This window comes from Pseudomonas sp. Pme6b, assembly GCF_058129925.1.
On record NZ_JBYJZN010000001.1, the window covers coordinates 57,231 to 98,662 of the forward strand.

General features: G+C 55.3%; 37 protein-coding genes, 4 pseudogenes and 1 other annotated feature (1 of these 42 only partly in view). Of the genes and pseudogenes, 24 read left to right on the forward strand and 17 right to left on the reverse strand.

Annotated elements, in window-relative coordinates:
* Both AC4ANE_RS27970 and iaaM read right to left on the reverse strand, forming a co-directional pair.
* Positions 1 to 710 carry the 5' portion of an amidase family protein gene (locus AC4ANE_RS27970; protein WP_002556047.1) on the reverse strand. It extends 631 nt beyond the left edge of the window, so only the first 710 of its 1,341 coding nucleotides appear in the window; its start codon is at positions 708 to 710; the stop codon falls past the left edge of the window.
* Positions 711 to 752: 42 nt separating this feature from the next.
* A complete protein-coding gene (gene iaaM / locus AC4ANE_RS27975; protein ID WP_002556046.1) occupies positions 753 to 2,426 on the reverse strand; it encodes a tryptophan 2-monooxygenase in 1,674 nt (557 codons plus the stop codon).
* Positions 2,427 to 2,626: 200 nt separating this feature from the next.
* Between iaaM and AC4ANE_RS27980 the strand changes: the two genes are divergently transcribed.
* Positions 2,627 to 3,607 (forward strand): IS5 family transposase, encoded by a 981-nt coding sequence (locus AC4ANE_RS27980; RefSeq protein WP_044424202.1) that lies wholly within the window; start codon positions 2,627 to 2,629, stop codon positions 3,605 to 3,607.
* Positions 3,608 to 3,689: 82 nt separating this feature from the next.
* Here the strand turns inward: AC4ANE_RS27980 and AC4ANE_RS27985 are convergent, their stop codons facing one another.
* Positions 3,690 to 5,168, reverse strand: coding sequence for an IS4 family transposase (locus AC4ANE_RS27985; protein ID WP_460409032.1), 1,479 nt, complete (start codon positions 5,166 to 5,168; stop codon positions 3,690 to 3,692).
* 263 nt (positions 5,169 to 5,431) lie between these two features.
* Here AC4ANE_RS27985 and AC4ANE_RS27990 point away from each other — a divergent pair, with 263 nt between their 5' ends.
* The 4 genes from AC4ANE_RS27990 (at position 5,432) to AC4ANE_RS28005 (ending at position 9,772) form a co-directional block, all read left to right on the forward strand.
* Entirely contained in the window at positions 5,432 to 6,808 is a 1,377-nt protein-coding gene (locus AC4ANE_RS27990) for an MATE family efflux transporter (RefSeq protein ID WP_002556044.1), read from the forward strand.
* 80 nt (positions 6,809 to 6,888) lie between these two features.
* Complete coding sequence (iaaL, locus tag AC4ANE_RS27995; protein WP_031598440.1) at positions 6,889 to 8,076, forward strand: indoleacetate--lysine synthetase; 1,188 nt, start codon at positions 6,889 to 6,891, stop codon at positions 8,074 to 8,076.
* Positions 8,077 to 8,280: 204 nt separating this feature from the next.
* Positions 8,281 to 8,562 (forward strand): hypothetical protein, encoded by a 282-nt coding sequence (locus AC4ANE_RS28000; protein ID WP_460409034.1) that lies wholly within the window; start codon positions 8,281 to 8,283, stop codon positions 8,560 to 8,562.
* Positions 8,543 to 9,772: an IS91 family transposase gene (locus tag AC4ANE_RS28005; protein WP_460409036.1), complete on the forward strand. Its 1,230-nt coding sequence runs from the start codon at positions 8,543 to 8,545 to the stop codon at positions 9,770 to 9,772. The genes AC4ANE_RS28000 and AC4ANE_RS28005 overlap by 20 nt, the downstream gene beginning before the upstream one ends.
* A 406-nt stretch (positions 9,773 to 10,178) precedes the next feature.
* On the opposite strand, the gene AC4ANE_RS28010 is transcribed toward AC4ANE_RS28005, so the two are convergent.
* The 8 genes from AC4ANE_RS28010 to hopBM1 form a co-directional block, all read right to left on the reverse strand.
* Positions 10,179 to 10,577, reverse strand: coding sequence for a chloride channel protein (locus AC4ANE_RS28010; protein WP_141232798.1), 399 nt, complete (start codon positions 10,575 to 10,577; stop codon positions 10,179 to 10,181).
* Between the two features lie 14 nt (positions 10,578 to 10,591).
* Complete coding sequence (locus AC4ANE_RS28015) at positions 10,592 to 11,257, reverse strand: amino acid ABC transporter permease (RefSeq protein WP_031598555.1); 666 nt, start codon at positions 11,255 to 11,257, stop codon at positions 10,592 to 10,594.
* 11 nt (positions 11,258 to 11,268) lie between these two features.
* Positions 11,269 to 11,931 carry an amino acid ABC transporter permease gene (locus AC4ANE_RS28020; protein ID WP_031598554.1) on the reverse strand — a complete coding sequence of 221 codons (663 nt, stop codon included), beginning with the start codon at positions 11,929 to 11,931 and terminating at the stop codon, positions 11,269 to 11,271.
* Between the two features lie 64 nt (positions 11,932 to 11,995).
* The gene (locus AC4ANE_RS28025) at positions 11,996 to 12,832 is read right to left on the reverse strand and encodes a transporter substrate-binding domain-containing protein (RefSeq protein WP_002556066.1); all 837 of its coding nucleotides are present in this window, start codon (positions 12,830 to 12,832) and stop codon (positions 11,996 to 11,998) included.
* 26 nt (positions 12,833 to 12,858) lie between these two features.
* On the reverse strand, positions 12,859 to 13,773 hold the full coding sequence (locus tag AC4ANE_RS28030; protein WP_002556065.1) for an aminotransferase class IV: 915 nt from the start codon (positions 13,771 to 13,773) through the stop codon (positions 12,859 to 12,861).
* A 21-nt stretch (positions 13,774 to 13,794) separates the two neighbouring features.
* Positions 13,795 to 14,583 carry an amino acid ABC transporter ATP-binding protein gene (locus AC4ANE_RS28035; protein ID WP_002556064.1) on the reverse strand — a complete coding sequence of 263 codons (789 nt, stop codon included), beginning with the start codon at positions 14,581 to 14,583 and terminating at the stop codon, positions 13,795 to 13,797.
* Positions 14,584 to 14,617: 34 nt separating this feature from the next.
* Positions 14,618 to 14,962, reverse strand: a complete 345-nt coding sequence (locus AC4ANE_RS28040) for an FCD domain-containing protein (protein WP_050512939.1) — start codon at positions 14,960 to 14,962, stop codon at positions 14,618 to 14,620.
* Between the two features lie 208 nt (positions 14,963 to 15,170).
* Complete coding sequence (gene hopBM1, locus AC4ANE_RS28045) at positions 15,171 to 15,644, reverse strand: type III secretion system effector HopBM1 (protein ID WP_074800939.1); 474 nt, start codon at positions 15,642 to 15,644, stop codon at positions 15,171 to 15,173.
* A gap of 409 nt (positions 15,645 to 16,053) precedes the next feature.
* Here hopBM1 and AC4ANE_RS28050 point away from each other — a divergent pair.
* The 3 genes and pseudogenes from AC4ANE_RS28050 to relB (AC4ANE_RS28060) all read left to right on the forward strand — a co-directional run.
* Positions 16,054 to 16,611: pseudogene (locus AC4ANE_RS28050) on the forward strand (replication initiation protein); the annotation flags it as partial.
* 207 nt (positions 16,612 to 16,818) lie between these two features.
* Complete coding sequence (locus AC4ANE_RS28055; RefSeq protein WP_031598759.1) at positions 16,819 to 17,112, forward strand: HU family DNA-binding protein; 294 nt, start codon at positions 16,819 to 16,821, stop codon at positions 17,110 to 17,112.
* Positions 17,113 to 17,198: 86 nt separating this feature from the next.
* Positions 17,199 to 17,312: pseudogene (gene relB / locus AC4ANE_RS28060) on the forward strand (type II toxin-antitoxin system RelB family antitoxin); the annotation flags it as partial.
* An 11-nt stretch (positions 17,313 to 17,323) separates the two neighbouring features.
* Here relB (AC4ANE_RS28060) and AC4ANE_RS28065 read toward each other — a convergent pair.
* Positions 17,324 to 17,470 (reverse strand): annotated as a pseudogene (locus tag AC4ANE_RS28065) (IS3 family transposase); the annotation flags it as partial.
* Between the two features lie 394 nt (positions 17,471 to 17,864).
* On the opposite strand from AC4ANE_RS28065, the gene AC4ANE_RS28070 reads away from it, so the two are divergent.
* Positions 17,865 to 18,350, forward strand: coding sequence for a hypothetical protein (locus AC4ANE_RS28070; protein ID WP_460409038.1), 486 nt, complete (start codon positions 17,865 to 17,867; stop codon positions 18,348 to 18,350).
* A 271-nt stretch (positions 18,351 to 18,621) separates the two neighbouring features.
* Here AC4ANE_RS28070 and AC4ANE_RS28075 read toward each other — a convergent pair whose 3' ends face one another.
* Entirely contained in the window at positions 18,622 to 19,653 is a 1,032-nt protein-coding gene (locus AC4ANE_RS28075; RefSeq protein WP_460409040.1) for an IS110 family RNA-guided transposase, read from the reverse strand.
* Positions 19,654 to 20,025: 372 nt separating this feature from the next.
* Between AC4ANE_RS28075 and AC4ANE_RS28080 the strand changes: the two are divergent.
* Positions 20,026 to 20,520 (forward strand): annotated as a pseudogene (locus tag AC4ANE_RS28080) (NYN domain-containing protein); the annotation flags it as partial.
* A gap of 33 nt (positions 20,521 to 20,553) precedes the next feature.
* Here AC4ANE_RS28080 and AC4ANE_RS28085 read toward each other — a convergent pair.
* Positions 20,554 to 23,523 (reverse strand): Tn3 family transposase, encoded by a 2,970-nt coding sequence (locus AC4ANE_RS28085; protein ID WP_460409042.1) that lies wholly within the window; start codon positions 23,521 to 23,523, stop codon positions 20,554 to 20,556.
* 121 nt (positions 23,524 to 23,644) lie between these two features.
* Between AC4ANE_RS28085 and AC4ANE_RS28090 the strand changes: the two genes are divergently transcribed.
* Positions 23,645 to 24,190 (forward strand): recombinase family protein, encoded by a 546-nt coding sequence (locus AC4ANE_RS28090; protein WP_011107006.1) that lies wholly within the window; start codon positions 23,645 to 23,647, stop codon positions 24,188 to 24,190.
* Positions 24,191 to 24,242: 52 nt separating this feature from the next.
* Here AC4ANE_RS28090 and AC4ANE_RS28095 read toward each other — a convergent pair.
* Positions 24,243 to 25,465 (reverse strand): IS3-like element IS51 family transposase gene (locus AC4ANE_RS28095; protein WP_095178853.1). Its coding sequence is split into 2 segments (ribosomal slippage): positions 24,243 to 25,180 and positions 25,180 to 25,465, totalling 1,224 coding nucleotides; the frame shifts between segments, so codons are not numbered across the junction.
* Positions 25,071 to 25,187, reverse strand: a sequence feature (AL1L pseudoknot). (Overlaps the previous gene by 117 nt.)
* A gap of 6 nt (positions 25,466 to 25,471) precedes the next feature.
* Between AC4ANE_RS28095 and traQ the strand changes: the two genes are divergently transcribed.
* On the forward strand, positions 25,472 to 26,008 hold the full coding sequence (gene traQ / locus AC4ANE_RS28100) for a conjugal transfer protein TraQ (RefSeq protein ID WP_460409081.1): 537 nt from the start codon (positions 25,472 to 25,474) through the stop codon (positions 26,006 to 26,008).
* Between the two features lie 75 nt (positions 26,009 to 26,083).
* The gene (locus tag AC4ANE_RS28105) at positions 26,084 to 26,479 is read left to right on the forward strand and encodes a DUF6750 family protein (RefSeq protein ID WP_460409044.1); all 396 of its coding nucleotides are present in this window, start codon (positions 26,084 to 26,086) and stop codon (positions 26,477 to 26,479) included.
* Positions 26,480 to 26,522: 43 nt separating this feature from the next.
* On the opposite strand, the gene AC4ANE_RS28110 is transcribed toward AC4ANE_RS28105, so the two are convergent.
* Positions 26,523 to 26,792 (reverse strand): type II toxin-antitoxin system RelE/ParE family toxin, encoded by a 270-nt coding sequence (locus tag AC4ANE_RS28110; RefSeq protein WP_005759145.1) that lies wholly within the window; start codon positions 26,790 to 26,792, stop codon positions 26,523 to 26,525.
* Complete coding sequence (gene relB / locus AC4ANE_RS28115) at positions 26,782 to 26,973, reverse strand: type II toxin-antitoxin system RelB family antitoxin (protein ID WP_004666885.1); 192 nt, start codon at positions 26,971 to 26,973, stop codon at positions 26,782 to 26,784. Before relB (AC4ANE_RS28115) ends, AC4ANE_RS28110 begins: the two co-directional genes overlap by 11 nt.
* A 184-nt stretch (positions 26,974 to 27,157) precedes the next feature.
* Between relB (AC4ANE_RS28115) and AC4ANE_RS28120 the strand changes: the two genes are divergently transcribed.
* The 11 genes from AC4ANE_RS28120 to AC4ANE_RS28170 all read left to right on the forward strand — a co-directional run bounded on the left by AC4ANE_RS28120 (position 27,158) and on the right by AC4ANE_RS28170 (position 41,022).
* Positions 27,158 to 27,769, forward strand: coding sequence for a conjugal transfer protein TraT (locus AC4ANE_RS28120; protein ID WP_460409046.1), 612 nt, complete (start codon positions 27,158 to 27,160; stop codon positions 27,767 to 27,769).
* Positions 27,744 to 30,800, forward strand: a complete 3,057-nt coding sequence (locus tag AC4ANE_RS28125; protein ID WP_460409048.1) for an ATP-binding protein — start codon at positions 27,744 to 27,746, stop codon at positions 30,798 to 30,800. Before AC4ANE_RS28120 ends, AC4ANE_RS28125 begins: the two co-directional genes overlap by 26 nt.
* A 23-nt stretch (positions 30,801 to 30,823) precedes the next feature.
* The gene (locus AC4ANE_RS28130; protein ID WP_024420285.1) at positions 30,824 to 31,060 is read left to right on the forward strand and encodes a hypothetical protein; all 237 of its coding nucleotides are present in this window, start codon (positions 30,824 to 30,826) and stop codon (positions 31,058 to 31,060) included.
* Positions 31,061 to 31,102: 42 nt separating this feature from the next.
* Positions 31,103 to 32,317 carry a conjugal transfer protein TraW gene (gene traW / locus AC4ANE_RS28135; protein ID WP_065348685.1) on the forward strand — a complete coding sequence of 405 codons (1,215 nt, stop codon included), beginning with the start codon at positions 31,103 to 31,105 and terminating at the stop codon, positions 32,315 to 32,317.
* A complete protein-coding gene (gene traX, locus AC4ANE_RS28140) occupies positions 32,307 to 32,909 on the forward strand; it encodes a conjugal transfer protein TraX (RefSeq protein WP_460409051.1) in 603 nt (200 codons plus the stop codon). The genes traW and traX overlap by 11 nt, the downstream gene beginning before the upstream one ends.
* 28 nt (positions 32,910 to 32,937) lie before the next feature.
* Positions 32,938 to 35,079, forward strand: a complete 2,142-nt coding sequence (locus AC4ANE_RS28145) for a DotA/TraY family protein (RefSeq protein ID WP_460409053.1) — start codon at positions 32,938 to 32,940, stop codon at positions 35,077 to 35,079.
* Positions 35,080 to 35,127: 48 nt separating this feature from the next.
* Positions 35,128 to 35,778: a plasmid IncI1-type surface exclusion protein ExcA gene (excA, locus tag AC4ANE_RS28150; RefSeq protein WP_460409055.1), complete on the forward strand. Its 651-nt coding sequence runs from the start codon at positions 35,128 to 35,130 to the stop codon at positions 35,776 to 35,778.
* 92 nt (positions 35,779 to 35,870) lie between these two features.
* Positions 35,871 to 37,070 (forward strand): secretion/conjugation apparatus DotM-related subunit, encoded by a 1,200-nt coding sequence (locus AC4ANE_RS28155; protein WP_460409057.1) that lies wholly within the window; start codon positions 35,871 to 35,873, stop codon positions 37,068 to 37,070.
* A gap of 85 nt (positions 37,071 to 37,155) precedes the next feature.
* Positions 37,156 to 38,241 (forward strand): thioredoxin fold domain-containing protein, encoded by a 1,086-nt coding sequence (locus AC4ANE_RS28160; RefSeq protein ID WP_460409058.1) that lies wholly within the window; start codon positions 37,156 to 37,158, stop codon positions 38,239 to 38,241.
* Positions 38,228 to 40,516 (forward strand): F-type conjugative transfer protein TrbC, encoded by a 2,289-nt coding sequence (trbC, locus tag AC4ANE_RS28165; protein WP_460409060.1) that lies wholly within the window; start codon positions 38,228 to 38,230, stop codon positions 40,514 to 40,516. The genes AC4ANE_RS28160 and trbC overlap by 14 nt, the downstream gene beginning before the upstream one ends.
* Positions 40,517 to 40,593: 77 nt before the next feature.
* Positions 40,594 to 41,022 (forward strand): GntR family transcriptional regulator, encoded by a 429-nt coding sequence (locus AC4ANE_RS28170; protein ID WP_024420281.1) that lies wholly within the window; start codon positions 40,594 to 40,596, stop codon positions 41,020 to 41,022.
* Positions 41,023 to 41,432 lie beyond the last annotated feature (410 nt).

Sequence of the window (41,432 nt, forward strand, 5' to 3'; positions counted from 1 at the left end):
CAGGGGGCCGTCCTGCTCAGGGGAAAAGACTGCTGCTTGCCTGACAACAGTCCGTACAAAAATCCGGCGTCGCCTGCCGTTCGTGTCAGCAACCCAACGCAATCCTTTGTATGAGAAACAGGGATAATGCCTGCCGTTGACCAGCGTCCAGTAGTGGGTCTGAAGCCCGTAATGCCGCAGAAGGCCGCCGGTATTCTTATCGAGCCCCCCGTGTCGGTCCCCACCGACAGCGGAACAATTCCACTTGCCACTGCGGCGGCACTTCCACCACTACTACCTCCGGCACAATAACCGGGGGCCACGGGGTTTCCCACGGTTCCCCAATGAGGATTGATGGAGGTCACTCCGAAACTGAGTTCGTGCATGTTGTTCTTGCCAGCGACCACAGCCCCGAGGGCTCTGAGTTGACTGACAATCGCAGCATCCTGATCAGATACGAAACCGGACATTCCTCGCGTCCCGGCTGTCAACGGCAAACCGCGAACACAGATATTATCCTTGAAGGAAACCGGCATTCCCCAGAGTGGAGTACCCTTCATTGCATGATCAGCCTCGCCAAACTGGCTGACCGCATCACCCTCACGTATGAAACAGTTCAAACGGGCCAAGCGGGCCTCAGTATCGAGCGCACGCTCGCGCAGCTCCGCAGCGGCAATCTCGCCATCAGCCAATGCCTGGCACAGCGATTCAAGTGTGATTATTTCATGCATGCTCTTTTCACCCGTATTAGCTTAGCGCTGCTCTCAGGACTGTTAATAGCGATAGGAGGCGTTGATACAGTCCAGCGGGTTGCCTTTTGACAGTTGCCCTCCGGTGCTGCGCAGCACCGCGCAAGCACTGTTCAATGCTGTCTGGACAGCACCTTCGATCCACCCTCCGGCAAAAGAGCAACTGCAGCCAGCCAGATAGAGCCCCGTGTCTTTATTGGGACTGTTCGCTGTCATTGGTTGAAAAAACAATCGCTGCGAGTAAACGTCCTCGCCGGGATAATTGAGTTTGAAAGCGCCCGCAGAATGGGGATCGGTGAGCCAGTCATGGTGCAATACATACCGCTCATAATCCCCATCAACGGGCAGGAGATAACTGGCGAACGTCGGGTGTATCGCAGCAAGGTCATCAACCAGTACCTGGCAACGCGTTTTCTTGTCAGGCATCGCCAGCATTTTTTGAGCGTCGTCTTCCCACGTGTAACTGAGCAGAACAACGCCATGCCCCTCAGGTTCATCGGGCTGATAATCCAGACAATAGACGCCGCGCACCAGACCGTCCGACTGGATGGTGGTGGGAAGCTTGTTTTTTATCCAGAATTTGGTTCGGGTGAGAATGAAAAGCTTCGATGAACCTGTCAGATGGGTTTCGCGGACAGCACGAGCGACATCACGACTCAGAAAGCTCTCGCTATCCGTGAGGCAGTGAATCATTTGCATGGCCCGATTACTGCTAGTGACAATTACTCGATCAAATACACGCTGTTCTCCTGCTTCCGTCTGGATGATGATTTTTTCAGCTTCTCTGGAAATGCGACCTACCCGGCTAAAACAAACGCGGTCCCTTAACGCTTTGCCGTCAAACGACTGATCAGCGAGTCTCGCGGCCAGACTGGATATCCCGTCCGGAATCAGTCGCTGGTCACTTTGGTATCCGTTGATAACCATCCGCAGTATTTCCGTAAAGCCAGCCTGAAAGACTGGCAAAAACCCGCCCGAGCCTATGCCAAGCGAGCCAAACAGCTCAAAGTCTTCAGGACGAGCCCATCTGTCGCCGCCTGGCGGATGGCGGCCAGTAAAAATACAGACAATCGCGTTATAGAATGAACAATCCCGGAATACATTGAGCCATCCCTGCCATGCGATCGCTGCCTCTTCCAGACGACCCGACTTCAGCATTGCGGTAATGTCCAGCGGGGCAACTAAAGAACCGCCTTCAAGGAGGTAACCTTCGGACAATAGAGACTGCCACCCCTCATAGACTCGCCTGAATAATTCGGGCGGCTTTTTGCCCGCTGGCCAGTGATAGCGCTTGCCACGGTAATGCAGCTCCGTGTCCACCACACCAGGATCCGGAAAGGTGGTCGACGTCGAAATACCAAACTTTTTCAGGTAGTGGAAAAGGCCAGTTGCACTGGGAGGAAAGCGCATCGCACCCATTTCTGCAATGTAACGTGGACGAGTCTGATCGAAAACTTGAGACCATACCCGTCCCCCGATTCGATCACGCGATTCATATAAGACAACGTCCTTGACTCCCGCACGTAATAGTTCAGTTGCAGCGACCAGCCCACTGATGCCGGCACCGACTATCGCTACCCGAGGGGTGGGCGTTCCGGCTGAATAGCTGCCTATGCCTCCCGTCATTTCACATTTTTTCAGAAAGGGACCGTAGTCGTACAAAATATCAATACTGGGTGAATTAAAATGGTCATACATAACGCGACTCTACCCTCTTCGACCTTACGTGCTACCCGGATTACGATTCTTTAAATGAAACTGAAACAGCACCTTTTAACGGCAGCCGCCAAAATCCAAAACACCTGAACCATTCCTTCAAACCATGCTAGTCCTCTAAGGAATCTCCGAACAAGTCCCGGTTATGCGAAAATCGCCTGACCACCTGATCCGAGCCTCCCATGAGCCAGATGAGCTTTTCCGATTTCGAATATGCCAGCAAGCGCAAGCAGACACGCCGCGAACGCTTCCTCGCCGAGATGGATCAGGTCGTCCCCTGGACAGGTCTGCTGGGCCTGATCGAACCGTTCTACCCCAAGGCCGGCGGTGGCAGAAAACCTTATCCGCTGGAAACCATGCTGCGCATTCACCTGCTGCAGAACTGGTTCTCCCTGAGTGATCCGGCCATGGAAGAAGCGCTCTACGAAATCACCCCCATGCGCCAGTTTGCACGCCTGACGTTGAGTGCGCCGATACCGGAAGACACCACGATCATGAACTTCCGGCACCTGCTGGAGAAACATCAACTGGCTCCTGCAATCCTCGCGGTCATCAACGGTTATTTGCAGGAAAAAGGCCTGTCGCTGCGCCAGGGCACCATCGTCGATGCCACCATTATTCATGCCCCAAGCTCGACCAAGAACAAAGACGGCGAGCGTGATCCCGAGATGCATCAGACAAAGAAGGGTAACCAGTATTTCTTCGGTATGAAGGCCCACATCGGCGCTGACGTTGAGTCTGGACTGGTTCATCACGTCCATGGCACTGCGGCCAATGTGGCCGATGTCACTCAAGTCGCCGAACTGCTCCACGGGGAAGAAAACGCGGTCTATGCGGACGCTGGCTACACCGGTGTCGAGAAGCGTGAAGAGCACGAAAATCGTAACGTGATCTGGCAAATCGCGGCGCGGCGCAGCACGTATTCCAAGCTGAACAAACGCAGCCTGTTGTACAAAGCCAAGCGCAAGATCGAGTACTGCAAAGCGCAGACACGCGCCAAGGTCGAGCATCCGTTTCGGGTCATCAAGCGCCAGTTTGGTTACGTGAAAGTACGCTTTCGTGGGCTGATGAAAAACACGGCCCAACTGACCACGCTGTTCGCCCTGTCGAACCTGTGGATGGCTCGAAAGCGACTAATGGGTTTGGGTGAGTTGCGCGCTTAACACGGAAAACCGAGCGAAAAACGCGCTCGACTCACACTGCATCAGACCGTTTTCAGAAAAATAGCGCTATGTGCCTGGCAAATTACGGCTTGCCACCGCTGCGCGGCAAGTTGATCGGAGCATCCCTAAAATTAATAAGCACTAACGACCGCGCTGGCCGACCACGCACTGGCTTGCGTATAGGGGGTGTAAGCCGGACAATGGCATTCGGTAAAGGTTTTGGTGGTGCTCCAAACGAATTCCATAGCGTGCGGGGCTTGGAGGAGCGCCGCGGGTACTGCCGCCTGGGGCGCTTGCGCTGTCTGATTCGGGCCACTGCCACCATCGCCTTGTCCAGCCAGTTCGCAGGAGTCCGTCCGGGCATCAGCACCAGATTTTCCAAGTGGCGTCCCACCAAAAACATACAATGCTTGAAATTGATTTTCAACGTCTTGCCGGTTTGTGGCCATGAGGTCGTGGCGTTGGATTCCACTGGCTGGTCATCGCAAGGCAGTCGGTTGCGCGTGTCTGTTTCAAACAGCCGGGCAAGGTTGATCAGCAGGAAGTGTCCGGAGATATCATGCTTTACACCGCGCTCTGTTTGCGAATGAAAGTCCTTCACATCAATGAACTGTTTCGAGACCTTGTACAACTCTTCGATGCCCCAGCGCCCGTGATACAGGTCCGCAAAACAGTCCGCAGGATAACCGGTCTGATTCATCAGGGTTGTGGCATACACATGGGTTTCATCCTCGATCCTGCATTTCACCAATCTGATGGCAAGTGGCTGAAACCCAGTAGTGGGTCCGCGCTTCTTGAGGCCATGTTTCACAGCGGGCGACGGGACGTAGTCGATGATGGCATCCTTGCGGTCACTATCCCAGAACGCGGCCACCTGCGAATTAGTGGTCCCTTGCTGCAGGCGGAATACGGCGTGTTGCCCGCTGGCCAAGACTTGATGCAGGATCTGGTAGCTGAAGTAACCCCGGTCGAAAATGACCAGATATCCCCGCTCCAGTTTTGCCAGATGTTCCGGCACACAGCGGCGTTCGTCTTTATGAGTGCCAGCTCGAAATCGTAAAATCAACTGCTCTTGCAAATTGTACAACCCGCTCACCATGGCGCAAAGGTAATGCCGTGTCGTCTCCCGTGGCGTTTTATAGCCGTATTCCAGCAGACTGCGGGGCGCATTGATTTTCGATCCGTCGATGGCAAAGACCCGATGCCCTTTCCAGGTTGGTGTGTCCCGGTGAGCGTGCCACAGTGAAATCAGTTCGTCGTAGAGCGTTTTGAAAACGGCTTCTGGCAACTTCTGCCGGGCCTCACACAGGGAAGATGCTGCAACGGCATCCGTACGGGGCAGAGCGATCCCTTTGTCTGCACACGACTCCCACAGTGCGCCCAGGCTGCTGCCATAACCCTGCAGGTTTCTACTTAAAACCATCTTCAGTATGAATACGACCAACAACCGGGTATCAATCACACGCCTGCGTTTTTGCCATTCTGAATCCGTGGACTGACAGGTTTGCTGAAATAATTTACCGACTTTTGTCCAGAACACAGACATTTTCTCATGGGACATTGAGGTGGTGCCTTGCTTCATTTTCAAGCAAACTAACATAGCGCATTTTAACCGAATGCCATTGTCCGGCGTACCCCCCTGTACGAAAGTCGGGGAGTGTGGTTCATGCAAGGCAAAAAAGGCGAGGAAGCGGTTTCTACGGATTGTAAATGAGTGTTCTGAGCTTGTTTTAACGCATTATCACGGAGCTTAGCCACTTTTCATACAGAGCTTCAGTGATGCAATGCCGTGCTCTTCTGAGATCAGTGAGAAGATAAGGATCAATGGTAGTTATCAAAGCAGTCTTCACCAGGGGTTCGGTGTTGCGGCATGTTGTGTTCATGACCAGCACCAGTGCGACCAGCCTGCTGTCGATCTTTCTGATCGAAGTGCTGACCGTGGTTTACATCGCGATGCTGCGTGACGACAGTTTGTTGGCTGCGTTCGCTATAGCCAAAACCCTGCTGTTCTTCCTCATTTCGATGATTCTTGGCATAGCCGTGGCGGTCTCGACAACCGTTTCGAGAAGCCTGGGCAGCGGCGTGCCGGATCAAGCCAGACGCCTCGCCAGTAGTGGTGTGCTGCTTGCCAGCATGGCTACTGTTTGTGGCGCTGCGCTTGAGCTAGTAGTTCTCGATCAAGCCATCCGCATGTTGGGCGGAGAGGGCAACAGTTTTACCGCGGCGCGTGAGTATCTGTGGCTAACCCTTCCGGCTTCGGTGCTGGTCGCTGTCGAGCAGCTATGCGTGCAGATCCTGCGCAGTGCAGGCTTCGGCAAACAGGCGATGTGGACCCTGCTGACGGCGACGGCCGCCGTTGCCATCGCAGATCCGCTGCTTATTGTGGTGTTCGATCTGGGCCTGGTGGGTGCCGGCATCGCCTACCTGATATCGAGCCTGGTATCGGCCTGTCTGGGGTTTTACTACGTTCACCGAGTCGCCCATCTGACCTGTCGGGTCAGCCTGAAGAACCTGTCAGGTGACATCAGAAATATCGGGCGAACCGCCTTGCCAGCGGTGATTGGCAACCTGGCAACTCCAGTGGGCATGGCCTACGTAATGGCTGCGATGGCGCCGTTCGGATCTCAGGCGCTGGCGACTATCGGGGTGATCGACAGGGTCATTCAGGTTGCTTTTTGTGTCGTGTTCGCCTTGCCCGGTGCGCTGATCCCGATACTGGGGCAAAACCTGGGCGCAATGAACACTGCTCGCGTGTCGCAAGCCATAAAGATGACGTACGGATTGTTGATCGGCTACGGCTCAGTGACCTCGCTGTTACTCATTCTGCTCGCTGAGCCATTAGCCAGCTTGTTTCATGTCGCCGGTGAAGGCCAAGTCGTGTTCTTCGCGTTCTGCCGATGGGGCGGCGCCCTCTGGACGCTCATCGGGCTGCAATTCATTGCCACCTCAGTCTTCCTCAGTATGGGGCGACCGGCGTACGTCACACTGTTCGGCTGGTTGCGCGCCAGCCTGGGAACCATGCCGTTCGTGTGGTATGGGGCACATAAATTTGGCAGCGTCGGGGTAATGCTCGGGCAGTTGCTGGGTAACACCATAGTGGCCTTTTGTGCCTGCTGGCTCGCGCATCTGCTCATGAAAAAGATGTTGGACATCGAGATCCATTCAATAGGGAACCGATCCCTCCACAGGAGTAACTCATAATCCACGTTTTGCCCACCCTTGGCTGTCGTCAGGTGGGCAGGATGTCCAGGAAATCAAAAAACGGACTATAGAGGACTCGCATGACTGCCTACGATATGGAAAAGGAATGGAGCAGAATTTCCAGCACTGCCGCTAAAATCCACCAGAACAACGATTTTGAAGGATTCACTTATCAGGACTTCAGAACCCACGTACCGATCATGGACAAAGACGGCTTCGCGGCACAGACTGAACGCTGTCTAGAGCGCAATGAGCGAAACTGCCTGATCGGCTTTACCAGTGGCACCAGCGGCAACATCAAACGCTGTTATTACTACTACGACTGCGAAGTCGATGAAGACAGCTCCCTCTCCAACGTCTTCCGCAGCAACGGCTTTATTCTGCCCGGTGATCGCTGCGCCAACCTGTTCACGATCAACCTGTTTTCTGCTCTGAACAACACGATTACCATGATGGCCGGTAACTGCGGTGCTCACGTCGTGTCCGTAGGTGACATCACCCTGGTGACCAAGAGCCATTTCGAAGCGCTTAACTCGATCAAGCTCAACGTACTGCTCGGCGTGCCATCCACTATCTTGCAGTTCATCAATGCCATGCAACATAACGGTGTGCACATCAATATCGAGAAGGTTGTCTTCACCGGCGAGAGCCTGAAAACTTTCCAGAAGAAAATCATCAGGCAAGCCTTTGGCGAACAAGTCTCCATCGTCGGTGTGTATGGCAGTTCCGAGGGCGGCATTCTCGGTTTCACCAACAGCCCTTGCCACACTGAATACGAGTTTCTGTCCGACAAGTATTTCATCGAAAAAGAAGGCGACAGCATCCTCATCACCTCGCTGACCCGAGAAAACTTTACGCCGCTGCTGAGGTATCGCCTAGGAGACACCGCAACCCTTTCGATGAAAGGCGACAAGCTCTACCTGACAGACATCCAGCGGGAGGACATGAGCTTCAACTTCATGGGCAACCTCATCGGGCTGGGCATCATTCAGCAAACGATTAAACAGACACTGGGCCGATCGCTGGAAATCCAGGTTCACCTGTCAGTGACCGAAGAGCGCAAGGAACTGGTGACCGTTTTCGTTCAGGCCTCTGAAGTCGATGAAGACGAACGCGTCAGAATCGAAACAGCCATCGCCGATATCCCCGACATCAAAGAGGCGTATCAGAAAAACCAAGGCAGCGTGTCGGTCCTGCGCAAGGATGCCAGAGACTACGCGGTCTCGGAGCGAGGCAAAATGCTCTACATCATCGACCGCCGAAACTGAATGGCTGATGTGAACGAGTGAGTAGCTGCACCGACGGGGCCTTTGGCGGTGTCGGTGCAGTTTTTTAGAGGATTCGGAAGCGCCAGAGGTCAGAGTCCACGAAACTGGAACGAACTGGGCAGCCTGCGGCTGCAAATTGTGGGATTTTGAAATCGGTTATCATAGCCGAAATCGAGTCGATCCCTCCTCAGCACAGGCTTACACATGGCGTCAGAGACCAAAAAACGTAAACGGGCGAGCCGGGCAAAAGCCAAGGCAAAGCAGACCCGTCTCCAACGCGCCGGGCATACTACCTTCGTGCCCGATACCGACTTTTCCTTCGATATCGATCCTTTCGGTGATGTCGATCTTTGTAGTTGCTGCCAGACAACGTATCTGAACGACAGGTTTCCCGACGCTTCTTGCGTAAGCATTTCGATGAGAGAAGGGCCAGGCGGATTGGCCATCACCGCCGTCATTCACCACGATGAGGAGCCGCCCTGCTGACGTGGCCTCTGCACCGCCTGCTTACAAACCTCGACCGCTCAAAAACCTCTTCACGGCCAACGGCTGCTGGGCAGATTTGCTGGAAGCCGGCGGTCTGCGCCAAATCGAAGTGGAGTCGATCAGCAAAATGCTCGCCTGCGGCACCTCGATACTGGGCGTCAAACACTACACCTGTGCCAATGAGCATTGCCCGCACGTCAAATACCTGTGCAACACCTGCCATTGCCGGGCCTGTCCTTCCTGCGGCAAAAAGGCCACCGACCAGTGGATCGCCGTGCAAAACAACCGTCTGCCCGACTGCCCCTGGCAGCATCTGGTGTTCACGCTGCCCGACACGCTGTGGTCCCTGTTCTTCTACAACCGCTGGCTGCTCGATGCGCTGTTTCGTCTGGCGGCCGATAACCTGATCTACACCGCCAAGCGGCGCGGTTTGCGCGTCGGGATTTTCGGTGCGCTGCACACCTATGGCCGGCGGCTCAACTGGCATCCCCACGTCCACCTGTCGGTGACCGCGGGCGGCCTGGATGAGCAGGGCGTCTGGAAAAATCTGTCGTTCCACAAAGAGGCCCTGCGGCGGCGCTGGATGTGGCTGGTGCGCGATTACCTGCTGGGACAGCCGCTTTCGCAATTGACGATGCCGCCGCAGCTGGCCCACATCCACTGTGAAAGCGACTGGCGCCGTCTGATACTGGCCGCTGGTGGCCAGCACTGGCACATCCACTTGTCGAAGAAGACGGAAAACGGCCGAAAGACCGTCAATTACCTGGGCCGCTACCTGAAAAAACCGCCGATCTCGGGCAGTCGTCTGGCCCATTACACCTGCGGGGCCACGTTGAGCTTTACCTACCTGGATCACCGCACGCAGACCTATCAGCAGGAAACGCTGAGCCAGGCCGACATGCTGCGCCGGGTGGTGCAGCACATCCCGGAAAAGCATTTCCGGATGATCCGGTATTTTGGTTTTCTGGCCAATCGGGTGTGTGGGAAATACCTGCCGAAGGTCTATGAAGCATTGAAGATGGCGACGCCAGGACCGACACCGAAGCTGTATTTTGTGCAGATGGCCAAAGCCTTTCTAAACGTCGATCCGTTCCGCTGCGTGCTGTGTGGCGCGCGGATGGTCTACACGGCGGCAATCAGCGGGCTGACGGTGCAGGGACTGGTCCTCAACGCTCAGGCAATCGCGCAGATGAGGTACGTGAAGCCCTGACAGGGGGAAGGTGCGTCCGCACCTAGGCTCAGCGGTAAAATAACCTGCACAAATTCGGATTGATAGGGATTTTCACTGCATAAGTAACGCATCAGCGTCTTCCTACGCATCGCTATGAAGGCATGACGCCTCCTTCACAGCGTCAGGTTCATGCATAGGCATTTTGAAATTCCTATGCATGGACTGATCCTCAACGCTCAGGCGATCGCGCAGATGAGGTACGTGAAGCCCTGACAGGGGTAAGGTGCGTCCGCACCTAGGCTTCGCGGTGAAATAACCTGCATTAACGCTTACTGATAGGGATTTTCACTACATAAGTAACGCATCAGCGTCTTCCTACGCATCGCTATGAAGGCATGACGCCTCCGTCATAGCGTCAGCCTGATGCATAGGCATTTTGAAATTCCTATGCATCAAGTGCAGCTAATTGAATCATGGCGCCTTCACGCCCAATTGAGGTGCCGCTAACTATACTAATTAAGGATGAAGCGCATCTGAATATCGAAGTGCCCACCGGAATTTTTGCCTCTACCGTGTCTATAACCTCAAGATAATCGGTCGGTCCCTTCGACTTTTCCTCTTTACGCACTGCTAGCTGAAGTATTGCACCCGCCACTAACCCGCCAAGACCTACCGTGATCAGTGGAAAGTACCACGGTTGCTGCGTGGCTAAGCCGCCATAGGATTCAGCTGACCCGTACAGCAACACGCTTAGCCAATGAATGGCAGTTTTAAAGAACCAAGTGGCGCCTGCTGCGAGAATTCCCACGGGCACGGCTAAAAGATAGAGGCCGTACCGGCTCATATTGAACACCACAATCAATCGAACCTGGCGAACTTCTTCTCTAGCCTTGCTGACAGCCAACTCCCTGGATAAATCACCAGAAAATAGATCAATGCGACACAGGTAAATACTTCCAGTGGCTTATAGAATGCAGAACTCAACAAACGTCCTTGGTACATGATTTCATGGACCGCAATGACCGAGCAAAGGGACGTCATCTTAGCCATCTCGATACCACGATTTGTAAATGCGGGTAGCATCCGCTTGAAGACCTGCGGGAAAATTATTCGTTTCAAGATTTGGCTCTGAGCCATACCAATTGCCTTAGCCCCCTCCCATTGCCCACGGGCTACGGATTGAATGCCGCTACGGTATATCTCCGTGCAGTACGCAGAGGTGTTGAGCGTCAGGCCCAGGATAGCGGCTTCAAATGCACTAAGCTGCTGCCCCGTGAGTACGGGCAATGCATAGTAAAACCAAATTAGCTGGATGAGCACTGGCGTGTTACGAAAAACTTCGACATATGCGATAGCTAAGCAATTTAAAATCCGGCTGTTGGAGGTCCTTGCCAATCCCATAGCCGCCCCGATAGCCATGCCAATTGGAAAGGCGACGATCCACAGTTGAAGAGTCATCCATACCCCGCGCATAAGAACTGGCAGACTCGCGAGTGTTACGGTCATATCCCAAGAAAAATTCATATCGACACTCCTCAATACCTACCCATGCGGTGTTCAGCAAAACGGAAGACTGTACTCAGCATCAGCAGTGACACGAAATAGATTAGTGCGACAGTCGTATAGACCTCTAGAGGGCGGAAGGTGATACTGTTCACTTGCATTGCTTCGTAGACGATGTCTGCGTATGCCAGGGTGGACGCAAGTGAGGTGGTTTTAGTCAGTTCAAATGTCCGCTCTATGAATGGACCGGTCATCCTGCGCATTGCCTGAGGAACGATTACACGATAAAGGGCCCTTGAATGCGTCATGCCGATTGCTTTTGCTCCCTCCCATTGGCCACGCTCAATAGATTTGATACCTCCGCGAAAAACCTCTCCATAGAAAGCCCCTGATTGTGTCGCCAGAGCGATGGTCGCAGCCCAATAAGGAGATAGGTTGATCCCCGCCACCATCGGCAAAGCATAAAAAAACCAAAAAAAGTGCACTAACGGTGGCGTATTTCGATAAAACTCCACGAAGATAGTTGCTGGTACAGACAAATACCTTTTAGGCGACAGGCGCATCAATGCTACAGCGAGGCCTACTAGGATACCAAGCCCAATGGCCAACCCGGCCAACTGAGCTGTTCCTATAATGCCGGTCCAAAACATGTCGCGGTACTGCCAAACCGCGCCAAAGTCCCATTGATAGTCCATGGTACACCTAAATCGTTAAATATAATTGGAGCTGGGAGCAGCTGAAGCCGCACCCAATTTCGTCTTAGTTGCTTTTCATAACACTTGGTACTTTAGCTGGGTCCAATCCTTTGGTAGCCATGTAGCCAGCGAAGATTTTCTGGATATCTCCCGAATCATTCAACTTCTGGATCTCGGTATTAAGATAGCTGACCCAGACTTGGTCTTCTTCTTTTCGAACGCCTGCGCTAGTAGGTATTTCGACAACAGGCTCTGGAACAATCAAATTTCCGGTATGGATGTGGGACTGCGCGATGGCGAGCACGGGGTGATAGAAGGCGAATGCATCTACACGTTTCGCCATAAAGGCCGCGACGGTCTCATCAGTATTCGCGAAGCGCTCAATCTTGGCATTGGGTAAACGCTTGGTCAGATCACGATCAGTAGCAGTCCCGAGGGCAACCCCAATGCGCACGTCCGGTTTGTTTAGATCTTCCCAGCTATCAGCTTTCAAACCGTCCTTCGCCAGCACCCCCTGCTTGTACCAGAGCAACGGTTGGGTAGGAAAATCCAGCGCTTTTTTGCGTTCTTCTGTCGCATCCAATACGAAAAACACGTCGATTTGGTTCGCTTGAAGGGCAGCGGGGGCGTTGCCGTAGGTGGTTTCAACCGGTACGACTTTTATGCCGAGGTCCTCGCCTATTTTCTCGCCGACTCTGAAGCCGACACCGGTCCACTCACCACTGATCGGATCCTTGTAATACCAAGGATCGCCAGACGCCACACCTATTCGTAGTACCTTAGCGCTCTTGACCTTGTCCAGAGTGTTTTCCGCAGCCGTTGCAATGAGCGGAAATGCAGTGGCGCAGCATACCAACACCGCACAAGCCGAATTACGAACTACCTTACTGAGACTTTTCATGGTTTCCCCCTGAAACTTAGGCTTAGTTAACTGTTAATGTAGTTTTCGTACAATTCTGCAAGCTTGGCAGTTAGTGGGCCAGGATTGCCTTCCCCAATGACCTTTCCGTCTACAACCGTAACAGGCGTGATTCCACCCAATGTCCCGGTGAGAAAAGCTTCATCGGCGGTGTATACTTCGGCCAAGGTGTAATCCCCGACGAACAACTTGATACCATTCTCTTCGGCAAGGCGCTTGATATTCTTATGTGTAATACCGTTGAAATTGTATTTCCCTGTCGAAGTCCATAACTCATCATTACGCACTATAAAAAAGTTCGTTGAGTTGCAGCTCGCAACAAAGCCATGCGGATCCAGCATAAGTGCTTCGTCCGCACCGGCATTGATTGCTTGTATTAGAGCCTGGATAAAATTCAGGCGACTGTGTGAATTAAGACGCAGATCGAAAACATCAGGGCCACTGCAACGATAAGTCGACGTAAACAGTTTAAGTCCGGTCTTCTTGCTCTTATCGATCACTTTGTATTCTGCCACGATCACGATGGTTGCTTTACCCAGCGCAAAACGGGGATCTTGATTTGGCGTATGTTTCTTACCCCGAGTAACCATTAGACGCACATGGGCGCCATCAGCCATACTGTTGACCTCAAATGTCTTGAGGACGAGAGCCTTAAGCTCCTCCTTTGTATGGCCTATATCCAACTCAATAGATTTAGCGCCTTCGAAAATTCGATTTATATGCAAGTCAAAGGATACAACTTTACCCTTTACAAGTCGCAGGCCCTCCCAAACACCATCACCAAGCACAAAGCCACTATCGAATACGGAAACAGTAGCTTCGTTTTTTGGGACGAACTCACCATTTAAATAAACCAACACGTTTTCATTGCGGCTGTCAGGCAGATAGCCCTGGGAGCTGGTAGTCGAGCGAGCGGTACTCATGTGAAATCCTTAAAGGTTACGTCAAAAATGGAATGCAGTGAAACGCTTGATGAAATCTTGGGTTTTTTCTTTCTGAGGTAACTTCAGCACTTCCTCTGGAGTGCCCATCTCGTGAAAAGCACCATCTGCGAAAAAAATTACACGATTAGCAAAATGATAAGCAAACCCCAGCTCGTGTGTAACAAGCAACATAGTACGACCTTCATCTGCCAGCTGATTGATCACGTTCAGCACTTCACCTACCAGTTCAGGATCTAGCGAAGAAGTTGGTTCGTCGAATAACAAAATTTCTGGTTCCATTGCCAGAGCGCGGGCGATGGCAACACGCTGCTGCTGACCACCTGAAAGCCTACTAGGATATGCATCTACCTTATCGTTCAGACCAACCTTCGCTAATTCACGCAAAGCAATTTCGCGTGCTTGGTCCATATTCAATTTTCGAACTTGGATAAGACCTTCCATGACATTCTCAAGCACTGTCATATGCGGAAACAAGTTAAACTGCTGGAAAACCATACCAACTTTTTTCCTGACCTCACACAAATCCTGCTCTGGATAAGACATCCATACCTCACCATTAGCGCCCTGGCCTACTTGCTTCCCTATGGTCTTCCCGTCAAGTTTTATCACGCCTGCCGTGGGAGTCTCCATGAAGTTCAGGCAGCGTAGCATTGTACTTTTACCTGAACCGCTCCCACCAATGATGGCAATCCTATCGCCTTTTTTAACTTCAAGATCCACGCCTTTCAGGACGTGCAGGTCCCCGAACTTCTTGTGCAAACAAGAAATGCTCATCAGTGTTTCTGACATGACTTATACCTATTTTAATTCACTTAAAACGGTGCTATCCCTGGTGGGCCTTGAGCGAAGCAACTACTTTCTCTAAACCACGCTGCCCGTGATCTTTAATTTCATCCGCCATTTTCTCAAAGCTCTCACCGCAAGCTAGCGACACATAATCTTCGTGTGCATCAAGCTTGGCCCCGGCGCGACCATGACTTTCTTGATGTACAGACCAATATAGCTGAAGCTGCCCCGACAGGCTTTTCCACGTATTCAAAAGAAGAGTATTACCGCAGCTTTCAAAAACAGCCCCATGCAGACTCAATTCGGCCTTAATAGCAGCAGGTTTATTACCGGCCATTATGCAAACCCTTAGCAGCAGAAACATTGATTTGAGCTTTGTCATGATGCCCGTTATTGATCATCATGAAGCCTGCTTACCCACCGCTGCTGCTTCAGATGAGTCCAGCCTACGCACCTCGACCGCTCAAAAACCTCTTCACCGCTAACCAGTATTGGGCACATCTCCTCGAAGGGGGCTATGAAGACATGACGCCTTCTTCATAACGTCAACTTGATGCATAGGCATCTTAAAATCCCCATGCATAAACTCATCAGTCCTCGTTTAGCCGCAGCGGAACGAACTGACACTCAGATGCTGACTTTGTACATTCATATCCTTGAATTCCAACCGCGCCACGCTCTTTAATCCAATTGTGCTGACCTTCAATGGAAACGATAAGTGTCTTTAGTCTATTCTCATTTCCTGCTTTTCGATACTCAAGATCTATTACGCCATTATCTCCGCTTAGTGAATAACTACAGTTAGTCAATGTTCCTCCCTTCTGACTTTTATCCACTGAAAGATATAAAGCAGTGGAAAACTCTTTAATGGAGTGTTTCTTGTGTGGTTGAGAAACCCAGTTCCCCTCCCAACCAGCAAACGTTTCCGGCGCAATATAGATACCATTAACGTACTTCACGCTTTGCGGGACAGGACAACTCATAGCATGAGCGTTAGCTGCCATAATGCAGGGGGATGCGGTCAATATAGCCGCCAGCAGACTGGTCTTGTGAAGCCTGTTCATAGCACTTGTCCTCTTGTCTGGTTCTTATAAATAGAATGAATGACTAGGCTCTATACGTAAACCAAAAAATACGATTGCTTGTAGAGAGCACGGAAGTGTTAGTGGAGCCGCACCAGCCGGCAGTTCCCAGCCTGCGGGGAGCAATGAACATCGATTTGAGCTTTGCCATGAGGCCCATTATTGGGGGTGTAAGCCGGAACCCCGGAAAATTCCGTCGGAAAACGTCACCAGAGCGGTTTACGGCTGCTTTTGCTATCCGACACGGTTTTCCGTACATGTTTTGGCCGCTCAATCAAACAGTTTTCGGCTTGGCGACGTCGCAGCCGGAAAATAACTGTTTGGCGTCAATCCGCACCAGTACTGGCTTCTCGCCCATGACGGAAATTTCTGGGATTCCGGCTTACAACCCCTAAAGCAGGGTTTTTCCGAAAACCTGCCGCTGTCGTCGATACGCGCCACGGTCAAATCCGTAGGTCGCTGGACGTGGGATCGGTACACCGGTGATCGTCGTTGCCACCGAGGAGCAATGCAGCTCGATGGCAGCTTGTCGCTCACCGAGCGACAAAGTCTGGCCGCCAAGCGCACCCATGAACTGCGGCACAAAGCCACAGAATCGAAGATACGCGCGGCGTGCCGTCAGCTCCAAGACCAGGGCAAGGCACTGGTGCGATCTGCGATTGCAGCACTCGCCGGCGTTTCTGCGAGCACGGTGGCCAGGTACGCACACATCCTGTCTGAGGTGACCAAGCCTGCCACTGTGAGTGTGCTCAAGGTGAGCGCAGACGCGATGCCAACGGTAACCCCGGGCGACCAAGCGGCACCCCGAGAGGCCGTTCAGTGCCTGAAAAAACAGGCCCTGACGGATCGCGACCAGGGGGTGTCATATGCTGTACATCAGATATCTGCGGTCCCGCAGGGGCCGCAAGCCGGAGAGCCCTTAACAACAGAATATGAGGATGGTTCATGATGGGGAGTGAGCGTATGAATTCAGTGCGTGCAGCCTTCACAGTCTTGCGCTGCAGTCAGTGAGTGTTCGGGCCGAACTCAAGCCTGGTTAGTGTCTCTACCTTTTGTGATCAATGGGGGCTGCTACTGGAGAGCTGGGCTCTTGCCTGCCCAAAGCTGACGCCTTACTCTGCAATCCAAATGAATTTGATCTGGAAGGAACACCACCATGGCTCTGACGAAAGACCAATTGGTTGCCGGTATTGCAGAAGCTATCGATGCGCCAAAAACCACCGCGCGTAAGGCTCTTGAGCAATTGGGACACATCGTTGCCGACCAACTGGAAAGCGGTGCAGAAATCACTCTACCGGGCATCGGCAAACTGAAAGTGGCAGAGCGTCCAGCACGCACTGGCCGCAACCCTTCGACTGGTGCCGCCATAGAAATCGCTGCCAAGAAAGTCGTCAAGTTCGTCTCGGCTAAAGTGCTGAACGACGCGATCAACAAGGGCGGCGTCTCATAGAAGGGGTTGCACGCCGGAACCGCCGAAAATTCCTTCGTCAGTCGCTCGGGTGTAAACTCACTCAGAGATAAATGGAGAAAATCCTTATGCTTGATCGTTCGCCTATCGTTTCGGAGTTTGAAACTGAAGAGCTAGAGGCCAATTACACCGCCTGGCTACGCGCGAAGGTGGAGGCAAGTCTGGCCGACTCGCGCCCTGCCTTTTGTTTGAGTCATGCCACCTGGGCAGACTCGGTGAGTTGCTGATAATAGATTGCTTCTGCCTCGACCGGTGGAATATGACCGATTGGCTCCAGCAGGCGGCGGTGATTGAACCAGTCCACCCATTTCAGCGTTTCCAGCTCCACCGCCCCCCGTGAGTTAAAGCGAAGTAAGCAAAAAGCAGGGTTTTTGAGTCAGATTTCTCTTGGTTCTTCCATTGTTTCCCGGTCATTTAGCCGGGTTATAGCCATCACTCTGCATCATCCTGGGTCACAGAAACCCACAGAAAATCACGGGTTTTCATCAAAAGCAGTTGACATAGCTATTATTTCTGAATGACAATTATCTCAACGCATGAGGCTAGCCCTCGTGCCTACCTTCCGAGGCCCGCTTGAGAGAAATCTCAGCGGGCTTTCGTGTTTCTTCGGCAAGGAATCCGGTCACTATGACGCACTACGTCGCGTACCTGGACGAATTCGGGCACGTTGGCCAGTACGTCTCACGCAAACATCCAAGGTACAAAACGACCCTGCTTTCGGGTTCGCGGGCCTCATGCTGCCTGCTACTGAAATCCGTGAGTTCGCGATCTACTTCTACAAGCTTAAATGCCAACTTCTCGATTTCGATCTTGCTAACAATAATCCTAAAAATCTGCCTGCCTATCAATGGGAAAAAAAAGGTTCACACCTGTATACCCTCCAAAACGTCACTAAATACGCACAGCTTCGCCGCTCCACATTTCGTCTGCTAAGTCATATCGAGAAAATCGGCGGTCACGTATTCTATACAGGAGAGCACAAAACCACCGATCCTGACGCCCACGATTCCACCGAAACATTCAAACGGCAGCTCCTTCAATCGGTTCGTAAAATCGATCGATTCTGCGCGCAAAGCGGCTCAACCTTCATGCTCATGCTTGATGAGCAACGCGCAGGTAACGAATGGCGGGAGACTAACGTCGGGGAGCCTACAGAATTCGGAAAAAATCGTACTACAAGGGCTTCCCCATTGAGCACAAGCCCAATAGTTTCTGTTTGACTCCGCTGCATATGCCGGATCGACGTAAGAAGGTGAAGGACTGCGGTACTACAAACGGTCATCTTGAGCTGATCGCTCGGACCCTGATGAAAGACGCACGTGAGGGCCTCGTTCGCTAACCGGGACTGAATTTCCCATACGATTTTTCAGGTATCCCCCACGCAGGTCCAACCCGCTTCACATCAACGACGGCAGTGCACATTGATCCTTTTATCCGCTCATGATCCTCGCCCTAACGCCTTACAAGGTGATCAGTCATGACCTCTGGTGTTTACGCGCCCGTTGGTTCTGCCTGTTCAGGCTTGAACGTGTCGCCGTAATGCAGAACGGCCCAGGCCATCCTCGCATTCTTGGCGGCAATCGCCACGGCCGCACGCCAGTAACCCCGTCGCTCCATGAGGTTGCGGATCCAGCGACTGAGAGGGTCTTGCTTATCGCCCAGGTTGGCCATGACAGATCGAGCTCCAAGCACCAGTAGACTGCGTAAAGTAAATAGGCATCCCCCGGCTTTGGTGATACTCCCCAGGCGCTGCTTGCCGCCGTGGCCTGGCGTCAAACCGAGCCAGGCAGCCACTTGGCGTCCGTTTCTGAAGTCGTGCCCATCTCCAATACTGGCCACTAAAGCACTTGCAGTGGTCGAGCCAACCCCACGCAATTGCAGCAGCCTACGGCTACGATCATCTTCGCGAGCGATCTGATTGATGGCTCGATCAAGTTCCACCAGCCGATCCTCGATATGGCTGGTGTGCTCCAACAGTTCACTCATGCACCGTCTTGCCCAGCCAGGCAAGGTGTCCAGACAGGGACCAATCTCTTTTCTCAATCGCTCTGGGCTTTGTGGCAGGACCACGCCGAATTCAGAAAGTAATCCGCGCAGTCGGTTGTACGTAGAGGTGCGTTCTTCGATGAATCCCTGGCGGGTTCGATGAAGGCAAAGAGTGGCCTGCTGATGCTCGTCTTTAACAGGGACAAACCGCATGCTGGGTCGGGTCACTGCCTCACAGATCGCGGCAGCATCTGCGGCATCGTTCTTGCCGCGCTTACCCGACATTCGATAAGGCGAAACGAGTTTAGGAGCCATCAACTTGACCGTATGGCCGTGCTCGGCGAACACCCTCGCCCAATGATGAGCGCCTGAGCAAGCCTCCATACCAATCAAGCACGGGGGCAACTGGGCGATCAATGGCACCAGTTGATCCCGCGCAACCTTGGGCTTCACCAAGGTGGCTTTACCAGCCTCATCGACGCCGTGAACGGCGAATACGGCCTTGGCTAGATCGATTCCCACGGTAATAATTGGCATGGACTTCCCCTCCTGTGGTTTTGATGCAGGTTTGACACTTCATCATGGCACTTCGATGCCGATTCGCGACTTTCGCCGCGCCCTCTGGACGGGGAAGTCCCTTTCATTCGTTAAGCATTCGACCTGTCAGGTTAAGAGCATAGAGATAGACGCCTCGGCGTCTGACGCGGTGCCAGTGAGCAGCCTGACGCCCGGGCTGAGGTGTACTTCAACCGGACAGGTTCAGCGGGTCTTGGTCACAGTTGACATACACGTCAACTATGGCATTATTAACGCACTACTCAGCCCCGTACGCAGCGATTCAGTTCGCTGGCTGTTGGGGTGAAGAAACCGGCCTAGCGCCGGTTTTTTCGTTTCTAAGGACTGAAAATCTTGCGTACAGCGTGCTTTGTAGACGGTTACAACCTGTTTTATGGCCTACTCGCAGGCACACCGTACAAATGGCTCGATCTTCCGTCGTTGCTCGCGCATATTCTGCGCGTCGAGCATCCTGAAAACACCTTGACGTCCGTTAGCTTCTTCACTTCCGGTGTGAAACCCTCGCTTGCCAGTCGTGGCATCCTTTCGAAAGAAGCTCAAGACAGTTACCTGCGCGCCTTGATTGCGCGAGGCGTCAGCGTTACTTACGGGCGGCATCAGTTGGAATCAGGCAAAGCTCCTCGTTTCGTCGACAAGAACACTCCGGCGTCCAGGCTTGATCAGGTCGATATCTGGAAACTTGAAGAAAAGGAAACGGACGTCCATATCGCTATCAGCATGTATCGGCTTGCGGCTCGTCAGGCGGGCCTAATGCAGGAAGACCGCATCCAGCAGCTTGTATTGGTATCAGCTGATACTGATATGACTCCAGCCTTGCGAGCGCTGCGAGGGGTCGCCTCAGAAAACGGATTTTAAAGTACGTTAAGCTGATTTCAGTCGTCGTAATGGCCGGAATCTTCCTCCACCAACCTTGACGGTGCTGCGCCACAGGTAATCACCAGTTAGGTTGATGTGCTCCCAGCCCAGCGGCGACAGGTACTGCAGCAGCGATTCATCGACAGCGGTGCTATGTCCGCGTAATGCGTTTGCGGACCGCTCCAGGTAAACCGTGTTCCACAGCACTATTGCAGCAGTCACCAAGTTGAGGCCGCTGGCACGATAGCGTTGCTGTTCGAAGCTACGGTCTCGGATTTCGCCCAGCCGGTTAAAGAAGACAGCCCTGGCCAGCGCATTGCGCGCTTCGCCCTTGTTCAGTCCTGCATTCACACGACGGCGCAGCTCGGCACTTTGTAGCCAGTCCAAAATGAACAGCGTGCGTTCGATGCGACCGATTTCGCGAAGGGCAACGGCTAAGCCGTTCTGCCGAGGATAACTACCCAGCTTGCGCAACATCAGCGAGGCAGTCACGGTACCTTGTTTGATCGAGGTGGCCAGCCTCAGAATTTCATCCCAGTGCGTCCGAATGGCCTTGATATCCAGTTTTTCTTTACTAATCATTGGCTTAATCGCGTCATAATCGATATTTCCTTGGGGCACGAACAGCTTGGTATCGCCTAGGTCGCGGATGCGCGGTGCAAAGCGAAAACCCAGTAAATGCATCAGACCGAAGACGTGATCTGTGAAGCCCGCAGTATCCGTGTAGTGCTCCTCAATACGCAGGTCAGATTCGTGATACAGAAGCCCGTCAAGCACATAGGTAGAATCGCGCACGCCAACGTTGACCACCTTCAGGTGATACGGGGCGTACTGGTCAGAAATGTGGGTGTAAAAAGTTCGTCCCGGGCTGCTGCCGTATTTGGGATTGATGTGACCCGTACTCTCGGCTTTGCTGCCAGTTCTGAAATTCTGTCCATCTGACGATGATGTGGTACCGTCACCCCAATGCTTGGAAAAAGGATGTTGGAGCTGCGCGTTTACTAGCTCAGCCAGCGCGGCCGAATAGGTTTCGTCACGGATGTGCCAGGCTTGTAGCCAGGACAGTTTTGCGTAGGTGGTGCCAGGGCAAGACTCGGCCATTTTAGCCAGGCCTAGGTTGATCGCATCAGCCAGGATGGTGGACAACAGTAAGTGCTTATCCTTGGCCAGGTCACCCGATTTCAGATGTGCGAAATGCCGGGTGAATCCTGTCCACTCGTCCACCTCCAACAACAATTCGGTGATCTTGATATGCGGCATAGCCATTGCGGTTTGATCAATCAACGCCTGTGCGGTATCTGGCACTGCCGCATCCAGAGGCGTGATCTTCAAACCAGACTCGGTGATGATGGCATCCGGTAAGTCATTGGCTAGAGCCATGCGGTTCACGGTGGCAAGCTGAGCTTCCAACAGCGTCAACCGGTCGTTCAGGTATTTGTCGCAGTCGGTGGCTACGGCCAGAGGCAATTCATGGGCCAGCTTGAGATGGGCGAATTTCTCGGATGGCATCAGGTAATCCTCGAAGTCCTTGAACTGACGCGATCCCTGCACCCAAATATCTCCAGAGCGCAGCGCGTTCTTTAGTTCCGACATCACGCACAGTTCGTAGTAGCGCCGGTCGATACCGCCGTCGGTTATAACCAGTTTCTTCCAGCGCTTCTTGATGAACCCGATCGGGGCATCGACGGGAACCTTACGGGCGTTGTCAGTGTTCATTGCGCGCAATACCTCAATGCCTTCAAACACGTCCTTGGCTGCGGGCGCAGCCCGCAGCTTGAGTACGTCGAGAAACTGCGGAGCATAGCGGCGCAACGTGGCGTAGCTCTCGCCGATGCGGTGCAGGAAGTCGAAGTCTTCGGGCTGTGCAAGTTTTTGCGCTTCGGTGACACTCTTGGCGAAAGCCTCCCAAGACATGACCGCTTCGATGGCAGCAAACGGATCGCAGCCGTTTTGCTTGGCCTCCAGCAGGGCTTGGCCGATGCGTCCATAAATTCGCACCTTTGCGTTGATCGCTTTTCCGGATGCCTGGAACTGTTTCTGGTGTTTATTCTTGGCTGCGTTAAACAGCTTGCCCAGGATACGATCGTGCAGGTCGATGATTTCGTCAGTGACGGTGGCCATGCCCTCGATGGCCAGTGCCACAAGGGTAGCGTAGCGTCGTTGCAATTCGAACTTGGACAAGTCAGCAGGTGTCATTTGGCCGCCTTCACGGGCAATTTTGAGCAGGCGATTCTGGTGAACCAGCAGCTCAATGCCTGCTGGTAGATCGAGAGCCTGCCATGCTTTGAGGCGCTCGATATGTTCAAGCATGTGCCGTGAGTTCGGTTTAACTGGCGACTGGCGTAACCAGGCCAACCAGGTGGTCTGGCCTTTGTCTCGGCGTCTAAGGAGGCCATCGAGGCAACGGCGGTGTGTATTCGAAAGAGGCTCGGACAAGGCTTCATAGATCCGCCGATTGGCGCGGGTGATTGCCTCAGCACAAATGCGCTCGATCACACCTGGTGATGGAAGCAATATGTTCTGTCGTCGCAACCCTTCAACCAACTCCGTCGCCAACACGAAGCCTTTGTCGGACTGCCATGCCAGTTCATCCAAACTATGAACGCAGGGACGATAATGTCTTGTTGTGAATGGCTGAAACTCAAAAAGAGCTTGTAATTCCAACAGGTGCTCGCGGCGCGTCTCGGCGCGTTGCCCATAGTCAGCCCATGCTTCAGGCGGCACCTTCAGTTGCGTGGCCACCAAGCGCAGCAATGGCTCGAATGGTTCTTCATCCATAGCAAGTGTTACCCCGGGATAGCGCATGTAACAGAGCTGTACAGCGAAGCCCAGCCGATTTGCAGACCCACGCCGTTGGCGGATGATGGCGAGGTCGGTTTCGCTGAAAGAGTAGTGACGAATCATTTCATCTTGGGAATCTGGCAACGCCAGTAAGCTTTCCCGCTCCGCAAGGGAAAGAATCGAGCGACGTGGCATGCAGTCTCCTTACTCATAAGTTTCTGGACACGGTAAAATGATCCTCCACACACGTCTATAAATTCGTTTGCTTATACTTCGTAGACGGGGTATCTATAAATCGACTTATGAGACATTTCCCATGCGACTTTTTGGTTATGCCCGCGTCTCCACCAGCCAACAGTCCCTTGACGTACAGATAAACGCGCTCAAGGCTGAAAACGTCAGCGCAGCAAGGATTTTTACTGACAAGGTCTCGGGCAGTCATGTGAACCGCGAAGGCCTCAAGCTGCTGCGGCTCAAGGTCGAAGAGGGCGATGTTGTCTTGGTAAAAAAACTTGACCGATTAGGTCGCGATACTGCGGACATGATTCAGCTCATCAAAGAGTTCGACGACATGGGCGTGGCCATCCGTTTTCTGGATGATGGCATCAGTACAGAGGGGACCATGGGAAAAATGGTGGTCACCATCCTGTCTGCGGTGGCTCAGGCCGAGCGCCTGCGCATACTGGAACGTACCAACGAAGGTCGTTTGGAAGCCAAGGCCAAGGGCGTGAAATTTGGCCGTAAACCTAAGGTGAATAAGGCCGATGTCTTCACCCTGCACGATCAGGGTGTCAGTGCGATGGAGATTGCCAGGCAGCTGAAGATCGGTCGTTCGACGGTCTACAAAGCGCTGGCATCGTGAATGAATGGGGCGCTGAACCGCCCCGGGTTTCTCGGAGACCCTTTTGTTTGAGTCATGCCACCTGGGCAGACTCGGTGAGTTGCTGATAATAGATTGCTTCTGCTTCGACCGGTGGAATATGACCGATTGGCTCCAGCAGGCGGCGGTGATTGAACCAGTCCACCCATTTCAGGGTTTCCAGCTCCACCGCCCCCCGTGTGGGCCAAGAGCGTCGATGAATCACTTCAGCCTTGTAAAGACCATTGATGGTCTCAGCCAAAGCATTGTCGTAAGAGTCACCGACACTCCCGACCGATGGCTCAATACCGGCTTCGACAAGACGCTCGGTATAGCGAATGGACACGTACTGCACGCCACGGTCACTGTGGTGAATGAGTCCACCCTGCTTGACTGGGCGACGGGCGTAAAGGGCTTGCTCCAGTGCATCGAGTACAAAATCGGTACGCGCTGAACTGGACACCTTCCAACCGACGATGAATCGGGCAAAGACATCAATGATGAAGGCCACGTAAACAAAACCCTGCCAGGTACTGACGTAGGTAAAGTCCGATACCCATAGGGCGTTCGGGCACTCAGCCACAAACTGACGGTTGACATGATCCTGCGGGCACGGCCTGGCTTGGTCGCTGACCGTCGTCTTGACGGGCTTGCCGCGTACCACGCCTTGCAGGCCCAGCTCTCCCATCAGACGTTGCACCGTACAGCGGGCGACTTGCAGTCCGTCACGCAGCAATTGTCGCCAGACCTTGCGCACGCCATATACCTGGAAGTGCTCATCCCAGACTCGCTGGATGTGCTCACCCAGTTCCTGGTCACGCTGCGCACGCGCTGACTGCTGGCTGGGGTCAGCCTGCTGAGCAGCGTACCGGTAGTACGTCGACGGGGCGATTGGCAACACCTTGCAAATCGGCTCGACCCCGTAAGACTGGCGGTTTTCATCAATAAACGTCTTCATCGTTTGAATGGGCGGTCGAGCTCCGCCTGGGCAAAATAGGCTGAGGCCTTACGCAAGATCTCGTTAGCTTGACGCAACTGACGGTTCTCACGCTCCAAGAGCTTGACTCGCTCACGTTCGACTGTGCTCAGCCCATCACGCTGGCCGCTGTTGCGCTCAGATTGGCGAACCCACAGCCGTAATGTCTCGGGCGTGCAGCCGATCTTGGGGGCAATGGCACTGATGGTGGCCCACTGCGACTCGTACTCAGGAAGGTGTTCGAAAACCATCCTGATGGCCCGCTCACGGACCTCTGGGGAATACTTCGGTAGTTTTTTCATCGCTCCATCCTCTCAAAGGTTGGAGTCTCCGAGAAACCCGGGGCGGTTCACCTGCTGACTTCCTTAGTCAACTTTGCCTTCACGCTGGGCAGCTTGTTTGCGGTCACTGGCGCTGTGAGCTACCTCGCCACTCACGCCAGTGCCGCGCGCAAAGCACCTGGCCATGCGGAAGGTGGCGGCAAGGTCATCGCTGTGTTGTTGCTCTGTGGAGGCCTGGCCGGCCTCGATCAAATGATCGGTGCTGCCGCTCGCCAGTTAGGTTGGCAGGGCGCGACCTTCGATGCCATCAGCTACGTGGACGTGGGCACCTTTGGTGTCGCAGCCGATGCGGCCAATGCCGTGTTAAGTCTGGTGCGCATGCTGGGCGTCTGGTTCGCGCTGCAAGGCATGTTGTCCTGGAAACGCTCGTTCAAGGACGGGCATACGGGCCTATCGGCCAGTCAGGACGTTTCAAGCGGTACCCTCAAGTTTGTCCTGGGCGTTTTCTGCGTATGCAGTCCGTACCTGCTTAGCGCCCTGCAAAAATCCCTCGGCCTGCTGTAAGCAGATCGGGATGCCAAAGCGCCTCGGCGCACCTTCGATTGTTAAAAACTACTGATTAATCCCTAGGAGTTGGTTATGTCCAAAGACGTAATGCTGTGCGCTGCTGTTCGCCTTTCTGTTTTCAAAGACGGTCTGCGTCAACGCGCATTGAAGTGCCTGACGGCAGCTATGGCTGCCAACCCAGTGCTGGCTTTTGCCGGTGCAGCCGGTGCCGACATTGCCGGGATGGGTGATTCGGCGGCTGTAGGTGCCACGTCGCTGAAGAAATCTGCACTGACCATTGCTCAGTTTGCCGGTGTGATCTTCGTGATCGGTGGGCTGGTCGCGGCCAAGAACAAGAAAGACAACCCGCAGATCAAAATCGGCGCGATCGTCGCGTCCATCCTGTTCGGGGTATGCCTGGTGGTTGTGCCTGAAATCATCAAGCGCTCACAAGCGCAGGTCGGCCTGGCCCCCGTGGATGTGGGCTAAGCCAACCCTCCTGCGGTGACTTCGGTCATCGCAGGGCTACCGTTTAGGGGTATTGCTGGCGGGCATGGAGGACGTTGACGATTTCAATTCGATCAGTCACCCGGTAAACCACTACGTAATTGGGGTGTACGACCATTTCCCGAGTACCAGAAACTTGCCCTAATCGGTACAGATAAGGGTGTTGTGGAAGGGCCGTTGTAGACGCCTCAATAGTCTGGTTCAGCCTCTCGGCTGCCATCGGATTTTGATCAGTGATGTAGTTCAAAATGCTCCAGAGTTCGGCCCGTGCTTCGGGCCGCCACTCAACCAGCATTATGCTTATTCTTCTTGGACTCGATGAGTGCACGCATTTCAGACATCACCTGATCGTGGGGGATGTTGGGACGTGGGTCATCGAGTGATGCTTGGACCTTGGCGCGAAACCACCGGTCGTAGCTGTCTGCTTGTTCCTGTGTTTCGAACTCGGAAACGATGGGGGACAGTTGGGTGCTCATAGAGACCTCCTATTTAGATACCCAACAGCTTAACCCTTCCGGGTCTTTCTGTCGTTTGGCCCGGACCACGTGCACCATTGCGGATCAACCGCTGTACTCCTGACGCAAACCTGCGGCGGCTAGCCGTTCATGCCAAATAACCACGACTTTTCCTAATTCTGAAAATAATCCGGAAGGCGAAGCTATGGATGTTGATCTATCGCATATCCCCCTGATGCTCGATGTCAGCGGTGATCCTGAAACGCCGGTACCGACGGCTATGCCTGGCGAGCAATGCGCTTGCTGCGGACTGTGGACTCAAAAGCTGTGGCAGGGGGCTCGATCAGGGTTTACCGCCTCCCATGCGGTTTGCACCCTGTGCTACCTGGCCGGGCACTTGGACAGCCCTACGGCGGCTCACGGCGTGCTGGCCTACCTGCCCGGTATGGCCATGACGGATGTGCATCACCTGCAGCGCCGTGCGCTGATTGCCATTCTCGGCGGTACCCGCACGCAGCGTGCCCAAGGCAAAAGGGTTCTGCTCTGGCTGGCTCGACATGGCCGTGAGGTGGAACAAGCCTGGGGTACGACGCGAGCGGGGGAGTTCGCGCTGGCTCTTCAGCGCCTTGCTCCTCACAAGCGCTCGACCCTTCGAAACCGCCTGGAAGGCTGTGCCCTGATCCTGCCGGCGGACATGTTCGAGGATCTGTCGCTATTACTGCCCACCGGCAAAACGGTCGCGGGGGCACTTTCCTCCCGCAGCTGGGACACCTATACCCGGAGTAACTTTTATGCCGAGCTTGATCCATTGGGTTGAAGACCTGATCACAGAAACCTCCCGGTTTGCCGTATCACGCGATCTGCCCGACTATTGCGACTTGAACACGGTACTGCGTCTGACGGACGACGATCGCACTCGCCACCCAGCCCTCAATGCCCCGTATGTACTGGTCAACGACGATGGCGATTACTGCTCGGTGTATGCCGTTGCCGGCAGTTTTTGTGACACCGACGAAGCGGCACCCCTGGAGGCCCCTTATTCCTGGGCCGGCCGCTTGGAGCGCATGATGCATGCGCTGACAGCCCACTATCGCCGACATGGACACAAAATCAGCCTGGTGTTCGACGATGACCCTGATCGAGGCCGCGAGGACGTCGAACGCCTGCTGGCCCCTCAGTACGCTTCTGTCAAACGGACCGGCATCGACTTGACGCCGATCCTGGACGAAAACGTTGAAAAGCTGGCCCCCTGGGTTTCGCGCGAACGCTGCTACCTGGTGTGTTACACCGGGCGCAAGGCGCTCTCGGCGCATGAACTGATCGATGAAAATCGCCGTATCAAGCAGTTGATCGGGCAAAGCCCGGATGCACGGTATGGACAAAATCCGGTCCTGGCTGAAATGGCAGGCCTGAAAATTCGCCACGACGCCTTCATGAGCGCAGTGGAAGCTGCCTTTAAAGATGACGGCCAGGGTGTGCTGCTGGAACTGCTCGATGCCCATGCAGTGGGCCAGGCGCTGCGCGCTCAAGTGGACCGGCTCGGTACCAGTGAGCATTGGTACCCGCTGCTCCCTGATGATCCGATCACCCCGCATGGTGTCCGTAACGGCGACGATCACACACCGTTTCTGGCCCCGCAGCTGAAATTTCAGCTGATGAACCAGGACATGGAAACCAACGGCAACAAGCTCTGCGTCAATGGGATGTGGCATGGCACCTTGTCTGTCGTCCTGGGACCGCAGACGCCGCAGACCTTTGCCAAGCTCAAATCGCTGGTCCCTCGCGGCGTGCCTTGGCGCGTACGCATGGACCTGATGCCTGGGGGCATGAAGTCGCTAGGCATGAAAAAAGGCACGTTGGACTTCATAGCGTTTGTGCCGCCGCTTCGGCCCATCTGGAACGCCATCGAAACGCTGACAAAGGTTGAGCAACAAGAGCCGGTATGCGTCATGACGATCATGGCCTCCACCTGGGGAGACAGCCAGGCCGCAGTGACGCGCCATCTGACGCTGCTGGCCCAGGCCTTTCAGGCCTGGGGAGTGTGCGAGGTGACGCAAACCTTCGGCAACCCGGTACGCGCATGGGCCTCGACGCTGGTGGCTTCCAGCAAAGGCAGTGGCCCGAACCTGTTGTACCCGCCGCTTTCAGAGGCGCTGAACCTGTTGCCGCTGACCCGCCCGGCCTCGGCTTGGGAAGAGGACGGCAACGCCTTGTTCGCTACGCTCGATGGCAAGCTCTATCCGGTCGGTCTGGCCACCCCCAAGCAGAACAAGCTCACCAGTGTGGTCACCGGCTCTTCCGGCCAGGGCAAGTCGGTGCTGCTGAACAAGCTGGGCAATGTCACGGTGTCCAGCGCCCAGCAGCGATTACCGTTCATGGCGGGGGTGGACAAAGGTTTCTCGATGCAAGGTCAAGTCGCCTTGCTGCGCGACAGTCTGCCGCCGGATCGTAAGGACGAGGTCGTGGGCATTGTGCTGCAGAACAGCCCCAAGCATTGCCGGAACCTGTTCGATATCCAGCTGGGCGCGCGGTTTCCGATCGCCCCCGAGCGTAACTGGATCATCAGCATGCTCACGGCCATGTGCATTGATCCCTCTACCGGCAATCCGCCTAACGAACGCGATACCCGGCAAATACTGGACCGCGTCATCAGCATGGCCTATACCGCCAATGCCGAAAAAAGCCCCAGACGCTGGGGGCGCGGGGTCGTCCCCGAAGTGGACACTGCCTTGGATAAAAGCGGGTTGATCGAGCGCTATCCGGCCCAGTGGTGGGATAGCAGTACCTGGTATGAGGTGCGCGATCTGTTGTTTGAAGCAGGCTTTGTTAAGGAAGCGCAGCTGGCCCAGTTCGAAGCGGTGCCGGAACTGGCCGACATGACCACCTTCTTGAACCATGAAGACGTAGAAAGCGCCTATGGTCGGGTGCAACGTGATGGCAGTCAGGAGCTGTTGCTGGAGTACTTGCACCGCTGCATGACTGACGCCTGTAGAGAATTCAAGATGCTGGCCGGGCGGACGCAGTTCTTGATCAGTCCACGCACGCGAGTGATCGCGATCGATCTGAACAATGTCATGGGTGATAACACCACCAATGCTGGCCACCTGAAAACCGGAATCATGTTCCTGTTTGCGGGCCAGGTGGCGGGGGGCGATTTTGTGTTGCCGCAATACCGGGATGAGCTGTTGGAGGCGGTGCCCACGCTTTACCACCCCATGCATCTCGACCGCTTGGAGCAGCTGGATCAGGAGGTCAAAACCAAGATCTACGACGAGCTGCACAATGCCAAACAGGTGCCCTTCATCTTTCCCATGCTGGAAACCCAGGACCGTGAGCAACGCAAATTCGGCATACGCACGGTGTTGTCCTCGCAGTACGTGAGCGACTTTCCCGACGCCATTCTGAATTCGGCCAACTCGCTGTACATGATGGAGGTGGACCCCAAGGACGAGAAGCTTCTGACCGACACCATCAAAGTGCCCAAGGTCACTCTGCAGCGCTTTCAGCGTTTGGGCTCAGGTCCAGCAGCGGATGGCAGCGGCGTACCGTTTTTGGGCGTGTTCCGAATCAAGGGTGGCGGCACCCTGGCGCGCATTCTGAAAAACGCCATGGGCCCCCTGGAGCTATGGGCCTTGGGCTCTTCACCGACTGACAGCGCCCTGCGCAGGTTGCTATATGACGCCGTCGGCGGTGCCACGGCTCGCGCCATCCTGGCCAAAGCCTTTCCCCAGGGCACGGCAGAAAAACTCATCGCGCTGCGCCAGAAGCAAGCCGGTGAAGCGGATTCCAACAACGTGATTCGCACGCTGGCCAACGAGTTGATCAAACGGCGCGGCTACAACCTCTAGTCAATAAACGGAGAACACATTCCATGAATAACGAAAATGATTCCCTGCACGACGCTGAGCGCGAAGCGAGCCAGGCCCAATTACAGGCTTTGGCGGAGCTGGCCACCTGGATGGCAAAGCACCATCGGTTGCTGGTCGTTGGCCGGTCAAACGGTATTCGGATCGGCGCTACGGATAAGGTCATCCAGTTCATGCGCGAACACCTTGACACCGAGCTGGCGGATACGGTCTCGGAGAACCTGGTGCGCCTTGCGAACTGATAGGAAATGTCAGTCCCGGCTACGACATTTGAGGAAGTGATTGTGAAAAAGCGCTATGCATTAACGGCGATAGCCGTGGGGGTACTGCAAACCCAACAGGTCCTGGCGTACGTCCAGCCGGTGGCCGTCACGGGCAGTGTTCCTATTGAAACGCAGGTGATGCCTGCCATGGGCGGCCTTCAAGCTACCCTGGCGGAAATCCTGACCACTGAGACACAAATCGGCACGGCCATCGTGCAGGCCAGTGACAAGCAAGTCGCGGTTATTTCTGAGGCCGCACGTGCCCAGCGCGAGGCCGATATTTTTGGCCGTCAGACCGAGCGCCTGGAGCGTGCCCGAGAACAGTACTCGGTCGCTGACAGCATCTGCAGCGAGTCGGCCTCTGGGGTCGCGGCCACGGTGGGGAAGGTGAGCCGTGCGCAAACGGCGGTGCTGGCCAGCGGGGCAGGCGTCGGCAGTGCTGTGGTGCAGAAGACCATCGCTTCCGAGCCCGTGGCCTCGCGTCAGGGTGGCTATCGCAGTGCCGCCATGCACGCGCAGTACTGCACACAAAGCGAATCGGCCCAGTACGGCGGTACTGATCTGTGCCCGCAGGTCTCAAGCTTGCCTGGGGGCGACATCGAAATGCGCTCGTTGATCGACGGGGCGGGAGCCGTGGGCAAGGCCCCCGACCTGACGTTCAATCAGGATCAGGTCGATGCGGGCATGGCGTACATGAAGAACTCGGCCCGCCATGACGGGGGGCGGGCACCGGGCAAGGGCGATATTCAGTCGGCCACGGGACGTGAGTATCAGGGGCTGATGACCCAGTACAAGGCGATTCAGAGCGCCGCGACTCAACCGCAGCTGGACATTATCGCCGCCAGTCAGGCCAATCCGGCCACACAGGAGGCATTGCAAGAGGCGCTACAGAATCCGTCAGCGGCAGAGTACTTCGCTTCAACGGGCAGCCAGCAAGCACAACGCACCGGGGTGATGAGCGAGCGCGAGCTCGAGGCTTTCGAGGTGGGCAGGCGCTATGCCAATACCGCCTATGAAACCGACCTTCAGGCCCTGAGCGGAGACAACCTGATACGTGAATTGGTGCGCGTGCAGAGCCTGGGCAACTGGCTGCAGTTGGGACTCAAAAACGACCAACGCCAGGCCAACATCATTGCCGGCCAGCAACTGGCCCTGGCGGCAGACGCCAAATACGTTCCGCAGCTTCAGGAACTGGGAGCAAAAATGAGTTCGGGAGTCACCGCACATGAAAACTGAACCTGACACAACAAAGCACGAGGACGAACAATCGCTGCCGGACGACAAGCATTCGGGCACACCGTTACGGCGCGCCGGCCATGTGGGGCTGTCGATCCTCAACCCGTTCTCTGACCTGGCGGTGATCTATCGCCGGGGCATAAAGCCGACGGCGCAAAAGCTGAAGCTACTGAAGACGTTGCTGACCCCGGCGTCAGCAACGACTGAGGCAGATGCAGTTGGTATCAGCTGGAGTGTGGCTGTCGCTCGTTCGGGAAGGACCATCGAACAGCTGCTGACCGTCTACAACCGCATCCGGACGGCATGGTGGTGTTTGATGATGGTCAGCACCAGCCTGAGTGTTCTGCTGCTGGCCATGCTGCTGTTGGCCAACTTCAGCCTGCCATTGAGCACCTTTCTTCGGGCGACGGTAACGCTCCTGGTCCTGGGATCAATCGCCAGTTTGGGCTTCGTCAAAACGCTGATCGCGACCTACCGACTGTGGCAACTGCAGAAAAGGCGCGTCAGCGTAGCGGAACGAGGGACCTTCAAAGACTTTCTGGCCGAGACCCGGTGGTGCCGGCTGGTGCTTACTCGCGGCCACCTCAAGTAATACTGACCTCTAAATATGGACAGATGCCATGAACCTCATTAAACGCTTCTGGTGGATGGGTCTTCTGCTGGTCTTCTCCGTGCCGGTACTGGCCGATAACGTGGATTACCAGACGATCGCGGCAGCCTCCCAAAAGCCCAATGACCTCTCGCGCCAGGCGATGGTCATGATCATGGGCCAAGTAGCCGTCGATCCATTTGCACCATCACAGCCAACCTTGATTGGCTCACTGTTCGCCATTATCAATGGCGTTCTGGCCGTGATGGCCCTGTTCTGGTTTCTGACCATCACCCTGAAAACCATCGTGAAGGCTGGGCATCAGGGACAGTTTTTCGCAGGCGGTCGATCTGCGCTGTACCCGATCATGACGTTTGCCGGTTTCATCATGATCTTGCCCACCCAATCAGGTTGGTCACTGGCCCAGCTCGTCATGGTATGGGCCTGCTCCACCATGGGGGTTGGCAGTGCCAATCTGCTGACTGATAAAGCCGTGGACATGATGGACAGCGGCTACTCGATGGTGACGCAGCCCACGGCTCCTTCAACCCGAAGCGCGGCGCGGGGCATCTTTGAGATGAACCTGTGCAAGTACGCGATCAACCGTGAGCTGGAGTCGCTGTATGCGGATGGTGTGGCCAATACCCCGTTGATTACCACCAAGGGGGGCAACGGCCAATACGACACTGGCAACGGCAGCGCGGTGTGTGGTTCTGCCAAAACACCCAATACGGGCCGCACCGGAACCTGGAACCTGCTGTTTGACAGTGACGTGGACACGAGTGGGGTGATCACGGCGCAGCACCAAGCGCTAGACACCATGCAAAGCACCCTGGATCAAGCGGCACAGGCGTTCGTAGACACCTACCTGAGCAAGCGCGACCAGGATACGGGGAGCTTCCAGGACGCCGAGACGCAGATACAGAACGCAGCCGCCGCCTATGAAAACACGGTGAACCTGGCCCTCAACAAGATCGACTTCAAGGACACGCTGCAAAGCCAGCTGTCGAGCCAGATCAAAAGCAGTGGTTGGGTGGCCCTGGGCAGTTGGTATCACACCTTCGCCACAGCTAATAACAAGACCAACGACGTGGCCAGCTCGACCCCGGTTGTCACGGGGATGAGTAATCTGGGCGAGCACGGCACCGGCGACTTGTATAACCAGGTGTTCGCAGCCTACAAATCGCAGGTGCAGAACAGTACCTACACCGCGCCGCTGGGGACGCAGACGGCCAAGGATGATGGGGCGGCAGCGACGGCGAAAGACCCGAATTCGGTGTTTGTGAGTTTTTTCAAAAATCCTATGCAGACGATCACCAACTTAATAGCAACTTCGACGACAGGGAACAGCTCCAGTTTTTCTAACCAAGTGAACCCACTCATCAAGATGCAGACCATTGGTGATTACACGCTGGGGACTGTTGAAACCTTGATGGCGGGGTATGCCGGAACTTGGGCAGCGGCCTCGTCGGCCAGCAACTCGCCATTGGGCTGGGGGGCCAAGATATTTGCGGTGGATGTAGGAGCGGTGGTGAAAGATGTGCTGGGTGCGCTGGCCCCGATGTTCTATTTCGTCATGTTCGCCCTGCTGGCCATCGGTTTTTCGCTGGCCGTATTTCTGCCTGCTGTACCCTTTCTGTTCTGGATGGTGGGTATATTCAACTGGGTCGTCAGTGTGCTGGTGGGCTGTGCGGCGGGCTCAATGTGGGCTGCCACGCACCTGGGGGCCGAAGAGGACAAGGGGAGTCGCAGTACCTACGGTTATATCTTTCTGATCGACATGATGCTGCGGCCCTCATTGATGGTACTGGGGTTCTTTTTTGCGTCGGTGGCCGTAATCGGTGGGGGAACTATCCTGAATCTGTTATTTGCCTCGGCGCTGGCCAATGCCAACGCGGACTCGATCGTGGGATTGTTCAAGATGATCGGGTGGCTGATGATCTATGCCCGCATTGCGACCTTTGGTGTGACTCGACTCTTCGGCCTGCAGGCGTCCCTGGCGGACTACGTGATCTCTTTTCTAGGAGGTCGAGAAGGGGCCAACCTGATGGGCGGCATGGTCGATAACATGAAAGGCATGTTTGGTGCGGCTGGTGGTGGCGCTCAGCGTGTTCCTGGGGTCAAAATGCAACCGAAGAAACCTGACGGTAACGGGGGGGATGGAATTCAGTAAGGCTCTTTGCGTCCAATATTACGAATGTGCTTCTTGGAGTGTGAACTCATGGCTCAACGTCTTAAAACTGGTAAAGAAACATTGATCTGGCTGATCAAGCTTGCCTACATGCTTTTGGCTTTTCCATTCTTACTATTAATTGGGATAGTCATGTTTTTCAGTGTGACATCTGAACACTCCCGGGGCCGAGTCCCAGGTGATGTCTTGGGTACACTTATTATCTGGGCCGCGATATTGATTCCCGTGGGGATATTCATCTATGGCGTACTGAGTCGCCGCCGTCTGCTCAAGCGAGTCACACGAGCCATAAAATCGCCGCAGTTCTTCAACCCAGACCCTACCCATGAGATTTATCACGAGGGTGACGGCAAGTACCTGGGCATCGATACGAAGAACGGTACCATTCTGTACGTGCACCGCATTCGTAAGGGGCAGTTAGATGTGGTGGCTTTGACCATGGACGACTGGACCAACCGCGAGGTGGAAGGCAAGGGCATATTACGCCTCTATACCAAACACCCGGATCTTCCACGGATCGAAATCGGCACACCCTTGGCGCAGCTTTGGTATGACCCCCTAGGGGCTATGGAACACAAGCAGAAGCAGTACAGCACCCCGCAACCGTTCAACCGCTATGTGCATGACCGGCTCGAAGCGCTTGAACGTGATCTGAACGTGCAGATCCCACGCCTGGCGTGAAGCCATAACCCCTCCGCAGCTGTTCCCGACGCGCTTTACCTTTCTCTCACACCGCCCAATTCGGGCGGTGCGACTATTTGTGGGGCATCGCAATGCAAAATCGACAATCCCAAGGTGCATGGGAGGGCGAGCAAGCGCAGATGTTATTGGCGCTTTGTGCAGCCGTCCTGTTGTGCTGGATGTTCTTCGATATCTTCGTGTACTGGACCACCTGGACGCTTTATTGGTTATGGAAAATGGTGGATTTTCCCTTCATCCATGCCTGGGCCGGTGGCAAGATCAACCTGCTGGCCGACGTGGCCAACCACGCCAAGGCCGTGACGCTGGATGAATGGCTTGAGGTAATGAACGCCACCAGTGGGATTCTGCTGCTGTTCCTGATACCGCTGGTGATTGTGAGCAGTTGGGGGCTGGCGCAGCATCCGGTACTGCCGTTTCGCAGCAAACGCCTGGTGAACATTCACACGCTGCCTGGCCTGGTGAGTCGTTTCGCACCCTCGGTCATCCCGGTGTTGGCCGCGTCCGGTCCCGATGGCCTGATGAACGATACCTCCCCCAGTAATGCCTGGGCGCTCAAGCCCGAGGAGTTTGCCGAACGTTACAACCTGGTGCAGCGCAAAGTGCTGGATCGAGAGGCTGCTCGTGCGGTGTTCGAGGAGCAAGTCGGAGATGTCCATAATGGACTTCTGGACTTGACGCCCTATGAACGGGCCTTGCTGGCCGTATTCGGTCTGCAGGTTTTCCTCAATGACCGCAAGGCGGCGACCCGGTTGCTCGATGACCTGAACCGTTCCTGCATGATCAAAGGCTTGTTGCGGCGCAAGACCTTCTCGTTGACGCCGCTCTACGGCCTGGCCGACGAGGGTTTTGATCGCGTTGCAAAAGCACCGGGCGTCAGTGAGTGGCTGCAAAGCCATAGATCGATGCGCACCGCGCTGGTGGCTTTGTATGGCCGCGATCTGCGCTTGGCGCCGGCGCGCTTTCGCTGGCTCAAGGGGGTTAACCGCACGTTGTGGTATGCCCTGCACAGTGCCGACACGGCCAAGGTGTTTGTGGAAGGCGCTGGTGTTCAGGCTCAGGCGCGGGCAGAAGTCCATGCCAGTAAGCTGGGGCTGCCACGTCCTGGGTTGATGGTGACCCAGGCCATCGATGGCTTGCAGGCCGAGTTGGAAAGCATCGGTCTGGTATTTGCGCGACATGTCATCACGCCTAAACGCCGGGAGGCCTCTGACCTTCCTGTCATGACGGCGGTGTATGCCGTGCAGCCTACTGAGTTAACTGAGCCAGCCTGAAGCGCTACGTCTCGCCGCGCCCTTCATATCCCCTTTCTGACACTGTTCCATTCAATTGAGTTCATCTTCTATCAGAGGAAACCCCATGGCCTCGGCATCTTTGCGCGCCCCGTTTTCGGTGGACATCCAAGGCGATCAGCTGGTTGTCTATCAGGCAGATCAGGCAGAAGGTATCGTGACACGCACGATTTGCACCCTGGACCTTCGCCATCAGCACTCGTTTTATCTGAGCAATGACGGTGTGGTCTGCCGCGATGTTCAGGGTTTTGAATTCTCTCTTGAAACCCATGACAGTGACGAAACCCATGAGCTACTGACCGCACTGTCGCGGGCTTTGCTGCGTCATGGACGACGCAAGACCCAGCGGCGTCTGATGAGCGTGTTCGTGCTGTTGGTTGTGCTTTGCCTCGGTGCCCTATGGCTTGGCCGAGCGCTTGAATTGCCTGTTGTAATGCCGGCGGCCCAGGTCATCACGCCCTCAGTCCCGAGCGCCCCCAAGCCGGACCTGGCCAAGCGCAGCGCGCCGGCGCCGATCGCTTCTGAGCCACGCCAGTCCGCTGCAGACGTGGCACCTGACGATGGCTGGACATTGCCCAGGGAGGTTCGGGCCACACTCCCTCAAAAGCTGCACAACGCTGCGGAGCGCAAGCTGTTCACCGTTGACTATTCCAGCGGTCACGCGCGCACGCTGTATGTCTTTTCGGACCCTGGCTGTCCGAACTGCCAGCGTCTGGAGTCGTCCCTCAACACGCTCTCCGACGCCTTCAACGTGGTGGTTTTTCCTGTGCCGGTGATCGGCAAGGAGAAGTCGATAGCCGCCATCACGCCGGTGCTGTGCTTGCCGCATGAGCAACGCAAAGCTGCGTGGGATCGCCTGTTTGATGCAGCCCCCGAGGGTGTGAACCTTGGGAAACCCCAGTTAAATCCGGCGTCGGAAGGGGTGGAGTTGAAAGCGGCGCAACCAGTAGGCACGTGCGATGTGGCAGAAAAGGCCTTGGGGATCAACCAGACGGCCTATCAGGCCTATCGCATACCGGGCACGCCCTGGGTGATCAGCGACGATGGGCGCTATGTGCCGCAGGCGTTGTTGCGTGATCCGATCAGGCTCAAAGCCTTCCTCGATGAGCAACCTGCCCGCCAGGTTCAGGAGGTGTCGAATGCGCCCCAATGACTACGCCGTCGAGCGCACCCGCCTTAATCGGCGGGTTTACCACTCGGCATTGGCTGAGTGGTTGATGGGCCCCGGTAGTCTGACGCTGGGCCTGGCCGGGTCTGTGGTGGGAGGCGTTCTGTACCCGGTCAGCCTGTGGCTCAGTCTGCCGGCCTTGCTGGTCTGGTCACCTGTCATGCTGCTCGAACCCTGGCAGATGCCCATGCGCATGCCTTCAGACATGGACCGCCTCGACCCTTCGACGCAACGCCAGGTGACGGGCAAGCTGCTGGGTTTCTTGCCGGTCACAGCCATGCGCACGGTGATGCTCAAGGCAGCGGGCATCTTGTACATGGGGTACCTGCGCGGTCGGGACGCCGGGCGTGAACTGTGGCTGTCGCTGGATGACATGACCCGCCATATTCTGATGTTCGGTACAACCGGTGCCGGCAAAACCGAAGCACTGCTGGGGTACGTGTTGGGCCAGCTGGGCTATGGAAAGGGCCTGATCTATTCGGACGGCAAGGCCCAAAATGATGTGGCCGCCGCGATCGTGTCCCTGGCCCGGCGCTTTGGCCGTGAAGACGACGTTCGGATGATGAACTTCATCACCGGGGGCCGCTCCAGGGCGCAGGAACTGCTCGAGGACAACAAAAGCAGAGGGCAGACCAATACCGTCAACGCGTTTGGTATTGCTCAGGAAACCTACATCATCAACCTGATGGATTCGATGTTGCCCCCTGCGGGCAACGATGCGGGCTGGCAAGAGAAAGCCCGGGCCATGATTCAGGCGTTGGTGTTCTCCCTGGTGTACAAGTGCCGGCGTGAAGGCACGGTCATGTCCCAGCGCACGATCCAGGCGCATTTGCCGTTGCGGGCCATTGCCAAGCTCTACATCCAGTCGGTGGAACAGCAATGGCATGAAGACGCCCAGTTACCCCTGAAAAACTACCTGGGCACATTGTCCGGTTTTGACCTGGCCAAGGTGGATTCGCCGGAGGAATGGGCGACCACCGCGTTGGATCAGCATGGTTTTCTGATCCAGCAATTCACCCGCATGCTGGCCTTGTTCAATGACACCTACGGCCATGTGTTTGCTCGTGACGCCGGCGACATAGACCTCAAGGACGTGGTGCATAACGATCGCATCCTGGTGGTCCTGATTCCTGCGCTGGAAATCTCCTCGACCGAGGCCGCGACTCTTGGGCGTCTGTACGTGTCGCAGCTGGCCATGATCCTGAGCCAGGATCTGGGGGAGAAACTGGAGGGCAAACCCGAAGACATCCTGGTGATCCGCAAGTACAAGGACCGCTTTCCGTTCTTGTGGATCTGCGACGAGGTCGGGGCCTACTACACCGAAAAGCTCGGTGAGCTGGCCACGCAGGTACGCTCCCTGGGGTTTTGCCTGCTCCTGGCCAGCCAAGAGGCGCAGCGCCTCAAGTCGGCGGCCGGCGACAAGGTGTGGACGCTGATCGGGAACATGGGGGTCCGAATCACCGGCAAGATCATGGACCCCAAGGACACTCTCGAAATACTGCAGTTGATGGCCGGTACCGAGTACCTGCCAGTGATGAGCGGTATGGTGCGTCAGGCCGGAATCATGGGGGCCAGCTGGGAGGAAGCAGACACACTGAGCCTGAAAGATGAGAAGAAAGTCAGCGTCGAGGAAGTGCAGCAGCTCAAGGAGGGGGAAAACATCACGCTGTTCAACGGGCAAGTGATTCGCGGCAGCTCCTTGTACATTCACGACGCTGACAAGCTGTCCAAGGAAGCGATCCGCATTAACCGCTTCATCGAGGTGGCCCCGCCAGCGCTGGACACCTTGTTGGCCGGTGCGCCTGTTCACATTCGGCGCAGCTATCCGCGCGCGGACCGCGTGCAGCAGATCCTGTACCACCTGGCGATGAAGCCTGGCCGTTCAGACCTTGAAAACCTGGTGCTGACAGATCCGACGTTGGTCGTCTTGAACGAGCTGGGAGAAGAGTGGCGGCTGATCTGGCGTCGCCGTCCTGGAGCGGCAGTGCGCAGCACCTTGTTATGGCACACAGCGCTGGAGCATGTGCCCAAGCGCGGAAGCGGCTATGTGGCGCAATCGTCCACGGCGCTGGATCTGACCGTAGGCAGCAAGCGGTTGCAGGCCTACCAGGCGCAGCACATCGATCCGGCCAGAGCGCCGAAAGTGAAGGGCAAGGCGCCTGCACCTAGAGCCACAACGCCTGTTCCACCACGCCACGACCAGTCACCGCCCTATTTCGACGACGGATCTTATTCGCCGGCGCCGTTCGACTGGGATTAATAGACCGCAACCCTGTGCCGCGCCGATACCGATGCGCCGGCGCAGGGTTGTGTCGCATGCGTAAAAAGGAGCTGTAAATGAGTAACCGCAAAACGCAGAAACTGCACGCGCAGCACGTGCTTGAAACCATAGCCCTCGGCATTGCACGGCCTGTAGCGCTGCCCCGGGAGACAATTGAAGTGGCGCTTCGCGAAGCCATCATTGATGGGCGGCTTGAACCGGGTGAACCCCTTACGCATCAAGCCATCGCCAATGCCTTTCAGGTCAGCCGTATGCCGGTGCGCGAAGCGCTGCGTTCGTTGGAGACGCAGGGCTATATCGCCGCGCAGTACCACAAAAGCTACCTAGTCACGAACGGCAATGAGCCTCCCCAGTACGGTCACCTGCCGGGCTTGCTGAGGTGCGTTGCAGAACGCCATACAAAGCTGGGCGATTTCGAATCAAAAGTGGCCTTTGAAAACGAAATCCTGCGTGTCCTGGGTCAACTGCGCCCTACCCCGTGCTGATGACTGACCTAGCTTGTTGAAAGCAACGGATTTTGTAACGCGAAAAGCGAGGCTCCCATGCTACTATCCGGCACAGTTTTATTTGCAGGAAAGCGACGATGTAGATTCACGAATTGCAGAAACCAAAAAGCCCCGCTTGCCGGCGGGGCTTTTTGGAAAATCTTGAACAGGCCGTTTGATACGCGGGTTACCTGTTCAACACACATAACGTGAGCTGATTATGGCGTTCACTGCGGCTTTGTGCAAGCCGTCAAAAGTGAAGCCTTCAGTTCACCGCTGAACGGTGGACTTATGGAAAAGATTCTTCAGCGGCTGTGCGTCCTCGATGACAGCACCCTGCCCCCCCACTTGACGCCTTGCGTCACACCCTCTCACGCCGTTGGCCAACCAGTTGGCCAAGGCGGTGAGGC

Coding starts and splice junctions, on each gene's coding strand:
- AC4ANE_RS28040 (WP_050512939.1), bottom strand. CDS start 14,962: ATGACAAAGCTCAAATCAATGTTTCTGCTGCTAAGGGTTTGCATAATG.
- hopBM1 (WP_074800939.1), bottom strand. CDS start 15,644: ATGAACAGGCTTCACAAGACCAGTCTGCTGGCGGCTATATTGACCGCA.
- iaaM (WP_002556046.1), bottom strand. CDS start 2,426: ATGTATGACCATTTTAATTCACCCAGTATTGATATTTTGTACGACTAC.
- AC4ANE_RS28090 (WP_011107006.1), top strand. CDS start 23,645: ATGCGACTTTTTGGTTATGCCCGCGTCTCCACCAGCCAACAGTCCCTT.
- trbC (WP_460409060.1), top strand. CDS start 38,228: ATGCGCCCCAATGACTACGCCGTCGAGCGCACCCGCCTTAATCGGCGG.
- AC4ANE_RS28170 (WP_024420281.1), top strand. CDS start 40,594: ATGAGTAACCGCAAAACGCAGAAACTGCACGCGCAGCACGTGCTTGAA.
- traX (WP_460409051.1), top strand. CDS start 32,307: ATGAAAACTGAACCTGACACAACAAAGCACGAGGACGAACAATCGCTG.
- iaaL (WP_031598440.1), top strand. CDS start 6,889: ATGACTGCCTACGATATGGAAAAGGAATGGAGCAGAATTTCCAGCACT.
- AC4ANE_RS28030 (WP_002556065.1), bottom strand. CDS start 13,773: ATGAGTACCGCTCGCTCGACTACCAGCTCCCAGGGCTATCTGCCTGAC.
- AC4ANE_RS28015 (WP_031598555.1), bottom strand. CDS start 11,257: ATGAATTTTTCTTGGGATATGACCGTAACACTCGCGAGTCTGCCAGTT.
- AC4ANE_RS28125 (WP_460409048.1), top strand. CDS start 27,744: ATGCCGAGCTTGATCCATTGGGTTGAAGACCTGATCACAGAAACCTCC.
- AC4ANE_RS28020 (WP_031598554.1), bottom strand. CDS start 11,931: ATGGACTATCAATGGGACTTTGGCGCGGTTTGGCAGTACCGCGACATG.
- AC4ANE_RS27985 (WP_460409032.1), bottom strand. CDS start 5,168: ATGTCCCATGAGAAAATGTCTGTGTTCTGGACAAAAGTCGGTAAATTA.
- AC4ANE_RS28010 (WP_141232798.1), bottom strand. CDS start 10,577: ATGAGCCGGTACGGCCTCTATCTTTTAGCCGTGCCCGTGGGAATTCTC.
- relB (WP_004666885.1), bottom strand. CDS start 26,973: ATGAGCACCCAACTGTCCCCCATCGTTTCCGAGTTCGAAACACAGGAA.
- AC4ANE_RS28110 (WP_005759145.1), bottom strand. CDS start 26,792: ATGCTGGTTGAGTGGCGGCCCGAAGCACGGGCCGAACTCTGGAGCATT.
- AC4ANE_RS28155 (WP_460409057.1), top strand. CDS start 35,871: ATGCAAAATCGACAATCCCAAGGTGCATGGGAGGGCGAGCAAGCGCAG.
- AC4ANE_RS28000 (WP_460409034.1), top strand. CDS start 8,281: ATGGCGTCAGAGACCAAAAAACGTAAACGGGCGAGCCGGGCAAAAGCC.
- AC4ANE_RS28055 (WP_031598759.1), top strand. CDS start 16,819: ATGGCTCTGACGAAAGACCAATTGGTTGCCGGTATTGCAGAAGCTATC.
- AC4ANE_RS28160 (WP_460409058.1), top strand. CDS start 37,156: ATGGCCTCGGCATCTTTGCGCGCCCCGTTTTCGGTGGACATCCAAGGC.
- AC4ANE_RS28120 (WP_460409046.1), top strand. CDS start 27,158: ATGGATGTTGATCTATCGCATATCCCCCTGATGCTCGATGTCAGCGGT.
- AC4ANE_RS28130 (WP_024420285.1), top strand. CDS start 30,824: ATGAATAACGAAAATGATTCCCTGCACGACGCTGAGCGCGAAGCGAGC.
- AC4ANE_RS28085 (WP_460409042.1), bottom strand. CDS start 23,523: ATGCCACGTCGCTCGATTCTTTCCCTTGCGGAGCGGGAAAGCTTACTG.
- AC4ANE_RS27980 (WP_044424202.1), top strand. CDS start 2,627: ATGAGCCAGATGAGCTTTTCCGATTTCGAATATGCCAGCAAGCGCAAG.
- AC4ANE_RS28105 (WP_460409044.1), top strand. CDS start 26,084: ATGTCCAAAGACGTAATGCTGTGCGCTGCTGTTCGCCTTTCTGTTTTC.
- AC4ANE_RS28070 (WP_460409038.1), top strand. CDS start 17,865: ATGCTGCCTGCTACTGAAATCCGTGAGTTCGCGATCTACTTCTACAAG.
- AC4ANE_RS28005 (WP_460409036.1), top strand. CDS start 8,543: ATGAGGAGCCGCCCTGCTGACGTGGCCTCTGCACCGCCTGCTTACAAA.
- AC4ANE_RS27990 (WP_002556044.1), top strand. CDS start 5,432: ATGGTAGTTATCAAAGCAGTCTTCACCAGGGGTTCGGTGTTGCGGCAT.
- AC4ANE_RS28035 (WP_002556064.1), bottom strand. CDS start 14,583: ATGTCAGAAACACTGATGAGCATTTCTTGTTTGCACAAGAAGTTCGGG.
- AC4ANE_RS28145 (WP_460409053.1), top strand. CDS start 32,938: ATGAACCTCATTAAACGCTTCTGGTGGATGGGTCTTCTGCTGGTCTTC.
- excA (WP_460409055.1), top strand. CDS start 35,128: ATGGCTCAACGTCTTAAAACTGGTAAAGAAACATTGATCTGGCTGATC.
- AC4ANE_RS28075 (WP_460409040.1), bottom strand. CDS start 19,653: ATGCCAATTATTACCGTGGGAATCGATCTAGCCAAGGCCGTATTCGCC.
- AC4ANE_RS28025 (WP_002556066.1), bottom strand. CDS start 12,832: ATGAAAAGTCTCAGTAAGGTAGTTCGTAATTCGGCTTGTGCGGTGTTG.